This window comes from Gordonia sp. QH-12 (genome assembly GCF_001578675.1).
Lineage (GTDB): Bacteria > Actinomycetota > Actinomycetes > Mycobacteriales > Mycobacteriaceae > Gordonia > Gordonia sihwensis.
Genome location: NZ_KQ969291.1, coordinates 1 through 57,671 on the forward strand (window position 1 = coordinate 1; position 57,671 = coordinate 57,671).

General features: G+C 65.9%; 45 protein-coding genes, 3 pseudogenes and 1 other annotated feature (1 of these 49 running past the window's edge). Of the genes and pseudogenes, 13 read left to right on the plus strand and 35 right to left on the minus strand.

Annotation, left to right across the window (positions count from 1 at the left end; translation table 11 throughout):
• Positions 1–39: 39 nt before the first annotated feature.
• Positions 40–168 (plus strand) — a sequence feature (AL1L pseudoknot).
• Positions 82–1,008 carry an IS3 family transposase gene (locus tag Y710_RS10245; protein WP_006896685.1) on the plus strand — a complete coding sequence of 309 codons (927 nt, stop codon included), beginning with the start codon at positions 82–84 and terminating at the stop codon, positions 1,006–1,008. Its footprint overlaps the feature before it by 87 nt.
• A 15-nt stretch (positions 1,009–1,023) precedes the next feature.
• Here the strand turns inward: Y710_RS10245 and Y710_RS10250 are convergent, their stop codons facing one another.
• From Y710_RS10250 to Y710_RS10280, 8 genes and pseudogenes are all read right to left on the minus strand, one after another.
• Positions 1,024–1,425: a hypothetical protein gene (locus Y710_RS10250; RefSeq protein ID WP_006896686.1), complete on the minus strand. Its 402-nt coding sequence runs from the start codon at positions 1,423–1,425 to the stop codon at positions 1,024–1,026.
• Positions 1,425–4,835: a helicase-related protein gene (locus Y710_RS10255; RefSeq protein WP_006896687.1), complete on the minus strand. Its 3,411-nt coding sequence runs from the start codon at positions 4,833–4,835 to the stop codon at positions 1,425–1,427. Before Y710_RS10255 ends, Y710_RS10250 begins: the two co-directional genes overlap by 1 nt.
• A 1,443-nt stretch (positions 4,836–6,278) precedes the next feature.
• Positions 6,279–6,656 (minus strand): annotated as a pseudogene (locus tag Y710_RS19110) (TniQ family protein); the annotation flags it as partial.
• Positions 6,657–6,719: 63 nt separating this feature from the next.
• A complete protein-coding gene (locus Y710_RS19115; RefSeq protein WP_223291355.1) occupies positions 6,720–7,430 on the minus strand; it encodes a hypothetical protein in 711 nt (236 codons plus the stop codon).
• 480 nt (positions 7,431–7,910) lie between these two features.
• Positions 7,911–8,282, minus strand: a pseudogene (locus Y710_RS19120) (TniQ family protein); the annotation flags it as partial.
• Positions 8,282–9,253, minus strand: a complete 972-nt coding sequence (locus Y710_RS10265) for a TniB family NTP-binding protein (RefSeq protein WP_223259049.1) — start codon at positions 9,251–9,253, stop codon at positions 8,282–8,284. The pseudogene Y710_RS19120 and the gene Y710_RS10265, both read right to left, overlap by 1 nt.
• Before the next feature lie 83 nt (positions 9,254–9,336).
• On the minus strand, positions 9,337–11,370 hold the full coding sequence (locus Y710_RS10270; protein WP_223291302.1) for a transposase: 2,034 nt from the start codon (positions 11,368–11,370) through the stop codon (positions 9,337–9,339).
• Positions 11,371–11,528: 158 nt separating this feature from the next.
• Positions 11,529–12,233, minus strand: coding sequence for a TnsA-like heteromeric transposase endonuclease subunit (locus Y710_RS10280; protein ID WP_306302654.1), 705 nt, complete (start codon positions 12,231–12,233; stop codon positions 11,529–11,531).
• Positions 12,234–12,429: 196 nt separating this feature from the next.
• Between Y710_RS10280 and Y710_RS10285 the strand changes: the two genes are divergently transcribed.
• Positions 12,430–13,248 carry a hypothetical protein gene (locus Y710_RS10285; RefSeq protein WP_006896694.1) on the plus strand — a complete coding sequence of 273 codons (819 nt, stop codon included), beginning with the start codon at positions 12,430–12,432 and terminating at the stop codon, positions 13,246–13,248.
• 272 nt (positions 13,249–13,520) lie between these two features.
• Here Y710_RS10285 and dnaB read toward each other — a convergent pair whose 3' ends face one another.
• The gene (gene dnaB, locus Y710_RS10290; RefSeq protein WP_006896695.1) at positions 13,521–15,734 is read right to left on the minus strand and encodes a replicative DNA helicase; all 2,214 of its coding nucleotides are present in this window, start codon (positions 15,732–15,734) and stop codon (positions 13,521–13,523) included.
• A 397-nt stretch (positions 15,735–16,131) separates the two neighbouring features.
• Here dnaB and Y710_RS10295 point away from each other — a divergent pair, with 397 nt between their 5' ends.
• Complete coding sequence (locus Y710_RS10295) at positions 16,132–16,710, plus strand: hypothetical protein (protein ID WP_051999650.1); 579 nt, start codon at positions 16,132–16,134, stop codon at positions 16,708–16,710.
• Between the two features lie 87 nt (positions 16,711–16,797).
• Here Y710_RS10295 and rplI read toward each other — a convergent pair whose 3' ends face one another.
• From rplI to rpsF, 4 genes are all read right to left on the minus strand, one after another.
• Complete coding sequence (gene rplI / locus Y710_RS10300; protein WP_006896697.1) at positions 16,798–17,247, minus strand: 50S ribosomal protein L9; 450 nt, start codon at positions 17,245–17,247, stop codon at positions 16,798–16,800.
• Positions 17,248–17,267: 20 nt separating this feature from the next.
• Positions 17,268–17,522, minus strand: coding sequence for a 30S ribosomal protein S18 (gene rpsR / locus Y710_RS10305; protein WP_006896698.1), 255 nt, complete (start codon positions 17,520–17,522; stop codon positions 17,268–17,270).
• Positions 17,523–17,562: 40 nt separating this feature from the next.
• Positions 17,563–18,117 carry a single-stranded DNA-binding protein gene (locus Y710_RS10310; protein WP_006896699.1) on the minus strand — a complete coding sequence of 185 codons (555 nt, stop codon included), beginning with the start codon at positions 18,115–18,117 and terminating at the stop codon, positions 17,563–17,565.
• 110 nt (positions 18,118–18,227) lie between these two features.
• On the minus strand, positions 18,228–18,509 hold the full coding sequence (gene rpsF / locus Y710_RS10315; RefSeq protein ID WP_006896700.1) for a 30S ribosomal protein S6: 282 nt from the start codon (positions 18,507–18,509) through the stop codon (positions 18,228–18,230).
• Between the two features lie 161 nt (positions 18,510–18,670).
• Between rpsF and Y710_RS10320 the strand changes: the two genes are divergently transcribed.
• The gene (locus Y710_RS10320) at positions 18,671–20,674 is read left to right on the plus strand and encodes a GNAT family N-acetyltransferase (protein ID WP_062367429.1); all 2,004 of its coding nucleotides are present in this window, start codon (positions 18,671–18,673) and stop codon (positions 20,672–20,674) included.
• Here Y710_RS10320 and Y710_RS10325 read toward each other — a convergent pair.
• From Y710_RS10325 to Y710_RS10335, 3 genes are all read right to left on the minus strand, one after another.
• Complete coding sequence (locus tag Y710_RS10325; protein ID WP_045539790.1) at positions 20,660–22,168, minus strand: glycosyltransferase family 87 protein; 1,509 nt, start codon at positions 22,166–22,168, stop codon at positions 20,660–20,662. The genes Y710_RS10320 and Y710_RS10325 overlap by 15 nt on opposite strands.
• Positions 22,168–24,426, minus strand: coding sequence for a transglycosylase domain-containing protein (locus Y710_RS10330; RefSeq protein WP_006896703.1), 2,259 nt, complete (start codon positions 24,424–24,426; stop codon positions 22,168–22,170). The genes Y710_RS10325 and Y710_RS10330 overlap by 1 nt, the downstream gene beginning before the upstream one ends.
• An 89-nt stretch (positions 24,427–24,515) precedes the next feature.
• Positions 24,516–24,908 (minus strand): DUF5318 family protein, encoded by a 393-nt coding sequence (locus Y710_RS10335; protein ID WP_006896704.1) that lies wholly within the window; start codon positions 24,906–24,908, stop codon positions 24,516–24,518.
• A gap of 149 nt (positions 24,909–25,057) precedes the next feature.
• Here Y710_RS10335 and Y710_RS10340 point away from each other — a divergent pair, with 149 nt between their 5' ends.
• Both Y710_RS10340 and Y710_RS10345 read left to right on the plus strand, forming a co-directional pair.
• Positions 25,058–25,711 (plus strand): PadR family transcriptional regulator, encoded by a 654-nt coding sequence (locus Y710_RS10340; protein ID WP_006896705.1) that lies wholly within the window; start codon positions 25,058–25,060, stop codon positions 25,709–25,711.
• Positions 25,704–26,798 (plus strand): inositol-3-phosphate synthase, encoded by a 1,095-nt coding sequence (locus tag Y710_RS10345; protein WP_006896706.1) that lies wholly within the window; start codon positions 25,704–25,706, stop codon positions 26,796–26,798. Before Y710_RS10340 ends, Y710_RS10345 begins: the two co-directional genes overlap by 8 nt.
• A 229-nt stretch (positions 26,799–27,027) precedes the next feature.
• Here the strand turns inward: Y710_RS10345 and Y710_RS10350 are convergent, their stop codons facing one another.
• Genes Y710_RS10350 through Y710_RS10380 form a run of 7 tightly spaced genes read right to left on the minus strand, consistent with a single transcriptional unit; the run spans position 27,028 to position 34,085 of the window.
• Entirely contained in the window at positions 27,028–27,300 is a 273-nt protein-coding gene (locus Y710_RS10350; RefSeq protein WP_006896707.1) for a hypothetical protein, read from the minus strand.
• Complete coding sequence (locus Y710_RS10355) at positions 27,300–27,560, minus strand: hypothetical protein (RefSeq protein ID WP_006896708.1); 261 nt, start codon at positions 27,558–27,560, stop codon at positions 27,300–27,302. Before Y710_RS10355 ends, Y710_RS10350 begins: the two co-directional genes overlap by 1 nt.
• 16 nt (positions 27,561–27,576) lie before the next feature.
• Positions 27,577–28,194: a hypothetical protein gene (locus Y710_RS10360; protein WP_006896709.1), complete on the minus strand. Its 618-nt coding sequence runs from the start codon at positions 28,192–28,194 to the stop codon at positions 27,577–27,579.
• Positions 28,191–30,923: an FtsK/SpoIIIE domain-containing protein gene (locus tag Y710_RS10365; RefSeq protein WP_082781293.1), complete on the minus strand. Its 2,733-nt coding sequence runs from the start codon at positions 30,921–30,923 to the stop codon at positions 28,191–28,193. The genes Y710_RS10360 and Y710_RS10365 overlap by 4 nt, the downstream gene beginning before the upstream one ends.
• The gene (gene grpE / locus Y710_RS10370) at positions 30,916–31,395 is read right to left on the minus strand and encodes a nucleotide exchange factor GrpE (protein ID WP_006896711.1); all 480 of its coding nucleotides are present in this window, start codon (positions 31,393–31,395) and stop codon (positions 30,916–30,918) included. The genes Y710_RS10365 and grpE overlap by 8 nt, the downstream gene beginning before the upstream one ends.
• A gap of 11 nt (positions 31,396–31,406) precedes the next feature.
• Positions 31,407–32,927, minus strand: a complete 1,521-nt coding sequence (locus tag Y710_RS10375) for an Hsp70 family protein (protein ID WP_039867584.1) — start codon at positions 32,925–32,927, stop codon at positions 31,407–31,409.
• A gap of 42 nt (positions 32,928–32,969) precedes the next feature.
• Positions 32,970–34,085, minus strand: a complete 1,116-nt coding sequence (locus Y710_RS10380) for a DnaJ domain-containing protein (RefSeq protein WP_006896713.1) — start codon at positions 34,083–34,085, stop codon at positions 32,970–32,972.
• 764 nt (positions 34,086–34,849) lie between these two features.
• Between Y710_RS10380 and Y710_RS10385 the strand changes: the two genes are divergently transcribed.
• A complete protein-coding gene (locus Y710_RS10385) occupies positions 34,850–35,905 on the plus strand; it encodes a DUF475 domain-containing protein (protein ID WP_006896714.1) in 1,056 nt (351 codons plus the stop codon).
• Positions 35,892–37,163 carry a cation:proton antiporter gene (locus tag Y710_RS10390; RefSeq protein WP_231875723.1) on the plus strand — a complete coding sequence of 424 codons (1,272 nt, stop codon included), beginning with the start codon at positions 35,892–35,894 and terminating at the stop codon, positions 37,161–37,163. Before Y710_RS10385 ends, Y710_RS10390 begins: the two co-directional genes overlap by 14 nt.
• An 83-nt stretch (positions 37,164–37,246) precedes the next feature.
• Here the strand turns inward: Y710_RS10390 and Y710_RS10395 are convergent, their stop codons facing one another.
• The 7 genes from Y710_RS10395 to Y710_RS10425 all read right to left on the minus strand — a co-directional run bounded on the left by Y710_RS10395 (position 37,247) and on the right by Y710_RS10425 (position 45,559).
• Positions 37,247–37,873 (minus strand): helix-turn-helix transcriptional regulator, encoded by a 627-nt coding sequence (locus tag Y710_RS10395; RefSeq protein ID WP_082083935.1) that lies wholly within the window; start codon positions 37,871–37,873, stop codon positions 37,247–37,249.
• Positions 37,874–38,004: 131 nt separating this feature from the next.
• Positions 38,005–39,045, minus strand: coding sequence for a hypothetical protein (locus tag Y710_RS10400; protein ID WP_062367475.1), 1,041 nt, complete (start codon positions 39,043–39,045; stop codon positions 38,005–38,007).
• Positions 39,045–40,250, minus strand: a complete 1,206-nt coding sequence (locus tag Y710_RS10405; RefSeq protein WP_062367431.1) for a sensor histidine kinase — start codon at positions 40,248–40,250, stop codon at positions 39,045–39,047. The genes Y710_RS10400 and Y710_RS10405 overlap by 1 nt, the downstream gene beginning before the upstream one ends.
• Positions 40,247–40,894: a response regulator transcription factor gene (locus tag Y710_RS10410; protein ID WP_006896719.1), complete on the minus strand. Its 648-nt coding sequence runs from the start codon at positions 40,892–40,894 to the stop codon at positions 40,247–40,249. Before Y710_RS10410 ends, Y710_RS10405 begins: the two co-directional genes overlap by 4 nt.
• 5 nt (positions 40,895–40,899) lie before the next feature.
• Entirely contained in the window at positions 40,900–42,315 is a 1,416-nt protein-coding gene (gene argG / locus Y710_RS10415) for an argininosuccinate synthase (protein ID WP_006896720.1), read from the minus strand.
• Between the two features lie 322 nt (positions 42,316–42,637).
• Entirely contained in the window at positions 42,638–44,086 is a 1,449-nt protein-coding gene (gene gndA / locus Y710_RS10420; protein WP_006896721.1) for an NADP-dependent phosphogluconate dehydrogenase, read from the minus strand.
• A 171-nt stretch (positions 44,087–44,257) separates the two neighbouring features.
• Entirely contained in the window at positions 44,258–45,559 is a 1,302-nt protein-coding gene (locus Y710_RS10425; protein ID WP_006896722.1) for a TrpB-like pyridoxal phosphate-dependent enzyme, read from the minus strand.
• 36 nt (positions 45,560–45,595) lie between these two features.
• Here Y710_RS10425 and Y710_RS10430 point away from each other — a divergent pair.
• Positions 45,596–46,513: pseudogene (locus Y710_RS10430) on the plus strand (NADP-dependent oxidoreductase); the annotation flags it as partial.
• 56 nt (positions 46,514–46,569) lie between these two features.
• Here the strand turns inward: Y710_RS10430 and dinB are convergent.
• Together dinB and Y710_RS10440 are read right to left on the minus strand one after the other, a co-directional pair.
• Complete coding sequence (gene dinB, locus Y710_RS10435) at positions 46,570–47,781, minus strand: DNA polymerase IV (protein ID WP_062367432.1); 1,212 nt, start codon at positions 47,779–47,781, stop codon at positions 46,570–46,572.
• A gap of 63 nt (positions 47,782–47,844) precedes the next feature.
• Positions 47,845–48,471, minus strand: a complete 627-nt coding sequence (locus Y710_RS10440; protein ID WP_062367433.1) for a class I SAM-dependent methyltransferase — start codon at positions 48,469–48,471, stop codon at positions 47,845–47,847.
• A 247-nt stretch (positions 48,472–48,718) separates the two neighbouring features.
• On the opposite strand from Y710_RS10440, the gene Y710_RS10445 reads away from it, so the two are divergent.
• Positions 48,719–49,942: an IS110 family RNA-guided transposase gene (locus Y710_RS10445; RefSeq protein WP_006896189.1), complete on the plus strand. Its 1,224-nt coding sequence runs from the start codon at positions 48,719–48,721 to the stop codon at positions 49,940–49,942.
• Positions 49,943–49,980: 38 nt separating this feature from the next.
• On the opposite strand, the gene Y710_RS10450 is transcribed toward Y710_RS10445, so the two are convergent.
• Both Y710_RS10450 and Y710_RS10455 read right to left on the minus strand, forming a co-directional pair.
• Complete coding sequence (locus tag Y710_RS10450; RefSeq protein ID WP_062367434.1) at positions 49,981–53,022, minus strand: MMPL/RND family transporter; 3,042 nt, start codon at positions 53,020–53,022, stop codon at positions 49,981–49,983.
• 86 nt (positions 53,023–53,108) lie between these two features.
• Positions 53,109–53,735, minus strand: a complete 627-nt coding sequence (locus tag Y710_RS10455) for a TetR/AcrR family transcriptional regulator (protein WP_006896187.1) — start codon at positions 53,733–53,735, stop codon at positions 53,109–53,111.
• A gap of 114 nt (positions 53,736–53,849) precedes the next feature.
• Here Y710_RS10455 and Y710_RS10460 point away from each other — a divergent pair, with 114 nt between their 5' ends.
• From Y710_RS10460 to Y710_RS10470, 3 genes are all read left to right on the plus strand, one after another.
• Complete coding sequence (locus tag Y710_RS10460) at positions 53,850–54,326, plus strand: PaaI family thioesterase (protein ID WP_006896186.1); 477 nt, start codon at positions 53,850–53,852, stop codon at positions 54,324–54,326.
• 151 nt (positions 54,327–54,477) lie between these two features.
• Positions 54,478–55,272, plus strand: a complete 795-nt coding sequence (locus Y710_RS10465; RefSeq protein WP_062367435.1) for an LLM class F420-dependent oxidoreductase — start codon at positions 54,478–54,480, stop codon at positions 55,270–55,272.
• A 64-nt stretch (positions 55,273–55,336) separates the two neighbouring features.
• Positions 55,337–56,989: a hypothetical protein gene (locus Y710_RS10470; RefSeq protein WP_062367436.1), complete on the plus strand. Its 1,653-nt coding sequence runs from the start codon at positions 55,337–55,339 to the stop codon at positions 56,987–56,989.
• 27 nt (positions 56,990–57,016) lie between these two features.
• Here Y710_RS10470 and Y710_RS10475 read toward each other — a convergent pair whose 3' ends face one another.
• Positions 57,017–57,671 carry the 3' end of a phytoene desaturase family protein gene (locus tag Y710_RS10475; protein WP_062367437.1) on the minus strand. Its footprint extends 755 nt past the window's final position, so the window shows 655 of its 1,410 coding nt (coding positions 756–1,410); its start codon lies beyond the right edge, outside the window; the stop codon is at positions 57,017–57,019.

The window sequence follows — 57,671 nt, forward strand, 5'->3', positions numbered from 1 at the left end:
CACTGACCGCTTGAATCCGCCGATCCTGAGGTCGGCCTCGGCTTTTTTCGCGGCGGAGCTCGACCGCCCACAGCGTTGATCGTGGAATACATCGACCAGTACAAGCATGAGTTCGGCGTCGAGCCGATCTGTCGGACGCTGACCGCAGCGGGCACGCAGATCGCGCCGAGCACGTACTACGCGTTCAAGACCCGACCACCCTCGAAGCGAGCACTGCGCGACGAGGAACTGCTGATCGAGATCCACCGCGTCCACTCGGCGAACTTTGGCGTCTACGGGGCGAAGAAGGTCCACGCCCAACTGCGTCGCGAGGGCGTCGTCGTCGCGCGCTGCACGGTCGAGCGGCTCATGCGCGTTGCGGGGTTACGAGGGATTAGCCGAGCCAAGGGCCCGCGCACCACGATCTCCGGTCGCGGCCCGGATAGTCGGCCTGACCTGGTCGATCGCGACTTCACTGCAACCGCTCCGAACCAGTTGTGGGTCGCGGACATCACCTACTGCCGCACCTTCGTCGGCTGGGTGTATGCCGCGTTCGTCATCGACGTGTTCTCTCGCCGCGTGGTCGGCTGGCAGCTCTCGAAGTCGCTACGGACCGACCTTGCGCTGGACGCGTTGGAGATGGGCATCTGGACCCGCGATCGCGCAGGCCAGTCGGTCACCGGGCTCACGCACCACAGCGACAAGGGCGTTCAATACGTCGCCATCCGCTACACCGAGCGTCTTGCCGAGGCTGGCGCGGCCGCCTCGGTCGGTTCCACCGGCGACTCATACGACAATGCCCTGGCCGAGGCCTTCAACTCGCTGTTCAAGGCCGAGCTGGTCCGCAACCGCGGGCCCTGGAAGAATATCGACGACCTCGAGATCGCGACCGCGGAATACATCGACTGGTTCAATCACCGGCGATTGCACGGCGAGATCGGCATGATCCCGCCCATCGAGCTCGAGGACACCTATCATCACAACCACCCCGCACCGGTACCCGCCGACGCGGCACTTGCGAGCCTCTGACAAACCCGGGGCGATTCAGTCTTGATCGACCCGCTTGGGTTCGACACCGGAATCCATCTCTGACTCCGCACACCGGAGCACAACGGCCAAGACCTCTGCGACAGCGGGGCCGCTCTGCGCGCTGGCGGGCGGCGAGACGCCCGCCGGGGCGAACGGCAACGTCATCATGCGAATGGCCTCAAGCGTTCCCAGAGGGTCGTAGCCAGCGAACCCCTCGACGAACTGCGTCGCCGCATCATCGATGCGCCGCTCAACCTCCGCTGCAGGGTCGGTCGCTTTCGAGACGTCTGAAAGCAACCCAGCAGTATCGAAGGCGCGCTCCAGCACTACCTGAACGTGTTGGTCGGCGTGCCCGGCTTTAGTAGCGTCCTGGCGGCGCTTCTTGTTCCGCCGTTTTCGGGAGGACTTGGATGCCATCAAAACGGCGCCTTCCCTTTTGCCCACTGCTTGGACCAATCGCCTCGGATGCCGGTGGCGTTGAAGTCACCGAGGTCGGTGGTGGCGAATGGGTTGTCGAGGTAGCGGACCTCGTCGTGCTGGGCGCCACGCGGGTCGACGCGGACGAGAGCGAGGCGGTAACGCGGGGCGGCGTTCTTACCAACCATCACCTCGTTGTGGGTGACGAAGAAGTCGGTCGCTCCTTCGATACGCGCTTTGACCTCGATGCGGTAGGTGTCGCCTTTGGCGTCTGTGGAGAGGATGTCGAAACCGGGATTGTTGAAGGCCTGCTCGACGGGCTTGCGTCCGAGTTCACGTTCACGGGCCATCACCAAGTCGACACCGCGGCGTTCGACCTCTTTGGTCTCCTTCGCGTGGATGGGCGCGGTCGCGGGTAGGTCGGTCTCCAGTATCCCGACGGGGAGCACCAGTGCTGCGGTGACGATGCGTGGTGGCTTGGTCGACATAAGCTGCTGGTGGTCAAGCAGTGCGAGCCTCTTGCGTAGACGGGCGTCGAGTTCGACGGCTTTACGATTCAGGCTCTCCGATGATTCTTTCGGTTTCTCACCGGCGCGTTCCTTTTCCGCCGCGACGGCGGCATCGAGGATGAGGCGGTCGCGTTCACCTTCGAGCCGCTTGATGACCAGGTCACGTGCCTTACTCAACTCCGCGAGGCGCCTCGGCTGAACGTCGTCGAGGTAGTCGGGGAGTTGGTTGGCGATAATCCAGCTCGTGGTTTTGTCTTCAGCACCTGCCAGCCACGGGAGGGTGCGGGCTGTATCGGTGACAGCGTTCTCGGGTGCCGCCACGCAGTCCAGGTAGGGCGCGGGGCCGGCAGGCGTCACGGTGCCGAAGCTGTCGACGTATGCGTAGCCGAAGCGGCGTGCGACGGACTCTCCGGTCGCGTCGGCGACCTCTTCGATCACGCCGACGAGCAGGTGTGTCTCCTCCAGCGTCGAGGAAACCAAGATCGTGCCTCGGTTGAGGGAACCACCGAACTGTCGCACGGACTCGTCCATGACCGCGTCGTGCAGCGGATGATCCGGGGCGAGAAGGTCGGCGCGGCTGAGTTCGTCGGCGTGGACCTTGCCAAGATCGAACGTGACTCGGTCGTACTTGGTTGCGATCGGCCCTGTGCCTGCGGCGCGTATTTGCTGGGGCACGTTCGCGATCTCGTAGCGACCCTGTTCGCGCCTCACGATGCGGCCGCCGAGGCGGGCGAAGGCGGCCTTGAATGCCATCTCGATGTAGTGCGGTTGAAGGCGGCGGGCGCGTGCTTCGTCCATTGCCGCGCGCAGTGCATGCAGGTCGGCCTCGGCCAGGTTCTCCGACGCCAATGCCCGTTCGTCGAGGAGATCCTTGAGTCCATCCCCGACCGACGCGTCGATGACCTCATGCATTTTAGCCTTGACGTCGGGGCGCTCGCCGTGCTGGATGGCATCGAGCAGGAGGTTGCGCAGCGGGGTCTCGGTGAACGCCTCGCCGAGGACGTCGAAGACTTTGCCACCGTATGTCTGACGCATCTGGTCGAGCTTCTCCAGCAGGCGGGTGAAGACTTCACCCTCGCGGGTGTTGGAGGCTACGAGGTTCCAGAGTCGGCAGACCTCTTCTTGGCCGATGCGGTGGATGCGGCCGAAGCGTTGCTCGATGCGGTTGGGGTTCCACGGCAGGTCGTAGTTGACCATCAGGTGCGCGGCCTGAAGGTTAAGCCCCTCTCCAGCGGCGTCGGTTGCGATGAGGATTTGGACGTCGCGGTTCTTGGTGAACTCCTCGGTGATCACGCGCCGCTCACCTCTGCGGACGCCACCGTGGATCGCCTTGACCGAGTCGGGCTTGCCGAGCAAAGAGCCGATCTTGGACTGGAGATAGTCAAGGGTGTCGCGGTGCTCGGTGAAGATGATGAACTTCCGTGGCCAACCGTTCGAATCGGTGACCAGCGCATTGTCCTGGAGGATCGTGGAGAGTTCGGTCCACTTGCGGTCGGTGCCAGCCTCGCGGACCTTCTTGGCGGTCGCAATCAGATCGGCGAGTTCGACAAGTTCTGCGTTGAGCTCCTCGACGGTCTGGGCGGCGGTGGCCGCGTCCATCACGTCTTCCTCAAGCTGCTCCAGTTCTTCGGCGTTGTATTCATCTTCGTCGAAGTCGCCCGAGCCGATGACGTCGTCGGGTTCCTTGTAGGTGCCGTTGAGGATCTCGGTCTTCTTGCGCTCCAGCCGTTCGGTGCGGCGGACGAGGCTCTTGTAGATCGCCTCAGGGCTGGAGGCGAGTCTGCGCTGAAGGACAGTCAGGGCGAATCCGACAGTGTTCTTACGCTTGCCGCCAAGCCTGTCGGCACGGTTCATGCCCTCGCGGACGTAGCGAGTGACGTCCTCGTAGAGGCCCTTCTCCCGCTCGGTCAACTCGTAGGGCACAGTTTCGGCGATGCGTTCAGGGAAGAGCTTCTTACCTTCGAACGTCAGCAGGTCTTCCTTGACCATGCGCCGCATGATTCCGGTGACGTCGACAGACTTCTTCTGCTTGCCCTCGAACCGATCGCGGTCGAGCAAAGTGAGGAAGAGCTGAAAGTCCTCTTCCTTGCCCGAGTGTGGAGTCGCGGTCATCAGCAGGAGGTGGCGGGTAATTTGGCCGAGCAGCTCCCCCAGCAGGAAGCGTTTGGTCTTCTCCAGCTTCCCGCCGAAGTAGTGCGCTCCCATTCTGTGTGCCTCGTCGACGATGATCAGATCCCACTCCGTCTCCTTCAGTTGGGCCTGGAGTGCCTCGTTGCGGGAGAGCTGATCCATGCGTGCGATCACGAGTGGGTTCGTTTCGAAGACGTTGAGGTTGATGTTGGCATCGATGAGCTGGTTGGTCAGCAGGTCGAACCGCAGCCCAAACTTGAAGAACAGTTCGTCCTGCCACTGCTCGACCAGTCCACCGGGAGCGATGATCAGGCACTGCTTGACGTCGTCGCGGAGCAGCAGCTCCTTGATGTAGAGGCCGGCCATGATCGTCTTGCCGGCACCGGGGTCGTCGGCGAGAAGGAACCGAAGCGGGGTCCGCGGTAGGAGTTCGCCGTACACCGCGCGAATCTGGTGCGGCAGCGGCTGCACGTCGCTCGTGGCGACGGCCAGCATTGGATCGAAAAGGCCGGCCAGCGAGATACGTTGGGCCTCGGCGACGAGCTTGAAGTCGCTGGCGGTGGCGTCAAACGCGCGGCTACCGCTGGTGGCGACGCTGAGGTTGTCCTGGTCCTTGCGGAACACAACCTGTTGGCCAAGTCCACCTGAGCCGTTCTGGTAAGTGAGTGCGAGTGCGTCCGTGCCATGCCATTGAGCAGCGATGACAGTGATCACCTCTGCGGGAATGAGACCCTCGACTCGCAGACCGGGCTTCAACTCTTCAAGCTGCACGCGTGGACCTCCTCATTGCCAGCCCTCGAACGCTACCCGCCGATACTGACAGGTTCGCCATCGCCAGGAATTCAACGAGACCAAGCCGAGTGGCATTGCCAGGCCTTCGAACGCTTGCTGAGAAGCTGTCGAAGACTTCGCTGAGGTGCCGCCCGACGCCCGTCACCTCGAGTTCCCATCGGCGAGTTCGCGCAATGCTCGCCCCAACTCCTCCGGAAGCGTGTCACGAAACACCCGATAAGCCGCCTTCGATTGTCGGGTCACCGGCGGCGGCCACGCCGGGCTGGTGTCCAACCCCCCCTGAGCAACCTCGCACCACATCCATGTCACCGCGTACGGGAGTGCGGCCGCGCGCCTCCTCGGACTCGCCGACCGCGCCCAATCGGTGAACCACGTGTCGGGCGTACTCGCGAGCTCGATGACTCGTCGCTCGAGCGCCCGAAAATCCCGTCGACGCGATAGTTCCCTCGCTGCCGCGCTGGCGGCTGCCGCGATCTCTGAAGGACTCGCGGCCAGTCGCGTGCTCGCCGCTCGCGATGTCCGTCTGCCAATGTCCGGGTCGAGTTCGATACTCGCTGCAGCAGTGGACCACGTCGACCCTGGCCGTTGTGCGCGCGCAATACACAGGGAGGCGTACAGCCGCCCCGTGCTTTCCTGCGTTGTCAGCATCCCAGCGAAATGACGACGGTAGGTGTGCTCATCGAGGAGTTGAGGGATCGCAGACAGCGGCAGATCGATCAACGCGTCGTGATGATCGATCTGCAGGCCGACATGGCGGCGGGCTGAAAGCACCTGGACCACCAGCCAGCTCAACACCGGACTCTTTGCCGCGCGATTGACGATCCATCCTCTCGGGCCGCCCGGGACGTCCGGGATCAGATCGAACCACTCGGCCAACCGTGCGACGGCGTCCGCACTCTCCGGACTGGACAGAATCCCATCCGCCTCCGCCAGTGCTTCACCGCGGGTGACTGCACTTGTCGGCGGCTGAATACCCCACCGAGGCCCTCGAAGCTCAGTTGTGCGACCAGCGGCTTCGGCTTGGAGATCTCCGGCCCATTCGACGAAACCCCTTGCGCGAGACCGGGATGCGAGGTGAAGTAGAAGAGTGGTTAAGTTTCGGACTTCTGCGAGGTACGCGGGGGGCGCGAGAGCGCCATCGAGAACGCTCGTTTCTTCGCCTTGGATAGCGGCCGTAACCCGTGTTGCGGTCCGAATTGCACCTTCGGATGCAGCCGTCGGTTTCTCTCTCAGGATGGAGTGTCGGCAGGGAGCCGAGAATCCGAGCGGATTCCCGCACGGCTGGTGTTCATCGAGCCGAGGACGCAGCGGACTGTGGTGTCGCGTTCGAAAGCGCCGGCTACATCTTGAACACTCAGCGACCAGGTAGACGCCGTGGTCGGGACACACTGTCGACACCGGTAGCTTCCACGACAGCTGCCAGATTCCGTCGTGCGATAGGCAGAGTGGGCATAGTTGCGTCCCATGCTGCGGGAACCACCCCTGGCAAACGATGGCGCGGTAGCTCGCCCGATCGAGCGGGTCGAAGCCGTCGAGGTTGAGTGGCGCGCCTCCGTCGTAACGCAACAAGGTCGAATTCTCGACGGCCGATGCCCCCAGCCCAGTGAGATCCACTATTCGGCCGACGAGCTCATCGCTAGGCCGGACCAGCATGAAAGCCGTCGAGACCGACGATCCGTCCCGGTTCTCCTTGAGCATGCGGACAAGACTCTTGGTCGTCAGATCGTTCACAAGTGCAATCCGCTCGAGGTACGAATCAAGCGACTCGCGTGGATCGATTGCAACTCGAGCGGGGAGCATTAGCTCAGAGGCTCCATCGCCGTCGCGGTTTGGTAGCGCCCGCAGTGGGCGAGCGACTGGAAGTCACGCGCCCACACGAGTCCGGTCCTCTTCTGAGACTCGGTCCGAATCCACCACACCGAAGTCTCCACTCCCAACCTGACGCACAAGATCTTCGTCGGCGACGCAGATCGCTTCGGCGGCACTGCGGAGGATGAGACGGCCTTCGGGGTTGAGCGCAGCGTCAAATGCTTTCAGGTGTTCGGCGTCTGGCCATGTACGCGGGCTATCACAGGTTGCATCGAACCACATCCAAGATGCGGCGAGCCGGGCGCAGCCATCGAAGTTCCGGGCGGCTGCGGGCAGGGTGCCGACCAGGTCCGGCGGGGCGGCTTCAATCCGTCTTAACGCGTCGCGGCGCTCACGGTAGTTGACGAGCTCGTCGAGGCATAGAGCTCGCGCCAGATTCATCGCATGGGCAATGTCGCTCTCGCGGTGGAAGATCGGAGTCCATTTCGGCCACGCCCCTATGCAAATCGAGTAGCTACCAGCTTTCGTCAGACGGTAGGTCGGCTCGTCGGCAAGGCTCCAATGATCGCGCAACCGAACACATTGACTGAGAAGTAGCGCGACTCTGGAACGCCACAACCACTGGGCGGGGTCGAGCACGAACGGTTCGCCTTCTTGCCGGTAGATCCCTGGGATGTGGTCAAGCGTCAATTGCGTATGGCCAAGCGCCAGCCGCATCAGATCTTCGCCGCGTGGATGGCGGACTGAGCTCTTCGGTAACCGCATGGTCTTGACAGTCTTCGCGCCTGTGCGGAGTACCCGTCGAGTGAAGACCTGCGAATCGGGTATTTCAGAATTCTCTGGTCGGACAGGAGTGGGACGTGGATGTGGAGATACTCGTGGTGTCAGCCACGTTCGCTGTTCTTCCCAGGCCATTGCGATGGCCAGTGCACGAACGGCAGGAGATCGCGGTAGCTCTTCCTCGGACTCGTGACTCGTCGCAAGATCTGCCGTCGCAGTGGTCACCAACTGAGCATCAGCTGGGATCCAGTGTGCAGATCCTCGACTGAGCCGACGAGCCACCGAGGGTAGTTCCGCACGGAGACACTCAAGTCGGTCGAGTGCATCGAAGTCAGTCGTAGATCTGTGTGCAGCGGACGAGACCTCCTTGCAGACCGACAGAATCCGATTGGGAACTCTGGTCAACTGCGCAGTGCCACTACCGGGCATCCCGATGAGGTGCCCGCAGTAGAAGCAGACCGGAGACAGAGCCAAAGCCCACTCTCGCCGTGCCACTCCGTTTGGGGCGCAACGGCAATGCTGACCCCACTCACTTGCCAGCCAGCCTTCCTTCGCGAGCACTCGACTATGGCAGTCATCAAGGGTCATCGCCGAAATGCGCGAGAATGGCTGGCGCGTCAGCGTGGCCAGGTGCCGCAGAATCGGCTCGTAGTCAGACGCTGATCGCGATAACTGACTTCGACCAAGGATCTTGGTGACGGTGGTGCAATTCGCCGTCGCCGCGCGCAATACGAAGGACTCCAGCGATTCATCGTCGGCTGGAATCGGTCGAGCAGGCAGATAGCCGATACGAGGCTCTCGCATGGATAGCCCCCTTCCGTTGTCTGCCGGTGACATCACACCCTGCTCTGCTTGCTGCGGCGCCGAAGATCGATTTCCGCCTCTGCTGCGTGCGCTCGTTTACTGAGGCGGACTTCCTTCAGGTGTTCTGGGTTGATCGTGTGCGTGCCGTCGGCGATCGCTGCAAGTGTCGCAATGCGGAGGAGGCGTGTCGCGTCACCGACGTAGCCCTGAGATCGCTTCCAGATGGGCCCCGCGAGCTGTGAAGTGAGAAGCCCTTCGCTTGCCCGAGGGAGATGCGGAAGGAGATAACCTTCCAGCCCGTAGAGCAGTTGCTGCCACGCGTGTTGCTCCTCCGAAGTCTCGATTCCGTAAGGACTGAAGCTCATTGGCTGGAGGCGGCCGATAAGCTGGGCATCGCTCATGGCTTCACTGGATTCGAGGTCTGTCCCAACCAGAATTAAGCTGGCGTTGAATTCGCCGAGCTCGGTGTTCATGTACTTCACGTGATCGAGGACCTCCCGGCCGCCCTTCCAGTTGGTACGCAGTAGATGGAAGTCGTCGATGAGAAGGGTGCGCACGCCGTGGCGTGCCAATGCCCTGACCGCGGCGGTTGACGTCTGGTGGGCGGCGCCGCTGGCGGATAAGCGGAAGAAGTCAAGGACTTGGGAGTTGAATCCTTTGACCATCGAGCCAGATTGCAGGTTGACCCAAACGACGGGGCATAGGTCTGCGTCGATCGTTGGCTGAGGGTTCCACGTGGGCAGTTCTGCAGGGCCTTTCGGTGCGCCTACGATCCATTCCACGTATTTCCTTGTGGCCCAGCGGCGGACCGCCGTGCTCTTCCCGAGCGTGCTTGCGCCTGTGACCGACGCTATTGCCTTCGCACCGGGGCCCGTTTCAGAATTCTCCTGCACGATCTCAGTGAGTCGGTCTGCGACTGCGCGGGTCTCGGCCGTTTCGACGTAGAGTCCATTCATCCATTGACGCAGCGCATCGACCGCCCGCGAGCGGTCCTCGGATGTCATCCTGTCCCAACCAGCCGACGTGTACAGAGGTGGTTCTGGCAACTCCGTTTTGGTGCAAGCCAAATGCCAAGCGAGAGAGTCCATCAGGAGTCGGCCCGCATCGTCGGCCACGGGACGTCGAGGATGTCCAAGGGAACGTCGTCCTGGGGTGAATCGGTATGGGGCGTCTTGGTGCGTGCTTCGTTGCCGCCCGACTGAGTGGCTTCGTCGCGGGTTGCACCTTGGGCTGCCTGAGCTTCTTCGTGGTCTTTGCGCGATTGTTCAACTCTGCGGTGCGCGGCTGACAGTTTGGCAGTCCAGTCAGTTGGAACGGGCCCAGAGGTGAGTTCCGTGAGCTCGTCGAGGATCTGCCGCTGCGCTGAGCCCCGACTCAGAATGTGGTTGCCGCCGCGTTCGCGGACGCGCCGCCTAACAGCCTGAACGATCGTATCGGTCATCGGCGCGTCAGTGAAGAAAGATCCTCGCCACGCAACGGGGCGTACACGGCCGGTCTCGGGGTGCGGGAACCAGATGCTCGACAAGTCGTGCGGGTCGACAAGAAAGGGAACCTTGTTGTCGTCGTCCCTGAACTGGCCCCGTGCGACATTCCGAAAATCATCGAGCAGCTTGCCGTCGTAGACCATCTCAGCAAACTCGACACCTGCGACTCCGACTGTGCCCCACTTGACCGGAAGCATCTGATAGATCATGTCTGCACGCTGCGGTACGTCGATACGGCCGGTGACGTCGAGCATGATGTCCCAGAGCTCCAAAGGACTGGTGCGAGCGGTGGGCTCACCACCGATAACCAAGCCTGTGTGCCACGACCGGTGGTAGTCCAAGGCGACGAATCGCCGAAGGTGTTCTTCCAGTTCGGCGGCCGTGACCAATGCCTCCTCGGCGACCAATCGACCGCGCTCCGAGGTATTGCGACCTTTGTAGCCGGGGAGCTGTTGAACGGCCCGTTGTAGCGTCTCGTGCCAGCGTTCAACGTGGGGGTTGTCCGTTGGCTTCTTCCCGCGACTGAGCAACAAGTCAATCCCGAAGTCGCGCAGAATCGCGCGGAAGTGATCGGACACGAAGATCGAACCGTGGTCGGCGCGGATCGCGTCCGGCATGACGCCAGGGATGTGGTGCTCTCCTTGAAGCGTAGTGAAATCGGGTGCAACACTTCTGCGCCCAACGTTGACCGCGACATCAGAAGCGTCGACGACTTGGGGCAAACCGGCCCAGCGCCAGTGACTGATGGTGGTGCCCTCCACCATCATCGAGAACGGGCGGCAGATGTCGTAGAGAAGTAGCCCGGCATCGATTCCATCGGCGCTCTTCGGCACCACGCGCAGTGCGAGGACCACTCTGGTGGCGACGTCGATTGCAGTGAGGATTTCGACGCTGAAGGGTCGCCCGAGAAGCGGGTCGTATACGAGGTTGTCCGCCCTCGTGGCGTCGATGGCGACTATTTGCCCAGGCCTGATTGCGGGGAAGTGCTCTTTGCCCGACACGCGCTGTAGCGACCGGCTTCTCTGGGTGCGGGTTGTTGCGCCCGCGCCCCGTTTGAGGTGCGCGAGATACTCTGCCGTCAGACGCTGCGGCGTGGAGACATCCACGTGCCCTGCACGCTTGAGCTCAACCTTGATCCGCCGATCAAGCTCGCTGATGTTGGCGTCCGCCCGATCTCCGTCCAGGGTGGCGAAGACCAACTCAGCAACAGTCCGATAGCGCTCATCGATTCGCTCCCACGTCTGTTCGCGACGCAGGGATCTGGCATCGAGGAGCCCGAGTAGTCCGTCGCGTTTCCATGCACGCACCCAGTTGCGGATGGTGCTGTCGACCGGAGCCGATCGCTTGATCTCACCGTTCGCGATGCGGCGTTGTAGGGCACGATCTCCCACAGCTTCTTGCTGCAACGCGACCGCCATCGCGCGACAGCGCGCCGCCTCGGAGACGCCGAAGCCTTCGCCGAAGGGTGGGCGCGGTTCGCCATCGCGCGCGAGTTCGGCGTGACCGTCCCGGTAGCCGGTCAGTATCTCATGCACGATTTCAAGTTTGTCGAGGGCGGCTCGGCGCGTTTCCTCAGACAGGCCATCCCAGTACGGGCGGAGCGCCGGTCTGATTGGCGCTACATCGCCATCGACCACGACTCGCACCTCTGCGAGTTCGGGCCAATCGACGTGCAAGGAATCGCCGACGCTGGTGCGGAGGTCTACGCCGGCCGCTGATACCGCTGTCACCAGACCGGTTCCCCACTCAGTCAGAAGTCGGCCACCGACCTCAACCACTGTGCGACTTGTGTCCACTACGCCACCAGTCCCGCGCGCACTGGCGTTTCCATCGTCAATCGCTTCGAGAGGTTGGTATCCAGCTCACCGGACCAGACCATGTGCCAGACCACGGCGATGGCCTCCCCGTTTCCGGTATCCAGACGAAATAGGGAGCCCAGAGTCGCGGCGTCGTTACTTGCTTCCTTCCCGATCTCGCCAGCCACCTGGTCATACCAGGAAGGCCTTCGGCGGTAGCCGTGCAGCCACAGAAGGTTTAGGCGTTCTACGCGGTCGAGTCCGTTGAATACCTCGTGACGCCATCCCACATTCGCGCAGGCGGCCTCGACCATTGCGACCTGAAGCTTGAATTTGTCGTCCATCTTGTGCGGCAGGCGTGCATTCCAGAGCGTTACCGCCCCGGTGTCGTCAAGGCTGAGTAAGTCGGGCGTGTTTTTCGCCGAGGACGATCCGCCCCGCTTCAGCTGACACGGTTGCGGTATCAGCGCGACGATATCGTTGAGCCGGTCCAGGCGTCGCAAGAGGTCATGCTCGAGGCCCGACTCGAGTTCTAGGTGGTCGCGCATGGTCAGTGAATACGCAGTGACAGGTATGTGCCGGTGACGTTCCGAGGATCGAGGCTTGCGAATCGGAACTACACGTGCGAGATCCGGCGGACCGTCGGACCGCCAGTTCAACACGCGGGACACCTTGTCGCCAGCGAATCGGAACCGCCACGTCACCGCCGCGCGGGAACTCTCGGTCAAGTGACACCTCCGCTTCCGCAGGAATTAGCACCAAATCTAGCAAGAAATCGAGGTCGAAGGGCTACTAAGGGAGCAAGTCGACAATCGGTCAGCGAGGCATTTCGGGTGATAGGCCGACGTCTCCTTCGCCCCATCAGCGGTCCGTGTCGGAAGGCTGCGATAGGTTGCTCCCATGGCCAAAGGCAATCAGGTCGCTCCGTCGACGAAGTTCGAGCAGACGCTGCAGGCATCGGCTCAGCTGCCGGGTGTGCAGATCAACCGGGAGGCCTTCCTCCGCAGAGAGCTGAAGCGATACTGCACCGACGAGCAGATCAAACTCGCTATCGCCACAACACCGGCCGAAGCAGGCGTAACACCTCAAGTGATCGACAAGATCGCCAACAGCGTGATCAAGTTCGAGACCGGCAAGGTGACGACACTTTCCACGGCAGCCGGCATCCCTGGAGGCCTCGCAGCGATCGGCACGGTCCCGGCTGATATCGCGCAGTACTATGGGCACCTTCTTCGCGTCGTCCAGAAGCTCGCCTACATCTACAGCTGGCCGGAGCTCTTCGACGACAGCGCCGACGGAATGGACTCCGCGACCGAAAGCATGCTCACGCTGTTCATCGGCGTGATGTTTGGCGTGAACGCGGCCCAGGCCGGCGTGGCGCAAGTCTCGAAGTTGATCGCAAGTGAAGTGGCCAGGAAGCTGCCGCAGAAGGCTCTCACCAAGGGTGCGATATATCCGGTGGTCAAGAAGGTTGCAGGGCTCCTGGGCATTCAGATGACCAAGCAGGTCTTCGCCAAGAGCGCAGCCAAGGTCGTGCCGCTGGTAGGCGCGGTTGTCTCGGGAAGCCTGACCTTCGTCACGTTCATGCCGATGTCGAAGCGGCTCCAGAAGCACCTCGCAACCCTTCCGCTGACCAAGCCCGGTCACGGAGTCACCGAGCAAGCGTCGAATCCGCCGAGCACATCCCCAAAACCAGCACCAACGTCATCTGCGAATTAGACGAGCTCATCCCACAAGCCAATCGCCGATAGCCTGCCGCCAGCCGCCGGTCACTTCAGCCCCTTCGTCGCCCGGTTTCACCCGCGCACTCGGCGATTTCCAGGAATAGATTCCCCGGCAAAATTAGCAGGAAATCATACCGAAACGCGGGCTACGGGCAACGCTCGCCTGACCATGTTTGCCCTAGTCAGGGCGATTCTTACGCCGTGATCAGGCTTGTTAAACAAGCGGGACCACCTTGCTAATCTTCGCTGCATCTCGACACGCGCCGCTCAGCCTCGCGCCATGTCGACGAACCGAGACAGGTGCAACTGGTGCGCCACCGTGATCGTCGCAGTGGGACCGTTGCGGTGCTTACCGACGATGATGTCCGCTTCACCCGCGCGCGGGTCGTCGCGTTCGGTCGAGTCGGGACGGTGCAGCAGGATGACCATGTCGGCATCCTGCTCCAGCGATCCCGATTCGCGCAGGTCGGAGACCTGGGGACGCTTGTCGGTCCGCTGTTCGGGGCCACGGTTCAGCTGGCTGATCGCCACCACCGGCACCTCGAGCTCCTTGGCGAGCAGCTTGATCGATCGCGAGAACTCCGAGACCTCTTGCTGACGTGATTCGACCTTCTTGCCCGACGTCATCAGCTGCATGTAGTCGATGACGACGAGCTTGAGATCGTGCTTCTGCTTCAGCCGTCGGGCCTTGGCCCGGATCTCCATCATGGTGAGGTTCGGCGAGTCGTCGATGAACAGCGGCGCCTCGGTGATCTCGCCCATGCGGCGCGCCAGCCGGCTCCAGTCGTCGTCGCTCATGTTGCCCGACCGCATGTCGCCGAGCTTCACCTTCGCCTCGGCCGACAGCAGTCGCATGACAATCTCCGTCTTGCTCATCTCCAGCGAGAACATGGCCGAGGTGAGCCCGTGATGAATCGACGCCGAACGGAGCCAGTCCATGGCGAGGGTGGAGTTGTGAGTCGGCACCATCGCCTCACCCGCCAGGTACAGGTGGCTCATGTTGTCGACTTCGACGCACCGCACCGGGACACTCGGCACCGAGCGCACCGACACCACCCGCCGCGCCCGCACGCTGCTGCGCAGTTCCTTGTGTCGCTGGGCCTTCTCGAAGACGGTGAACACGTCGTCGGGCGCGTTGAGCCGGATCCAGCCGCTGCTGGCCCGGCGGAAGGTGTAGCCGAGGCCGGCGGCGAGATCCCCGACCACGGAAGACATGTGGTTGGTGGCCGCGGGCACGGTGATCCAGCCGTCGTCGTCCACACGCGCGCGGGAGTCCAGGATGCCCGCCAGCAGCGCGCGCCGCTGCGGCACCGAACCGCGCAGGTACTCGTGCGGGATGCGGCCGCCCAGATCCGTCATCAACGTCATGACGTCGACCGGACCCTCGGCCTCGATCCGCGCGCCGATCTCCGGGTCGTCATACGCCATTCCGGCCAGCGCGCCGACGGTGTACGGGCCGTAGGCCAGCGGGCGGTACGGCAGTTCGAGCGGCGCAGCGTTGGCGATGCTGGCGCGGCCGCCGTAGATCTGGAGCTGTTCGGTGGTCAGCAGCCGGTCCTCGCCGTCGACCTCCACGGCCCACTGATGCTGTTCATCGGCGACGATCACACCGCCGTCGTCGAACTCCACCGCATAGCAGGGCCGGCGGGTCATCACCTCGGTCGCGGCGACGACGGTGGTCGGACGACCGTCGGCCCCCAGGAGCAGGTCACCCTTCGCGACCCGGCCCATCGTGGTCCACCCGCTCGGAGTCGGCAGCGGCGTGTCGAGCGCCAGCGCCTTGCCGACGCCCGGACGCGCCGCCACGATGATCATCTGACCGGGATGAAGACCGTTCGTCAGCTTGTCGAGGTCGGCGAAACCGGTGGGCACGCCCAACGACAGTCCGCCCCGCGACGCGATCGAATCGAGCTCGTCGAGCGTGGGCTGGAGCAGTTCCTCCAGCGGCACGTAATCCTCGGTGGTGCGACGCTCGGTGACCTCGTAGATCTCCGCCTGCGCTCGGTCGACCACCTCGGCCACGTCCTGGCCGTCGGCCCCGGCGTAGCCGTACTGCACGATGCGGGTACCCGCCTCCACGAGCCTGCGCAGAATCGACTTCTCGCCGACGATCTCGGCGTAGTAGCCGGCGTTCGCCGCGGTGGGGACTGTCGAGATCAGCGTGTGCAGGTACGGCGCGCCGCCGACCTTGCGCAGTTCGCCCTTGCGCTCCAACTCGGCGGCGACGGTGACGGCGTCGGCGGGTTCGCCGCGGCCGTACAACTCGAGGATCGCGTCGTACACGGCCTGGTGAGCGGGCTTGTAGAAGTCGCCGGGACGGATCCGTTCGAGCACGTCGGCGATCGCGTCCTTCGACAGCATCATGCCGCCCAGAACCGACTGCTCGGCCTGCTGATCCTGCGGTGGCTGTCGTCCGAACTCCTCCGTCGGAGGTTCTGGCGGGAGATCGGGCTCGCGCCCGAGGTCGGCCTCAATAGCCACTCACACACCCCCTGGTACAGCAACGACAACCGGTGATTTCCGCAAGGGAAACCGAACACTTCAGAAAGGTTAGGGCCAGGGGCGCGATGCTGCCAACCACCCCCTGTGGACAGGGCTGTGGAGCCCGTGTGGACAACTGTGGACGTTGCAGGAAGACATGTGCACAACCCTGTGGAGCAGGTGGGGAAATGTCGTGGAATTCACGTCGTAACCCCAGGTCAGAGCTTGTTGACGAAATCCACAGAACCCGGCTGCGGAATCACCGGCGTGTCGGCTTGCGCCACGCCGAAACACCGTCCAGCAGCACTTCAGGTGATCCACCGTGCACCCGAATCCGCGGTCGCGCACCCGGTGCGATCCGCCCGATTCCGCGCGCCGGACGGGCTGTCGTGCTCAAATGGGAAACGTGCGTGTGTCCCATCCTGCGCGAGCGAGCATCCGGGCGACTGTCGTCGCCGTGATCGCGCTGCTGGCCGCGTCGGTCCCCGCGATCGCACACGCGGCACCGCGGGCGTCGGACTTCGACTTCTCGCCGTACCGCTCGGTGAACGCCGACGACTACCGCTCGGTGGCCTACGTCGACAACGGACGCCACTACTTCACCGCGGGCGGCTGGCGCTGCCAGATCGGTCCGCAGGCGAATGCGATGGCCTGCCGGGGACGCCCCGCCACCGCGCCGCCCGGGACGATCGGCGTGGCGGTCAGCGGCGAGAGCCAGGGTCCGTACTGGGTGCGCAAGGGAACGTCGTTCCAGCTGGGCCCGGTGAGCGGCTACCGGCCCCGCGTGCTCCCGGTAGGCAGCCGGATCACGGTCGCGAACGTCACCTGCGCGGCGCCTCGTGCCGGGGTCGTCGCATGCCGGAACTGGAATCGCGGATTCCTCCTCAGCCGCGCCGGCCATCGGTTCCTGTACCCCGCCGGCGATACCGCGCACTCCGCGAACCCGAAACGTCACCCGCAACCCGCACGTCGGTGACGACGGTGTCGGATGCGAGCGGCGCACCGGACCGACGTCAGAGGCCGGCCACCCCGTGGGGTGACCGGCCTCCTTCGATGCTCTACGTCAGCTGACGACGGCGAGGCTCAGCTTGGCCTCCACCTTCGGGTGCAGCTTGACGACGACGGGGTACTCGCCCAGAGCCTTGATGTGGCCCTTCGGCAGCTCCAGGCTGCGCTTGTCGACGACGGGGCCGCCCGCAGCGCGGATGGCGCCCGCGACGTCCGACGCCGAGACGGAGCCGAACAGCTTGCCCGAGTCGTGGGTCTTGACGGTCAGCGAGACGTTGTCGAGGCCCTCGAGAGCCTGCTTGATCTCGTTGGCGTGGTCGAGGTCGCGCACCGCGCGAGCCTCCTGCGAGCGGCGGATGCCCTCGACCTGCTTCAGCGCACCGCGGGTGGCGACGATCGCCAGTCCGCGAGGCAGCAGGTAGTTGCGGCCGTAGCCGTCACGCACCTCGACGGTGTCGCCGGCCTCGCCCAGATTCTCAACCGATGCGGTCAGGATCAGCTTCATTGTCTTCTGTCCTTTCCCGCTCAGCGTCCGGTCGACGTGAACGGCAGCAACGCCACCTCACGCGAGTTCTTCACGGCCACAGCGACATCGCGCTGGTGCTGCACGCAGTTGCCGGTGACGCGACGCGAACGGATCTTGCCGCGGTCAGAGAGGAAACGACGCAGCAGCGCGGTGTCCTTGTAGTCGATGACGGTCTTCTTGTCCTTGCAGAAGGTGCAGGCCTTGGCCTTCGTGACCTTCTCCACGCGGGGCTTGCGGCCCTTTTGCTTTGCCATGTATTGCTCCAGTCAATGGTCTCCGGGTGGCGGCCCGGAATCAGAAAGGTGGTTCGTCGTCCCCGCCACCGAAGCCGCCGCCCGCTGCGGGCGCACTGCCCCACGGGTCGTCGGCCGGCTGGCTCGCGGCCTGCTGGGGGCGTCCGCCCTGCGGTGCGCCGAAGCCACCGCCTGCGTTTCCGCCACCCTGATTGCCGCCGTATCCGCCGCCACCGCCGTAGTTGCCGCCACCACGCTGGGTGCGGTTGACCTTGGCGGTCGCGTAACGGAGCGAGGGACCGATCTCATCCACTTCGAGCTCGACGACGGTGCGACGTTCCCCTTCACGGGTCTCGTACGACCGCTGCTTGAGCTTGCCCTGCACGATCACTCGGGTGCCCTTGGTGAGGGACTCGGTCACGTTCTCGGCGGCGTCGCGCCAGATGCTGCAGCGGAGGAACAGCGCTTCGCCGTCTTTCCACTCGTTCGTCTGACGGTCGAACGTCCGCGGAGTGGAGGCCACCGTGAAATTGGCGACCGGCGCACCGGAAGCGGTGAACCGCAGTTCCGGATCGGCGGTCAGATTTCCGACGACCGTGATGACCGTGTCCGTCATGAGACTCCCCTAATCGTGTCGAAGAACGCTGACTGGCGCGCCCTGTGAAGTGGTTGACACCACCCTAGAGGCGGGCACCGACAATGTCAGCGTGCTCCGCAGGCTGTGGATTACTTGCGCAGGACCTTGGTGCGGAGCACCGACTCGTTCAGCTTCAGCTGACGATCGAGCTCGCTCACGGTCGCCGGAGTCGCGTTCAGCTGAACGACGGCGTAGATGCCCTCGTTGTGCTTCGCGATCTCGTAGGCCAGGCGGCGCTTGCCCCAGATCTCGACGTCGTCCACCTTGCCGCCTTCGTTGCGAACAACGTTGAGGAAGGTATCCAGGGATGGGGCGACGGTGCGCTCGTCCAGGCTCGGATCGAGGATCACCATCAGTTCGTAATGACGCATAAGACCACATCACCTCCTATGGGCTTTCGGCCACGGACGGTCCGTGGCAGGAGGGTCGCCTGCGTCGGCAACCTGTCAAAGATACATGAGAGCGGACTGACCTGCGAAATCACCGCCGGGCCGCACCGGCGGACGTCACCGGGCTGCACTAGGCTCATCGCATGCCATCGGCCCGCAATGCCTTCGCCGCCAAGCGGCTTCACTTCGGTGAGACCGCCGTGATCCTCGTGACCGCGATGCTGTTCACCGCCGCGTCGGCCGCGGCCTCTTATGCGACGAAGGTGCGCTGCACCACCCCGACGTCGGGCGCCAAACGCGAATGGCTCTACGGCAGCCCGTACGACGTCGTCCCCTGCTACTCGGATCTGATGACGATGTGGCACGGCCGCGGCCTGGCCGACCACGTCTTCCCGTACATCCACGGCGGGATCACGCCGAGCGGCGAACTGTTCGGCGGCGTCGTCGAGTACCCGGTGCTGTCGGGACTGATCATGTGGTTCAGTTCGCTCGGCGCCCACACCGACCGCGAGTTCCTCTGGCACAGCCTCGTCATTCTGTTGCCCTTCGTCTTCATCACGACGATCCTCCTGGCGCTGATGACGCGCTGGTGGGTGCTGCTCTGGGCCGCGACCCCGCCGCTGATGCTCTACGCCCTGCACAACTGGGAACTCCCGGTGGTCTGCGCCGCGGTAGCCGGTGTGGCCGTCATGGCCTGGGGCGGCTCCGCGGATCCCGCGACCGGCCTGCGACGCTGGTCGGTGCGGACCACAGCGATCGTGGCGGCGATCCCGCTCGGGGTGGGGTTCTCCCTGAAGATCTATCCCGGACTCTTCGTTCTGCCGTTGATGCTCTACGTCCTCACCCGCGGAGAGAAGACCGATCGCAGGCCGCGGGGGCTCGACTGGGCCGGTGCGGCCTATGTGGCGCTGTCGGCCGTGGTGACGGTCGCGGTGACGCAGGTCCCGTTCATGATCGCCGGCTACGAGGGATGGAAGGCCGCAATCGACTTCCAGAGCAAGCGCGAGGCGAATCTCTCCACCAACTCGATCTGGTACTGGGGGCTGCGTTTCCTGACCGGCGGTGAGACCTCGACCTACAACAGCATCGTCGACGTCGCGTCACCCCTGCTGATCATCGGCTCGTTCGCCCTCGCCTGCTGGCTCGGGTGGCGCGTCTATCGGCGCGACGGCGTGTTCCCGTGGCTGGGCGTCAGCGCCGCGATGCTCGCCGGATTCATGGTCTTCCACAAGGTTCACTCGCCGCAGTACACCCTCTGGATCCTCCCGTTCTTCGTGCTGCTGCGGGTCCGCTGGTGGCTGATCGCGCTGTACCTGGTGGCCGACGCGGCCCTCGATCTGACGATCTTCCACCTCCTGATGAACTACTCGGCGACCACACGCGCCTGGGTCCTCGCCGGAGTCAACTTCGGCGTCTGGACCCACGCCGTCCTGCTCGTGGCGCTCATCTTCGTGTTCGTCAGAGCCCGGCCCCGCGAGCCGCTCGCCTCGTATCTGACCGGCGGTGTGCCGCCGAAGGGACCGCTCACCCGACTCGCCGTCGCCGATGCGGCCGGCGCCCGCAGCTGGCTCGGCGCGCCGACGCTGGCCAACCGGCACGTGACCCTTCGACCGCTCGTGCCCGCGGACGCCGAAGCGCTCGGCAGGGTTGCCGGCGATCCCGAACTGTACAAATGGACCGGCGACCTGCCGCGCGACACGGCAGCTGCCGCGGCCTGGATCACCGCGGCGCTCTCGGATCCGCGGCGCATACCGTTCGCCGTCCTCGACGCGCAGGGACGGCTCGTCGGCACCACGAGCTTCTACGACGTCGACTCCGCGAACCGGTCCCTCGCGATCGGCTACACCTATTACGGCCCCGCGGCGATGGGAACCGCGGTCAATCCGGCGGCCAAACTCCTGCTCTGCGAGTACGCGTTCACCGTGTGCGACGCGGTGCGGATCGTGTGGCACACCCACGCCGAGAACGCCCGTTCGCGCGCCGCGATCACCAGACTCGGCGCGGTTCCGGAGGGCGAGCTGGGAAAGCACCGCCGATTCCGCGGCGGATGGCGGACCACCGCCCAGTTCGCGATCGTCGACGACGACTGGCCGGCCTCGCGGGATCTGCTCGCGGCGCGGCTCGGAGCTCGATCAGACGCTCGGTGACCCGGTCGCGGCTTCGCCTGCGACCGGCGAACGCATCAGCCGGGACGATGAGGGTTCGTCGTCGTCGACGCGGAGCAGCTGCCACACGACCACCGCGCACAAGCCGACCAGAACCGCACCGCGAAGCGTGTTGACGGCGTAGAAGACGTCCGGCGGAAGCCATTTGCGGCTCGGGTCCAGGAACAGGCCCATCCGCGGAATCCAGACGAGCGCGTCGAAGGTCATCCACGCCAGCACCGCGCTCGGGTACGGGACCGCCAGCACGGCGAGCGGGACCAGCCACAGCGACGACTGCGGTGTCCATTCCTTTCCGAACAGCAGGAAGCCAGCCACCAGCAGGAACATCAGCTGCGCCAGGGTCGGTTCGCCGCTCGCGCGCAGCCCGATGTATGCGACGGCGGCGACCACGGCGATCAGCAGCAGCAGGACGATGCCGTTGAGCAGGGCCGTCGACGGGTTCCATCCGGTCGCCATCGATATCAGGCGGTACAGGGTGTCCGGTTCCACGCCGCGGTCGCGCCAGACACGGAAAGCCTGGCTCCATCCCGTCGGGTACAGGATCATCAGCGGCAGATTGATCGCCAGCCAACTCGCCGCCGCCGCTCCGACGACGACCGCCAGCCTGCGGAGCTCTCGCTGCCGGACGCACAGGACCGCGATCGCGGGCAGAAGCAGAAGCGGATACACCGCCGCGGCCGCGCCGAGGCCGGCGAAGACACCCGTCCAGCCGGGGCGGCCGCGCGTCCAGCACAGCATCGCCACGGCGACCATCGCGATGGCGATGACGTCGGTCGAGGTGAAGGCGTGGAAGAACAGCAGGGGCGAGAGCGCCATCAGCGCGCCGAGCCACAGTCGGCGGCGGTCGGTCATCATCGTGGCCCACACCGCGAGCAGCCAGAACAGCGACAGCAGCACAGCGCTGATGTTGAAGTAGTTCACCACGTCGAGCGTCTTCGGCAGCCCCAGGGTGTCGGCCAACAGGCCCCAGCCCCGCGCGGCCTGGGCGCTGACGTACATGAACAGCCCAGTCAGCGCCGGCTCGGCGAGATAAGCCTTGGTCTGGGCGCCGTCGCCGTCGCTCTGCGTCCAGTGGGTGCGGTACGGGAAGGCGCCCTTGGCCAGGTCGGCGGGAGTCAGCTTGTCCTGCTCGTACGACGCGACCAGATCGGAGTAGCACAGGCCGACGAACTGCCGCTGGTTGTCCCAGTTCAGACGCACCTGACCGGGTGCGTCCTGGACGGGCGCCTGCTGGATGCAGCCGGCTTTGCCGAACCAGCTGATCGACAGCCCCACCAGGGCGAGCAGGAGGACCACCCGCACCGGCGTCCAGGTCCGACTGCGACCGACGGCGGCGTGCAGTCCGACAGGCCCGCCGATCGAGTCGCTGGCCGCCGCCAACTGGGGGCTCGACCACGACGGCACCACACGCTCGGTCTCCACCCGCAGATCATCTGCGAGCGGTTCCGGCGAGTCCCACGTCGGCTGCTGCGTCACTACGTCGCGGGCACCGGTGCTGCTGGAGCGAGTTGCTGATCGGTCGGATTGCGGCCGCGATTGTTGTTCGCGGTCCCGTTGCCGTTGCCGGTTCCGTTGCCCGGACCTGTTCCGGTTCCGTCGTCACCGCCGGTGCCCGGCTCCTGGGTGGGCGACTCATCGTCACCGCCGCCGATCGGGATCGTGACGCCCGGAGCGATCACCACGTCGCCGTTCTCGTTCTGCCCGGGCAGACGCGGAAGTCGAGGACGCTCGCGGGTGGTCTGAGTCTCGGTCGGGGTGTAGGTGGTGGGCGGCGGCTCATACGGGACGCCCGCCTGTCCGCCGACCGCCTCGGGGGTCGGGAACTGCTCGATCGGCTCGCCCTCCAGGGCGGCGTCCATCGAGGCCTTCCAGATCTGAGCGGGCAGTCCGCTGCCGTAGATCGACGATCCGGAGTAGTTGCGCAGCGGCGCACCCTTGTCCGTGCCGACCCAGGTGGCCGTCGACAGCTGCGGCGTGTAGCCGGCCATCCACGCGTCCTTGTTGTATCCGGTGTCGCCGAGCTGGGCGGTACCGGTCTTGGCCGCCGACGGCCGCGGCCCGTAGGTCGAGTCGTACAGCGAGTTGCCGTTGGAGTAGGCCGCGATCGGCATCATCGCCGAGGTCACGTTGTCCGCGACGGCCTCCGAGACCACGCGCTTGCCCTTGTCCTTCTGGCGTTCGAAGAGCACGTCGCCGGTCGAGGTCTCGACCTTCTGGACGAAGAACGGGTCGCGGTGGATGCCCGACGCGGCGAGCGTCGCGTAGGCCGAGGCCATGTCGAGCACGCGGGACGGGTACTGGCCCAGGACCACGCCGCCTTCGCTATGGCCGTTCTTCTCCTGCAGGGTGTGCTGGATGTCGCCGAAGCTCTCGGCGATGCCGAGCCGGTGCGCCGTGTCGGCGACCGCGTCGGCCTGACCGTTCAGGTCCATCATGAGCCGGTAGTAGACGGTGTTCAGCGACATCTTCAGCGCGGTGGCCAGGTTGCAGCTGCCGCAGCTCTCGCCGTCGGAGTTCTGGACCACCAGGCCGCCGGGCGCCTCGTACGGCGCCGAGCTGTAGTACTTCGAGAGCGGGATGTCCTGCTCCAGGGCCGCGACCAGCGCGAAGACCTTGAAGATCGAACCGGTCTGCAGGCCGGCCGAGGCGTAGTCCCAGCCCTGTCCGTCCTCGCCGCCGTAGTAGCCCTGGATGCCGCCGGTCGCGGGATCGATGGACACCGACGCGGTGCGCAGGTTCTTCGGCTCGCCGTCGAGCTTGTTGCGCGCGGCGGAGACCAGCGCCTTCTGCACCTTCGGATCGATCGAGGTGGTGATCTTCAGACCGGAGGTCTGCACCTGCTGCTCGGTGATGCCGAGCTTCTCGAGTTCGGCCAGCACCTGCCGCTTGATCAGGCCGTTGGGTCCTTCGTTGGCCTCGGCCGTCTGGTCCTTGACCTTCGCGACCTTCGGGAACTTCTGCGCGTCGCGGTCAGACTTGCTGAGTGCGCCGATCGAGACCATGCCGTCGAGCACGTAGTTCCAGCGGCTGACCGCCAGATCCGGGTTCACCGCGGGATCGTAGATCGACGGACCGCGGATGATGCCCGCGAGCAGCGCCGACTCCGACGGGGTGAGTTTCTTGAGCGGCTTGTTGAAGTACGCGCGCGCGGCGGCGTCGACGCCGTAGGCGCCGCGGCCGAAGTAGATGGTGTTCAGATACGCCGCCATGATCTCTTCCTTGGACCACTGGCGGGACATCTTGGTGGCGATCGCGAGTTCTTTGAACTTGCGCTTGTAGCTGACCTCGTCACCGACGATCGCGTTCTTCACGTACTGCTGGGTGATGGTGGAGCCGCCGCCCGCACCGGACTTGCCGAAGGCCTTGCCCAGCACGGCCCGGGTGAAGCCGGAGGTCGAGAAACCAGCGTTCGAGTCGAAGTCTCGGTCCTCGGCGGCCTTCACCGCGTCGACCATGGACTGCGGGATGTCCTCGTACTTGACGTCGGTCCGGTTGCCCTCGGGTGGCACGATCTTGGCGATCGTCCCGCCCTTGCTGTCGGTGATGGTGGCGACCTGGTTCTGCTTGATGTCGCCCGGCGACGGCACGTCCACCGTCAAGTAGGTGAACAGGAAGGCCACCACCAGGAAGACGGCGACCAGCGGCACTGCTCCGGCAAGAATGCCCAGCGTCCACGCCGTGGCCTTCACCGCCGTCGATTTCTCCGACGTCGCAGCACCTTTACCGCTGGTCATCGCTCACCCACTTCTCTGCGCTGTTGCGCGGACGAAACTAACACTCTCAACTGTGACGTATGGCTGCGGCTGCGCCAACTCCGGTCACATCACTTGGCGACCCGGCGACGCCGTCGACCGGCGCCCTCGGGCAATCCGGCAACGTACGACTGCACGAGATAGTTCCACCGGCAGGTTCGGCAGACTTCGACGACGTGAACCGTGAAGGCGCCGGCGCTCCCGTCGAGGGCCTCGATCTCGCCCGCCGAACGAGCCGAGCCGTGGATGTGTCCGAGGTGCTCTCCGAACACCCAGGACACCACCGTGACCTGCTCTTTCCGGCACACGGGACAGACCTCGTCGGTCGGCTTTCCGTGGAACTTGGCCGCCCGCAAGAGGTAGGGGTCGGCGTCGCACACCTGGGACAGAGCCGTGCGGCCCGTCCGCACACGCGCTAGGCACTCGCGTCGCGCGAGTGCGTAGTCCACGATCTGCCGGTGCACGTTCCCAAGCCTAGACGCGAGCCCGCCACGACTGCCCTGTGATGCAGATCAAGCCGCTGCCGTACTCGCAACTTCACTGCGAGTTATATCGATGCGATACATTAGATGCTGCATCAAGGCGCGATAACGCATCGAAAGGGGGCCGAGTCATGCTCGAAATGGCGATTCTCGGCCTGCTGCTCGAATCGCCCATGCACGGGTACGAACTGCGCAAGCGGCTCACCGGGCTGCTCGGCGCGTTCCGCGCGTTCTCGTACGGCTCGCTGTATCCGACCCTGCGCCGCATGCAGGCCGACGGGCTGATCGCCGAAGACGAGCCCGAGACCTCCACGGGAACCAAGGTCCGCCGGGCACGCCGCGTCTACCGGCTCACTCCGGCGGGCGAGTCGCGCTTCACCGAGTTGGTCGCGGACACCGGCCCGCAGAACTACACCGACGACGGCTTCGGTGTGCACCTGGCCTTCTTCAGCAGGACGCCCGCGGTGGCTCGCATGCGCATCCTCGAGGGCCGCCGCAGGCAGGTCGAGGAACGCCGCGAGGGTCTGCGCGATCTGCTCGGCCGTGCGACGCGCTCGAACGATCACTACACGCGCCAGATGCACGAGCTCAGCCTGGAGACCTCCGAGCGCGAGGTCCAGTGGCTCAACAAATTGATCGCCGACGAGGCCTCCGGGTCTGTCGGCACCCCGGATTTTCGTTCCTCGTCGTCGGAGACGACGACGCAGGACGAAGTAGGAAAGAACTCGGCGGCACAGCATTCCGCCGTACCGCTGCAACAAGAAGGAGATCCCGACCATGGGTGAAACCAACAAAGTGCGCGTGGCCATCGTTGGCGTGGGTAACTGCGCCTCATCCTTGGTTCAGGGCGTTCAGTACTACCGCGACGCCGATGAGAACGCGACCGTCCCCGGTCTGATGCACGTCAAGTTCGGCGATTACCACGTCCGTGACGTCGAGTTCGTCGCCGCTTTCGACGTCGACGCCAAGAAGGTCGGCTTCGACCTCTCCGAGGCGATCGTCAACAGCGAGAACAACACCATCAAGATCGCCGACGTCCCGCCGTTGAACGTGACCGTCCAGCGCGGCCACACCCTCGACGGTCTCGGCAAGTACTACCGCGAGACCATCACCGAGGCCGACGGCGAAGGCGTCGACATCGTGAAGGCCCTCAAGGACAACGACGTCGACGTCCTGGTCAGCTACCTGCCGGTCGGTTCCGAGCAGGCCGACAAGTTCTACGCTCAGTGCGCCATCGACGCCGGCGTGGCCTTCGTCAACGCCCTGCCCGTGTTCATCGCCTCCGACCCCGAGTGGGCCGAGAAGTTCCGCGCCGCGGGCGTCCCGATCGTCGGCGACGACATCAAGAGCCAGGTCGGCGCGACCATCACCCACCGCGTCATGGCGAAGCTGTTCGAGGATCGCGGTGTGGAGCTCGACCGCACCTACCAGCTGAACGTCGGCGGCAACATGGACTTCAAGAACATGCTCGAGCGTGAGCGTCTGGAGTCGAAGAAGGTCAGCAAGACGCAGGCCGTCACCTCGATCCTCGACGGCCCGCTCGCCGGCAAGGTCTACGACAAGAACGTGCACATCGGCCCGTCGGACTACGTCCAGTGGCTCGACGACCGCAAGTGGGCCTACGTCCGTCTCGAGGGCCGTGCCTTCGGCGACGTGCCGCTGAACCTGGAGTACAAGCTCGAGGTCTGGGACTCCCCCAACTCGGCAGGCATCATCATCGACGCCGTCCGTGCCGCCAAGATCGCCAAGGACCGCGGCCTCGGCGGCCCGATCCTCCCGGCCTCGGCCTACCTGATGAAGAGCCCGCCCGAGCAGATCGCCGACGACAAGGCGCGCGCGCAGCTCGAGGCGTTCATCATCGGCGCCGAGTAGGACGTCGGTACTGACGAATCGAAGGCCCGGCACTCCCCCTCGGAGTGCCGGGCCTTCGTCGTCTTCCGGGCCGTCGGGTACTACGGTGACGGTGTTCGATTCCTTCCTCTGGGGTCTATGTGCGACCTGCGCGGACTTGTCCGGTCTGGACTGCGGCGATCGTGAAGGAGCGGACAGGATCCCGGATCCGCGGCGTGCGGAGATGGCTTCGCGACGTGAATCTCGCCCCTCAGTTCAGCGATTCGAGGTGCCGCGCAAACTCTTCGGCGGCCTTCTTGGTGTTGTGCAGGTTCACTGACAGCCTGTCGATGTCCTGGTTCGCCTGATCGAGCGCGTACGAGAGTTGTCCGATCGGCCCAGAACCGCCGCGGCCGAGGACCGCATGAACCTGTCTGATGTTGCGGTTCAGGGACTGCTTCAGACCGGCGGCCTGCCGATTCGCGTCCTCCGACTTCCGTGCCAGCTGTTTCACCTGGCGGGTGAGTTCCTCGTGTTTCGACATCAGAGCCTCCTGGCGATGTCTTCGGCCTGCCGCATCGCAGCGGCGATGCGCTGCTGCAATGCATCCAGGCTCACCGAACTGGCCTGCAGAGCATTGACCATCCGGTCGTCGGCCTTGGTCGAGGTCGAACCGGCGACCCTGCGGACCTCGCTCGACAGGTTCCGGACTTCCCCGTGCTGGCTGCGAATCAGCCGTTCTAACTGCTGCAACGTCGAAACCGCCTGCATGACCGCCTGTCGTTCAGCCTGTACTTCACTCATGAAGCCTCCATTGTCTCTAAAGAATCAGGACCAGCACGATGATGAGAACGATGAGCGTCCCGACCGCGCCCGCCACGATCGCACCCGTACGGCTCGGTGCCGGCGGTGCGGGCAGCGGATCGGTGGCCACCGGCTTCGCCACGCGGGTCGGCTCGTGCCGTCTGCGCTCGTCGACCGCACGTTCCCGTGCCTCGGCGAGCTTTCGCTCGCGCTCGGCCTGTTTCGCCGTGAGTTCTTCACGTCGCGCCGCCCGGTCGGCCTCGTCTCGCGCGATTCGCTTCTTCGCGCGCTCGTACCCCTCCACGACCGACGCGTGCTTCTGGAGGCGGCCGACGACGAGTTCGAGGTCGGCCAGCACCACGTGCGCGTGTCTGGCCTGCTGTGGAACGGCCGCGGCCGGCACCCGATCGAGCCCGATCGTCCGCGCCGCCGCATCCAGCTGCTCGGACAGTGCGTCGCGCCGCCCGTCGAGCCCGGCAAGGCACTGTTCGCGGTCTGCAGCCTCCACCGCCACGTTCCGTTCCCGTTCCTGGAAGAGGTGATCCGACCTCCGCCGCTCGTCGATCAGCTCTCCGTCGATCGCCGCGAGATCGTTCACCGCCCCCAGATACCGGTCCCATGCCGTGTCCGTCATATCGGGATGCTCACCTCCGTCTTCTCGATACCGTTCTGCGGCAACGCAGCCGGATCGAACGGAACCAACAGATCCTGCCGACCGCTGCTCCTGTCGACGACGACGACGCGCGGTCCGCTGAAGTCCATGCGCCCGGTGCCCGGCGCCAGCAGGTCGGTCTGCGATCCCGGTTCGGTCAGGACGATCGTCCGGAAGCCGTCGCGAAGTTCGCCCGCCGTCCTCGCGTCGTATGAGCTCATCGAGCGGAACCTGATCACGAAGAGCATGCCGCAGGCAATCGATCGCTTGATGAAGCGCTCCACCGCCTCGATCGGACGCGGGTATTCGTCTGAATCGACCAGCGACGCGATGTCGTCGGGGTCGTCGAGGATGATCACCCGCTCGATGCGGCTGCTCGGCACCGCCGTCCGCGCTGTCAGGGTACGCAGGAAGCTATCCGCCTCTTCCGCTGAGATCCGCTGGATTCCCGCTTCGTTCGCCCACGGACCGACGTCATCGAGCCCAACGCCCGAGCTGTCGATGACGGTCCACTGCGCGGAGGCGAGATCGGACGCGCGAATGGATGCGTGGATCGACGACAGCACCGCCCTGGTGCGGTCGAGGTCGTCGCCGATCACCGCGACGTTGCCGAGTCGGCCGCGCTTCAGCGAGAATCCCTGCGCGGTTCCACCGACGCTGATCGGGACTCCGACCGTGGCGATCTCTCGATCGTCAGCTGGGATCCACTCGGCGTAGGCGGAACTCACGAAGGTGCTGGGACGCCGGGGAGTGAAGCCATCCGCCATCGCCCGGCTGAACAGTTCCGTCTGCAGCCGGTCCAGGTAGGCGGGATCGGCCCACACCACCGAACCGATCCGATTGGCCGCCAGATGTCCGAGATCATCGTTGAACACCGCCTGACCACGCCCGTGCAGATCTCCCGCGGCGAGGTTCCCCGCACCGAGGATCGTCTCCGACTCGTGTTCGGTGTTCCGCAGCGAGATCCGGTTGTGGAACTGACCGAAGATGGCGTCACGCTTGAGCGCGAGCGCTTGAATACCAGACAGCGTCTGCGATGCGAGCACCAGGTGGACCCCGTAGGCGCGGCCCTTCCGAGCGAGGTGTTCGATCAGCTGCACCGCTCGTTGCGCGACATCGTCGTCCGGTTCGAAGAGCACCTGAAACTCGTCGGCCACCAACACCAGCCGCGGCATGTCCCGACCTGTCAGCGCCCGATAGTCCGCGAGCGAAGACGCGCCCGCCGACTTGAAAGCGTCCGCCCTGCGGTCGAACTCGGAGGCGAGATGCTCCAAAACCGCCACGCCGTACGCTCGATCGCTCTCCAGGCCGAGGGAGTCGACGTGCGGCAACCAGGTCTCGTCGCCGGTCGGTGCGAGCCGCGCGAACTCGACGCCCTCTTTGAAATCCAACAGGTGAAAACGAACGTCCCGCGGCGAGTACCGGCTCGCGAGACCATAGATCAAGCAGAGCAGCAGGTTCGACTTTCCCGTGCCGACGGCGCCGCCGATGAGCGCGTTCGGCGCGGGCGGATTCGCACTCCGGAGTTCCAGGCCGCCGAGTCCGCCGGGCATTCTCGCGAAGATGCCCGATAGCCCGTCGTCGCCGCGATCGGACCATCCGGCATCGATCTCGGCGAGGACCGCCTCCAAGGTCATCGTCCCCTGCGCCGCGGCCTCGATCGCTTCGGCCCTCGCGTGGATCAAGTTGTTCCGCGCCGCTGGGGTGGGCGACGGATCAGCCCGAACCGTCAATCCGGGCACGGCCGCGAACGAATCCGACCGGATCTCGCCGGCCGCGTCGACCCGGACCAGCCCGCGGTCGACGTCGACCTGTGCCCGATCACCCACGCGGATCGGGCCATCGACGTACCCCGGGCTCGCGATCAGCAGAAACACGCCGCGCCCGGCCGCCGATTCGACGATCCTATTGAGATCGTCAGCGGCGGTCTCGGTGACTCCGCTCGGTGCGTCGAGCAGGACCGCGAGTTCGAGACGCCCCGCCTGCGACAGCGGCAGGTCCCGATGATCGGCCGCACCCGCCGTGCTCATCGTCTCCGCAGCCCGGCCGATTCTGTCGATGAGCCCGGACAACAGCCTCCGCAACCCGTCCTCGGTCTGGATCGCGGGCGGGTACCCGATCGGATCGGTGTCGCGGAACAACGACGTGAAGCCGAGGATCCCACGGAGCCTGGGATCGAACACCGAGACCCGCAGGGACTCCGGCGGCGCCGACAGCGCCAGTCTGAGCACGGTGTCCGCGATCAACTGCTCGGCACCGCTGCCACCGACGACCCACCCCGAGACGCCGATCAACGGAAGAAGCGCCGGCGCACCACCCGGGAGGGTGCCGACCCGGACCGCCGACGGTACCGCCCGCGCCGGCTGCGGCACGCTCAGCGCCCGCGCAGCCCATCCGGCACCGGCCGCACCGGGCGCGAGTTCCTCGGCTGCGGCCCGCAGCGACGCCCCAACAGCCCGCGTCCGCCGCACGGCATCAGCCTGCAGCTTCGCCTCCGCCTCTTCCTTCTCGCGCCGGAGTCGCCGCCGCTGCGCCGCCAGCTCGTCGTCGAGCGTTGTCCGCGTGATCGACAGCGCGATGTCGATCTCCCCGAGGAGCCTGCCGGCTTCGGCTGTGAGGCCGCCGGCCTCGGCCATCGTCGCGGCCATCGCGTCGGTGAGGCGGCGACGAGCGTCCTGCTGATCGTCACGGCCGGTACCGCCACTAGTCATCCGCCGCGCCGTTCTGTCCAGGAGCCCTCGGTCCCGCGGCCACGACCACGCCCGCCGGGCGCAGCACGCGACCGTCCAGTTCGAAACCGCGGACGGTGCGTCCGGTGATAGCGCCTTCGGGGGCGTCGGCGACAACGACCGACTCGATGCGATGTCTCCGCGGGTCGACATCTCCGTCGACGCCGATCTGCTCGACCCCGAAGTCCTCCAGGATCTGGATCACCTCGTCTCGAACGGACTCTGCGAGCGGGTCCGCCTCACCGTCCCAGTTGTCGACACGGTCGATGACATTCATCAGCCGGGTGGCGACGGGCCGGAGCACTCGCCCTACCAGCAGGGTCTCGTCGAGCGCCGACTTGGCCCGCAGCTCCCCGAGCAACTCCTGGCCACGGTTGTCGTTGAGGAGCCGTCTCCGGAAGAGCTCCGTGAGGTCGTCGAGCCGCTTCGAGACATCGGCGAGCGTCTGATCCACCGGTTCTCCGATCATGTGAACTGCGCGGACGCGACCAACTCGCGCGCTTGCGCCATCCGCTTGGGATCCATCTCGCCGGGACGCTTCACTTCCATCTCGCCGAGGTTGATCCCTTCGGTCAGATCGATGACCTGGACGTGAATGATCCCGTCGATGTCCGCCGAGAAGATCACCCGCACGCCACTGCCCGCTGCACGGCCCGGCGGAACCTTCAGCATGCTCTCACCGAGACTCTTGACCTGCGCTTCAAGCACCCCGTCGACGTCATGCGACACGATCTGCAGCCTGATCTCCTGCTGATTCTCGACGGGTAGGCCGAAATCATGCTCCGCCTGAGCCGGAATGGACGTCTGCGGCGGGATCAACTGGGTGTAGGCAAGCTGTGAGGCGGCGTTGAGCGCCAGCACCCCGACACCTTGCGAGATGACATCCGAGAAGTCGATGCTGCCACCGGCCGGCATGTCCGGCGCCGCTCCGGCCCTGTCCGCCGACACCTTGTCGGCGACGATCGCCGCACCGAGCGCCACCGCCTGATCCGGGTGGACCGACTTGTCCGGAGTCTGACCGGTCAACCGTTCCACCAGATTCTGGACCATCGGCATACGAGTGGATCCGCCGACCAGAAGGACCTTGTCGATCGCCGAGTACGAGACCCCCGCCGTCTCGACCGATTCGTCGACCAGGAACTCCGTCGTCTTGAGCAGGAACGACGCCGCCGACTCGAACTCCTGCCGTGTCACCTGAACTTTCACGTTCTGACCCAGGGCCGAGATGAAGACGGTCGCCTTCTCCGCCTGCGACAACCGGCGCTTGGTGTCTTCGACGGCATCCATGACCTGCAGATACTGGTCGGTGGGAATCGGCTGACCGGTCTGCTCCTTGAACTTCTCGTTCACCACACCGAACAGGGCGTTGTTGAAGTCGAAACCACCGAGGTTGCGGTCGCCGAGCGAGGCCAGGACGGTGAAGTCATTGTTCTGGCAGCGCAGCACCGTGACGTCGAAAGTGCCGCCGCCGAGGTCGTAGACGAGGAGGGTTCCGGAGAATCCCGAACCGACTCCGAAGCTCAGAGCCGCTGCGGTCGGCTCGTTGATCAACTGCAGCACGGTGAGGCCGGCGATCTCCGCGGCCGTCCGCGTCGCGTTGCGGTGTTCATCCTCGAAGTACGCGGGCACCGTGATGACCACGTCGGTGATCTCCTCGCCCAGGACGTTCTCGGCGCTGGCGACCAACTTGGTGAGGATCAGAGCGGACAGGTCCTCCGCGCGGTACTCGTTGTCGTTGCTGTCCGGAACGAAGACGAAGTCGGTGTTGCCCATCTGGCGCTTTATGAGCGACGCCACATCGCCTTCCGCCTTCGCCCGCATGTTCTCAGCGCAGACGCCGAGGGAGACCTCCTCGCCGTCGAAGTACAGCACCGACGGCGTCGTGTAGTCGCCGTCGTCGTTCCGGATCACCTCCGGCGCCCCAGCCTCGATGGCTGCCACCGCGGAGTACGTCGTCCCGAGGTCGATTCCAACGGCTCTACCCATGTCCATGAACCTTTCGTCGCAGTCGGTACCCAGCCGGCCAGGTCAGCCGATGTATCCCTGCAGGTAGCCCTTGCGCAGGTCGTCACGGTCGTTGGCCTTGTATCGCGGCACCCAGCAGGTGAAGTAGATGCCCGCACCGGCCGCGACAGCGAGGAGCACACCGATCACCGTGAGGCCGATGATCGCGCCGATGACGATGCACAGGATCGGGGAGGCGAGGATCAGCGCCTTCTGACCCCATCCGTCGCCGGGGACGCTGAAGACCTGCTCCTCGCTGGTATCGAGGAAGCGGCTGATCTTGTCCAGTTCCTTCGCCATCTCCGGATCTCGGTTGTGCGCCATCGCCTCGGCGATCAACGGTCGCATCTGCTCGATCTCGGACTTCGACGTGATCATGTACTGACCGCGCCCGTTGTATCGCGGGATGCTCTCCGCCTTGAGTGCGAGGAGGGTTGCGTAGTAGTCGAAGACGATCTGCGCGCCCTGGAAGCGCTGCAGGTGCTGCCGGATGAAGTCGAGCGCATCGTCGAGCTGCCCGTTGTCGGACATGACGTTGGCGACCGCCACCATGTACTGCGGCGCGGAAGGATCCAGCTGCATCGACACTTGGTATGCGTTGATCGCATCCTGGAACTGCGCCAACTTCTCGAAGATCATGCCCAGCTGGAAGTGGTACTCCGGGTTGTTGGCCTCGATGGTGGTCGCCTGGCGTGCCTCGTACAGAGCGTCCTGAAGGTTTCCCAGACCGGCATTGGCGCGAGAGCGGAGACCCCACGACTCCGCGCTGTTGCCGATCGAGTGAGTGGCCTCGCGAGCCGAGTACGCCGCAGAGTGGTAATCGCCTCGGCCGAGCTCCTCCCGCGCCCGAGCCACCCAGTCCGTGCCCTCGCCCGCCGCCTGCTGCGTCTGCGGCTGCGCGACGCCGGCGGTCTGCAGTTCGCGGTCATAGGCCGCGCGGCGCTGCGGATCGAGCAGCGTGTCGCTGGCCTCACGAAGCCGCGCCATCCACGTCTCCGCCTCCTGCCGAGTACTGAGGTCCGGAGAGTTCGTCGCTTTGCGCCACAACCGCAGTTTCGATTTCAAAGCCGCATTGATGGTGTCATCGTCGGCATCGCGCGCGATCTCGAGCACGGCATAGAAGTCAACACTGACTGCCATCAGGAAATTCTCCTCAAATTCGAGATACGACTTCCGGTTCGCATGGAGAATCCGGTAAATCAGATACGCGGTCGATGGTATTCGGCCATCCCAGACCGTGTCAGTCGTCCATTGCGAGTAACCGTTTCTGGTGGACCGAACCGCGTGTCCCATTTCTGGGGTCAGACGTTCAATCCAACTGCCAGGCAAAATGGGCGGGTGTCGACCATTCGGTCGACACCCGCCCATTCTTCCGATTCGTCAGTTCCCCGCGCCGCAGTGCGGACAGTTCACCGTGACCCGGTTCCACGACCGCTTACCCCAGAAAGCTCGGCTGCAACTCCGGCATCTGTGCGGTTCCGTGAAATCGCCTGACCGCGACGATGATCCAGTCTCTGCCATGGTCGTCAGCTCTTGGACGCAACCGAACAGCGCGGCAAGTTCTTGCACTGATGCACGCTCCGGTCGTTCACATTAGCCTCTTTGCAGTATGCACAACTGCAGTTGCACTGAGCCATTCTCAATTCTCCTTCTTCGGTGTCAGACAAGCATATTTTGAAAGCTCGGAAGATTGCGTCGGCCAAAGCAATTAATTTCTTACCAGGCATGCCATCGCGTGTCCGAGCCCGATTGCTGGACTGAGTGCCGCAAGTTTCATGAGTGCCTCCTGACTCGAACTGTCAGTCAGTTCCCGTTTCCCCACGGCCTGGCCGGCTCGCCTCCGGGAAGCGCCAGCGACGCCTCGCCCGGGTACCGTTGCCTGTCATGAAGGTTGGGATCCCCGCGTGACGCTTCGCATCTTCGGGATGTCGTTCGTCGTCTCGATCGCGGCGCTGGTCGCCGCGTTCCTGTACGGCGGTTCGACGGCCGTACTGCTCACCCTGGTCCTGGGTGTGCTGGAGGTCTCGCTCTCCTTCGACAACGCCGTCATCAATGCCACGGTCCTGCAGCGGATGAGCGACTTCTGGCAGCGGATGTTCCTCACGATCGGTGTCATCATCGCCGTGTTCGGCATGCGCCTGGCCTTCCCGCTGGGGATCGTCTGGCTCACCGCGGGCCTCGACCCGGTCGACGCGCTTCACCTCGCGCTCAACCCGCCGACGGACGGCTCGCCGACCTACGAGAGCATCGTGACCGCGGCGCACCCGCAGATCGCCTCGTTCGGCGGGATGTTCCTCCTCATGCTGTTCCTCGGGTTCCTGTTCGAGGACAAGGAGCTCACCTGGCTGTCGTGGATCGAGCGGCCCCTGCTGCGCATCGGCCGGCTCCGCGAGGCACCGGTGGTGGTGGCGTTGACGATCTTGGTGCTGGCGGCCACGCTCGTCGCGCCGGATCACGATACGTCGACGGTGATGGTTGCCGGCGTCCTCGGCGTGATCACCTACATCGTGGTCAACGGGCTCGGCCGTCTCTTCCACATCGAGACCGAGTCGGGGGACGGCCCGACCGCACTCGCCAAGGCGACGGGGCGCGCGGGCTTCTTCCTGTTCCTCTATCTGGAGGTGCTGGACGCGTCGTTCTCGTTCGACGGCGTGATCGGGGCCTTCGCCATCACGGCGGACCCGATCATCATCGCTCTGGGTCTGGGCCTCATCGGCGCGATGTTCGTGCGGTCGCTGACGATCTACCTCGTTCACCGGGGAACCCTGTCTGAGTACGTCTTCCTCGAACACGGCGCCCACTGGGCGATCGGCGCGCTGGCGCTGCTTCTGCTGTACTCACTCGGCACCGAGGTCCCCGAGACGGTGACCGGTCTCATCGGCCTGGTGCTGATCCTCGCCTCCCTGGCGACCAGCATCGTGTACCGCCGACGGAACCACACCGAAGGTGTCCACATCTGAGACCACCGCAGACGCCGCACCGTCTCCCGCGCGTGTCACCGCGTTCTGGAATCAGCCGGTGAGCCCCACCGCGACCACCGTGCTCGTCGTTCCCCTCCTGGTCTTCGCAGCGCCGCTCCTGGCGAGATCCGTCTCTCGTTGGGCAGCGGTTCCGGTGGTCGTCTTCGAACTCGGCCTCGGCGTCGTGGCCGGGCCTGCCCTGCTGGGCTGGGTCGGTGAATCGGAGCTGTTCGGCCGGCTCTCCGACTTCGGTGTCAACCTGCTGTTCTTCATCGCGGGAACCGAGATCACCCGGTCGGCGGTTCGCGGACGCACGGCTCGGCGCGCCTGGCTCGGTTGGCTGATCAGTATCGCGGTCGGGATCGCGGCGGGCTTCGCTGTCTCACCCGGATTGGGCGCGGTGATCATCGGGATCAGTCTGGCGTCGACGGCTCTGGGAACCTTGCTGCCGATCCTCCGCGATTCCGGTGACCTCACCACTCCGTTCGGCGTCGCCGTCGGAGCGATCGGCGCCGCGGGCGAGTTCGGGCCGATCATCGCCATCTCGCTATTCCTCGGCGGCCGCTCGTTCGGTACGGCGAGCGTGGTGCTCTTGGTCTTCGGCGTCATCGCGGCGGCCGCCGTGATCCGGGCGCGCCGCACCTCTCATCGCCGCCTGCACGCCTTCGTCGAATCGACCCTGCACACGTCGGCGCAGTTCGCCGTCCGCACCGTGCTGGCCATTCTGGCCGTGATGATCTTCCTGACCGTCCAGCTCGGCATCGACATGCTGCTGGGCGCATTCACCGCGGGGATCGTCTGGAAGCTCCTCATCCGAGATGCCGACGAACAGATGCAGCGGTCGGTGGAGGCCAAGATCGACGCCGTCGCGTTCGGCTTCCTCGTCCCGATCTTCTTCGTCTACACGGGTGTGAAGTTCGATCTGCAGTCGCTGCTCGATCATCCGCTCGCCTTCGCCTGGATCCCCGTCGTCCTGGTGGCTCTGCTCCTGGTCCGCGGGCTGCCCTCGATGCTCGCCGCGCCGGAGGGCGCCGGCCGCCGCGAGCGGATCGCCACCGGGCTGTACGGCGCCACCGGCCTTCCGATCATCGCGGTCGCCACCGACATCGGTGTCCGCCAAGACGTCTTGACCGGCACGCAGGCAGCGGTCCTCGTCGGCGCCGGCGTGCTGTCGGTGCTCCTGTTCCCGCTCGCCGCGAGCGCACTGCGCCCGGGGTCGGTCGAGCGGGATCCGGCGGCGCCGGTGGTGGAGGAGTGAGGCGCCGCTAGTCTCGCCGGTGCCTGACGCCGCCGGCGGTCATCGAGCCCGTCGGCTCTTCACTCCAAGCCGAGGCCCGCCCCTCACGCCACCTCGATCGCGGACGTCGTCGGCTCCGATTCGGGAAGCACGCCGTCGAGCTGAATCCAGCCGTCGGCGACCATGCGCAATAACAGGTGGGTCTTGTTCGCCACCGGCAGCCCGGCGTCGTCGTACCTGGCCGAGACACGCCGGTAGTGAGTCCGGACGGTACTGGCGGCAACGAAATGCCGGGTCGCGGTCTCCTCGACGGTCGCACCCATCACATACGTGGTCAGGATCTCCCGTTCCCGCGCCGACATCGGAGTCCGGCCGGACGTCGGACCCAGCGTCCTGGTCAGCAGGAGGGTAAGACGGTGCTCGATGTCTGGGCCTTCGGTCACATGGTGAACGCCGGAGCAGATGTCGGCCTCCTCGACCGTACCGCCGACGACGATGACGCGTCCGGCCATTGAGCGGCCGAACCGACGAAGCGCGAGACGATCGCCGGCTCCGACCACCACGACGCGCGGCGCCCCCGCCAGGAGTCCGGCTGTGTCGACAGCGACCACCGGATACCCGAACCGATTCATCCACACCGCGAGCACTTCCCGCTGCCACGGATTCTCACTCCACACCCCGACCGACTGGCCTATCGCCGACTGCTCTGCCACTGCCCCGGAGCCCGTCATTCTCCTCGCCTCCCCGCCGATGTCCCGCCGTCATGTCTTCCTTCGGACGGTATGGCGAGATCGGCGCGCGAGAAAGACCCCAATTCCTCTGTCCTCCTAAGAGGCGACAGAGGTCAGGCCTGCTCCCGGGGTCAGTCGCTGCCGACCAGACGACCTTCGCCGTCGTACTCCTCGCGGACGACGACGTCGCCGGCGACCTGCAGAACAGTCGCCACGACGCGACGCCGCGGCGGCAGGATGCGAATCGTGACGGTCCCCGCACGAGCCGCGGCGAGCGCGGTGACGGCACCGCCGATCACCCGCTCGCGGACGTCATCGTCGGCACCGACGAGCCCGTGATCGTCGAGCAGGATCACCTCCACCCCTCGACGTCGTGCCTGCCGCGCCGCGTCGGCGACACTGCGGACATCGAATGTCGGCGCCCGCAGCGAATCACGCAACCGCGCCTCGACCAGGCTGCACTCATCGCGTTCGTCGGCCGAGAGCGGCGCCGCGTCGGCGAGCCGCGCGAGCAAGGGGCGCGCTTGGTCGTCGAGTCGGCCGAGTTGCCGGTCGCGTTCGTCGAGGACCGCGCGCCGCGCGGCCTCCGTAGCCGCGGCCTCGGTGCCGGCCCCCTGCATCAGAAAGATCTCGCGCGCCGCCGGCCGGATCGTGATGGCGAAGAATGACGACATCACAAGCGGCGCCAGGTTGATCAGCGAGATCGAGATCCCGTACCCGGCGCCTTCGCCGATGCGGACGGCCCACAGTGCGGTCGCGCCGATCGCCGCCAGCATCGAGACCCACGCGACGCCTGTGCGGCCGCGTACACAGAGGTAGGTGCACAGCGCCGTCGTCGCCGACAAAGGCCAGAAGGTCAGGATGCGCACCCCCGGATCGTCGACCACCAGCAGCACGGACACCGTGGCCACCGGGCCGGCGGCGGCGACGACTGCCGTCACCGACCGCCGTAACGGATCTCCCGGCACCTGGATCAGTGCGACTGCCGCAGCACTCGTCACCAACCACGCGCCGATCTCCGCCAGCCACCCCGCCACCCCGCTCCCTGCGGGGCGCGTCATCACGCCTACCAGCGCAAACGTTCCGATGAAGACCACCACGAGCGCCTTCGCGGCGACGGTCCGCAGACCCATCAGGTCACCGATATCGCCGCTGACCGGAAGTTGTCCCATCAGCGTGTCCATCCCAGTCGGACGGTGGTTCCGGCGCCGGGCGCCGACTCGATGGCGGTCGAACCTCCCGGGACCCGGTCCATCCGGGCCCGGATGCTGACCGCGATGCCGAGTCGATGGGCCGATACCGCATCCGGGTCGAAACCGACGCCGTCGTCGGTCGCCGCGATCCTGATCGAATCGGCGTCCACTCGGCCACGCACGGTGCACCGCGCATCGGCCCCGGCGTGTCGGCGACTGTTGCGCAGGGCTTCGGCCAGTGCCGCGCTCACCGCACGCACCGCCTCGCTCGGCAGCTCCGCCTGTGCGGCATCAGAATCGGCAGCGGGTGCGTCGACGGCGAACTCCGCCCTCGGGTCTGCCTCGGTAGTGGTCGCACGCAGGTGCACCACGGCGGCCTCGAGGCCGAACGGACGGTCGGTGGGCAGTCCCGAACGGATCTCGTCGAGTTCGGCGAGGGTGGCGGCCGCCAGCCGCGGCACGTGCTCCTGCGCCCCGCCCCGGGAGGCGGTCAGCAGGGTGGACATCACGCTGTCGTGAATCAGCGCGTCGAAGCGTTCGCGTTCGGTGTCGCGGGCCCGCTCGGCTGCGGCGGTCGCGGCCGCCGCATGGGCACGATCGGTGGTCTCGTCCAGAATCCTCCCGGTGCGCAGCGCCATCACGGCCGCACCGACGAATAAGCTGCAGAACATGATTGCGAAGGCGATCTCGGGAGCGAGCTGTCCCGGATCCACTTCGCCGCGGATCACGAAGTTGATGAGCTGCACGCAGACGCAGCCGAACACCATGTGCGCAAAGGCCGCCCAGGCCGGCCACGCCAGCACCGCGGCGATGCTGGCGAGCCCGGGAAACGCCGCCAGCCATACGCCGTCGCCGGCCGGGACGGTGGTGCCGTCCCAGGCGATCGGCCAGGTGAGGACCGCGACGAAGAAGCTGAGGGCGGCGACGGCCGCCGTCGCCCGCGTCCAGCGCGGCACGCCGATCAGAGCGGTCACTCCCAGCGTCAGGCCGGGGACGAAGACGATCGCGCACATCGCCGGCGTCCACCAGGAGCTCATCAGCGGTGCGAGCTGGAGGATCGCCGGCAACAGGAGGATCAAGTACCCCACGTAACCGACCGCCGCGAACAACGCGAACATCCGCCTGATCCGGTCCAGGTTGTCGTGCCGCCGCTCGGGAGCGGCGTATCTGACGGCGCCGCTCACTGGTCGCGCTCGGGGATCGGCAGCAGTCCGTCCTCGACGGCCCGCTGATAGAGATCCACCTTGGTGCCTGCGGGCCGACCGGCTGCGGCGTACTTCGCCCGGATCCGCGCGACGTAGTCGTTGACCGTCTCCGTCGACAACCCCAGCATGCGCCCCACCCGGTCGGCCTTCTCCCCCGAGGCGTACAGCGAGAGCACCTCCTGCTGCCGAGGACTCAGGCCGGTGGCATCGAGGTCGGGGTCGCCGTCGACGGCCGCCGCCCACTCGGTGGTGATGACCGGGTTGCCCTCCGCAGCCGTGGCGATCGCCTCGACGACCCGCTCCACCCGGGCGGATTTACGCACGATGCCGAGCACCCCCGCCTTCGCCGCCAGACGGACCAGGTACGGGTTCTCCGCACCGGTGTAGACAAGGACCGATAGACCCGCGTCGTGCAAGGCCTCGATGTTGGCCGTCGGCGACGACCCGTCGGCCAGCCGCAGATCCAGCAGCACCAGGTCCAGGCAGACCTGCTGCGCGAGCAGCCCTTCGACGGTGTCCGACGACGCCATCAGCGACAGGCCGACGTGGCCGTCGAGCATCGCCCGGACCCCCAGCACCATCGACTCGTGATCTTCGACGATCCCGATCCGTTTGGCGGCCATGAGCGCTAGTCGACGCCGGAATCGATCGCCGCGCGGTCGAGCGACTCGGATGCCGCGTCCTCCGGCTGGCCGCCGGCGATCGCCTGCGCACCGCCCGCGGACAGCTCGCCGACCAGGTCTGCGGTCGCGCCACCGACGATGCCGAGCTGCGCGTACTGCTCCAGGCGCGCACGCGAATCGGCGATGTCGAGGTTGCGCATGGTGAGCTGGCCGATGCGGTCGGACGGACCGAACGCGGCGTCGCCGACGCGCTCCATCGACAGCTTGTCCGGGTGGTACGAAAGGCCGGGTCCGGTGGTGTTGAGGAAGTGGTAGTCGTCGCCGCGGCGCAGTCGGACGGTCACCTCGCCGGTGATGGCCGAGCCCACCCAGCGCACCAGCGACTCACGCAGCATGAGCGCCTGCGAGTCCATCCACCGGCCCTCGTACATGAGGCGACCCAGGCGACGGCCCTCGTTGTGGTAGTTCGCGACCGTGTCCTCGTTGTGGATCGCGTTCACCAAACGCTCGTAGCCGATGTGCAGCAGTGCCATGCCCGGTGCCTCGTAGATACCGCGCGACTTGGCCTCGATGATGCGGTTCTCGATCTGATCCGAGACGCCCAGCCCGTGGCGGCCGCCGATCTCGTTGGCCTTCAGGACGAGAGCGACGGCGTCGTCGAAGACCTCGCCGTTGATGGCGACCGGGCGGCCCTGCTCGTATCGGATGGAGACGTCCTCGGTGGCGACCTCGACGTCGTCCCGCCATGCGGCGACGCCCATGATCGGCTCCACCACGTCGAGACCGTGGTCGAGGTGCTCGAGGGTCTTGGCCTCGTGGGTGGCGCCCCAGATGTTGGCGTCGGTGGAGTACGCCTTCTCCTGGGAGTCGCGGTACGGCAGATCGCGTTCGGTCAGCCACTGGCTCATCTCGTGGCGGCCGCCGAGCTCCTCCACGAACTGGGTGTCGAGCCACGGCTTGTAGATCCGCAGGTTCGGGTTCGCCATCAGTCCGTAGCGGTAGAACCGCTCGATGTCGTTGCCCTTGTAGGTGGAGCCGTCGCCCCAGATGTCGACGCCGTCCTCCTTCATGGCGCGGACCAGGAGCATTCCGGTCACCACGCGGCCGAGCGGCGTGGTGTTGAAGTACGTCTTGCCGGAGGTGCGGATGTGGAAGGCACCGCACTGCAGTGCGACGAGGCCCTCCTCCACGAGCGCGGCGCGGCAGTCCACCAGGCGCGAGATCTCCGCACCGTACTGACCCGCGCGGCCGGGCACCGAAGCGATGTCCGGCTCATCGGCCTGGCCGAGGTCGGCGGTGTAAGTGCAAGGGATAGCGCCCTTTTCGCGCATCCATGCAACGGCGACGGAGGTGTCCAGACCACCCGAGAACGCGATTCCGACGCGCTCTCCCTTCGGCAACGAGCTCAGCACTTTCGACATATGTCCAGCTTAAACAGTACTTCGGCCGCAGTCACAACCCGGTCCCCTCCGGTGGTCGAGGCAAGCGCAGCGATTCGAAAACCGCTAGAACGAGCTGGGATCGGCGCCCCGGGTGATCCGCCGGCAGGCGAAGCTGTCGCGATGACCTGTCCACCGTTGATGCGCAGGATCGCTTGTGGGCGGTCTGAGACAACGAACGGGATGTGGGCATAGCGCACCGGCAGCACGCATACCGAGACCGCTGTGCCAAGTTCAGGACGCAGACGGGCCTTCGAGGGAACATTGCCCTCGAAGGCCCGTCTAGTGACTGATCTTGGAAGCGCTACGCCTCGACCTCGCTGCGATCACCGCTCCAGAGCGTGTGGAACGAGCCGGGCTTGTCGACGCGCAGGTAGGTGTGCGCACCGAAGTAATCCCGCAGCCCCTGGGTCAGAGCGGCCGGCAGCCGCTCGGCCCGCAGCGCGTCGTAGTACGACAGCGACGACGCGAAGGCCGGCACCGGGACACCCATCGCAGTCGCGGTGACGATGACCCGCCGCCAGCTCTCCACCGAGTCCTCGACCGCGTCGCGGAAGTACGGAGCCAGCAGCAGCGCGGGAAGCTCCGGATTCTCGGCGTAGGCCTCCCGGATGCGGTCCAGGAACTTGGCCCGGATGATGCATCCTCCACGCCAGATGGTGGCGAGCTTGCCCGGATCCACGCTCCAGCCGTACTCGGCGCTTCCCGCCGCGATCTGGTCGAAGCCCTGCGAGTACGCCACGACCTTCGACGCGTACAGCGCCTTCCGGATGTCTTCGACGAAAGCCGCCTTGTCGGCCGGGGCCTGCGCGCCGGTGGTGCCCGCGACGAGCCCTCGCGCGCTCTCGCGCTGGGACGTCGAACTCGAGAGGGCGCGCGCGAAGACGGCTTCGGCGATGCCGGTGGTCGGGATGCCGAGGTCGAGTGCCGACTTCACCGTCCAGCGGCCGGTGCCCTTCTGGCCCGCGGCGTCGACGATCACGTCGACGAGCGGCTTGCCGGTCTCGGCGTCCACCTGCGACAGCACCTCGGCGGTGATCTCGATCAGGTAGCTGTCGAGGGTGCCGGTGTTCCATTCGCGGAACACGTCGGCGATCTCGGCGACCTCCATGCCGAGCACGTTGCGCATGAGGTCGTACGCCTCGCCGATGAGCTGCATGTCGGCGTACTCGATGCCGTTGTGCACCATCTTGACGAAGTGGCCCGAACCGTCGGGACCGATGTGCGTGCAGCACGGGACGCCGTCGACGTGCGCCGAGATCGATTCCAGCAGCGGACCGAGCGACTCGTACGACTCGGCGGGTCCGCCGGGCATGATCGAGGGACCGTTGAGAGCGCCCTCCTCGCCGCCGGAGATGCCCGCGCCGACGAAGTTCAGGTTCCGCGCGGCCATCGCCGCCTCGCGGCGGATCGTGTCGGTGTACAGCGAGTTACCACCGTCGATGATGATGTCGCCGGGCTCCATCAGGTTCGCGAGTTCTTCGATCACGGCGTCGGTCGGGTCGCCGGCCTTGACCATGATGAGGACGCGGCGCGGCCGCTCGAGCGCGCCGACGAACTCCTCCATGGTCTCCGTGCGGATGAAATCGCCCTCGTCGCCGTGCGCCTCGATGAGCGCATCGGTCTTCGCGATGCTGCGGTTGTGCAGCGCGACGGTGTGCCCGTGCCGCGCGAAGTTGCGGGCGATGTTGGAGCCCATCACCGCGAGCCCGGTGACGCCGATCTGCGCCAGACGCTGTCCTGTTTCGACCATGAAGTTCCTTCTCTGTCTCCCGGTCGCGCCGTGCGGCGACCCGGCAATTCCACCACTCTCAGTACTACCGTCCCGATTGTCTCAGCATTCGTCGAACCGCAGGAGTCGGGACGCGCACGGACCGCATCGGGCCCGCCCGTCCGGATCCGGAACCGGCGGGCCCGACAGCCGTCAGAAGGAGCCGTTCAAGAACTCCGCGTAGGCGGGCAGATCGAGCTGACCGTGCCCGGAGAGCCCGATCACGACGACCTCCTCCTTGTCGCTGTTCGCCACGTGCTCGGCGCACGCGGCGATGGCGTGGGTCGACTCCGGGGCGGGCACGATGCCCTGGGTGCGCGCAAACGTGATGCCCGCGCTGAAGGCGGCGCGCTGGTCGATCGCGACGCCCTCCACCAGACCCAGCTCCACCGTGTGGCTGAGCGCGGGCGCCATGCCGTGATAGCGCAGACCGCCGGCGTGGATGGGGTCCGGGACGAAGTCCATACCGAGCGTGTGCATCTTCAGCAGCGGCGTGAGGCCCGCGACGTCGCCGTGGTCGTAGCGGTACTCACCCTGAGTCAGAGACGGACAGGCCGACGGCTCGGCCGCGACGATCCGCGGATCGGAACGGCCGTGCAGCTTCTCGCGCAGGAACGGGAAGGACAGGCCCGCGAGGTTCGATCCGCCGCCCGCGCAACCGAAGACGACGTCGGCGCCGCCGGGCTCCACCGCGTTCAGCTGGTCGACGGCCTCGAGGCCGATCACGCTCTGGTGCAGCACGACGTGGTTCAGCACGCTGCCGAGCGCGTAGCGGGTGTCATCATTCGCGGCCGCCACCTCCACCGCCTCCGACACCGCCATGCCGAGGCTGCCGGTGGTGTCGGGGTCCTTCGCCAGCATCGCGCGTCCGGCCTCGGTGAGGTCGGAGGGACTCGGGTGCAGCGTGCCGCCGTAGGTGCGGATGAGAAAGCCCCGGTACGGCTTGGAGTCGTACGACGCCCGCACCTGCCACACCTCCACGTCGAGACCGAACTGCGCGCCCGCGAACGAGAGAGCGCTGCCCCACTGACCTGCGCCGGTCTCGGTGGTGAGCTTCTTGACCCCGTCGATGCTGTTGTAATACGCCTGCGCGACAGCCGAGTTCGTCTTGTGGCTGCCGACCGGGCTGACGCCCTCGTACTTGACGTAGATCCGCGCCTTCGTGTTCAGCGCCTCCTCGAATCTGCGGGCGCGGAACAGCGGCGACGGCCGCCACATCTGGTAGATCTCACGAACCGGCTCAGGGATCTCGATGTAGGCCTCGGTGGAGACCTCCTGGGCGATCAGACCGGCGGGGAAGAGCGCGGCCAGATCGTCGGGCCCGACCGGTTCCTTGGTTCCGGGGTGCAGGTGCGGCGGAATCGGCTCGTCGAGCTCCGCGGCGAGGTTGTACCAGTGGGTGGGCACGTCCACTGTGACCAGATCGGGGTTGGACGCGTCAACATTGCTTGTCATGCAGGTCACCATAATGTGCGCAGTAGGCTGCACGTCATGACGGGCATCAGGTGGGTGGCGGACGGCTTCGGCGGGCTCGACGACTTCCGGGCCGTCGCCTGCGAACCCGCAGCTCCCGGCCCCGGACAGCTCACCGTCCGCGTCACGGCCGCCGGAGTGAATCCCGCCGACCTCAAGCACACGCTCAGGGCCTCCGACCCCGCTCTCCTGCCGCTGCCGATCGGCTACGAGATCGCGGGGGTGGTGACCGCCATGGGACCGCGGACCCGCGCCGGGTCCGGGGCGGTGTCGGTGGGCGATCGCGTCGCGGCCTTCCGCGTGCACGGCGGCTACGCGTCGGCGATCACCATCCCCGCCGAGAAGGCCTTCGTCCTGGCGGATGCGGTGCCCGACGACCAGGCCGCGGGGCTGCTTCTCGCGGGGTGCACGGCGGCCGAGCTGCTGTCGCGGTCCGGTGCGGTGTCCGGCGAGACGGTGCTCCTGCACGGCGCCTCGGGCGCAGTCGGCGCCGTCTTCCTGCAATTGGCGCGTCGAGCCGGGGTCACCGTCGTCGGCACGGCCGGTCCCGGTCGGTCGGACGCGGTCGCACGGTTCGGCGGTATTCCGGTGACCTACGGTCCCGAACTGGCTCGGCGCGTCCGCGACGCCGCACCCGGTCCGGTGGTCGCAGCGCTCGACGCGGCCGGAGGCCCAGAGGCGACGGCCGCGTCACTGGAACTGGTGGCCGATCGCGATCGGATCCTCACCGTCGTCGACCGCGAAGCCGCGCGCGAGTACGGCTTCGACGCGCTCTCGGGCGCCGACCCCGCCAGCGCGGCGTTCCGGGACGGTGTGCGCGGCGAACTCCTCGATCTGCTCGCGGCCGGCGAGCTGACGGTGCCGATCGCGCGCACCTTCCCGCTCGATCGTGCGGTCGAGGCGCTGCGGCTGGTGGCCGCCGGGCACGCCGGCGGCAAAGTGGTCTTGATTCCGTTAACCCATCAGACCGTGACCCCCAGACCGGGGCGCCGTCAATCCGGCAGCATCGGGCTCTCGGGCAGATGTGGACGACCCACTAGCACTCCCCGCGTCACCGCACCCTTCCCGAATCTCGACCGCAGCGAGTCGATGGCCAGGTCGAGGTCGCCGGCGTGGTCGGCGCCGTCGAGCGGTAACGCGAGCTGAACGGCGCCGTGATCGGCGAGGTTGGTCAGCGACAGCCCGATCAGCGTGCAGCCGCGCTCACGAATCAGCGGCATCGCCTCGTCGAGCAGACCCCGCGCCACCGCGAGTACGATATCGGTGCGGTCGGTCGGTTCGGATAGCGTCCGCGACCGCGTCACTCGCTCGAAGTCGTGGAAGCGCAGACGCAGCACCACCGTTCGCACGAGCCGCTGCGCCGACCGGAGACGGCGGCCCAGGCCGTCGACGATCGCGACGAGTGTTGCTTCTATATCCGCCTCCGACCGCCACCGACGACCCAGCGCCCGTTGCGCCCCGATGGAACGTCTGCGTCTGCCTGTCTGAACGCACCGTGGATCGCGAGCCATCGACAGTGCGTACAGGTGCCTGCCCGGGCCGCGGCCCAGGAGCATCGACAGCCGTTCCTCGCCCAGCGAGGCGATCTGGCCCACGGTCTCGATCCCGGCGTCGGCCAGGCGTTGCTCGGCCTTGGCGCCCACGCCCCACAGCCGTCGCACGGGCAACGGGTGAAGGAAGTCGAGTTCGCCTCCCGCGGGGACCTCGAGCAGACCGTCCGGCTTCCCCACCGCGCTCGCCACCTTGGCCACGAACTTGGTGCTCGCGACCCCGACAGTGATGGGCAGGCCCACCTCGCGGCGCACCCGCTCCCGCAGCCGTGCCGCGAGCTGCACGGGCGATCCGGCGATCGCCTGCATGCCGCCGACGTCGAGGAAGGCCTCGTCCACGGAGATGCCCTCGACGAACGGCGAGAAGTCGGAGAAGATGGCGAAGACCGCGCGGCTGGCCTCGGTGTACGCCTCGAACCGAGGGCGCACCATCACCGCGCGAGGACAGAGCGCTCGGGCTTCACGGCCGGCCATCGGCGAGCGGACACCCATCGCCTTGGCCTCGTAGCTCGCCGCCACCACCACCCCGCCGCCGACCAGCACCGGACGGCCGCGCAGTGACGGGTCGTCACGCTGCTCCACCGACGCGTAGAAGGAGTCGAGGTCGGCGTGCAGGATCGATGCCTGCTTGCGTGTGCCCGCCTCCACTCTCATACCGCGAGGGTCTCACCGGGGTCCGACATCTCCCCGCCGCGGCACCACCGACCGACGAAAGGCTCAGACCCGGCGCATACGGAGGACCACATCCCGCACATGATGGCCGCCGCCCGCCGGGATGCCGCGGTCGCGCGCCTCGTCGGTCACCACTTCCCAGCCCTCGCCCAGCAGACGCACCATGTCGCGGGGCCAGAGGAACCCGTCCGGGCTCCGCCCGTGCGCGCGCATCCCCTCGGGGTCGTGCATCACCACGAGCAGCGTGCCGCCGGACCCCACGGCATCGGCGATCTTCTGCAGGACCGCGACGTCGTCGCTCGCGATGTGGAAATAGCTCAGGGCCACCAGGTCGTACGTGCGGTCGAACTGATCTGCGGTGACGTCGAACGGCAGCCAGGTGATTGTTTCACGTGAATCAGCCGCGGCCGCACGCTTGAGAGCCACGGTGGAGATGTCTGCTCCCACCACCGTCCAGCCGTGGTCGGCGAGCCACCGGGCGTCGGCGCCTTCGCCGCACCCGAGGTCGAATGCCGAACCGGCAGGCAGATCACCGACTTCCGCGATGAGCGCGGGGTTCACGTTGGTGGTCCACAGCCGGTCCGACGACTCGTAGAGTTCGTCCCACTCGGCCGCGGAGACGGGATGACGGGGAGCCTGCTGCTGATCGTGGTCGTGCTGATGTTCACTCACTCCTCGACGCTCCCACAATCACCTTTACGTTGGAGTACGTCCGGGGCGGTCGCCTCGGACGTTCGTCCGCGGTTCGGGGCGTGGCTCGACAATCACCTGTTGTCGCTGGTGGCTTGGCGTGGAAGGTCACCCCGGACCGTGACGGGTCGTTTCGGCCGCTGATTGAGATGTGTTCGCGAACTTGTCGCTGTGTAAAGGTGTGCCGGCGAAACCACCCTGACGAGCCAACCGCACACGGAAGGACAGTATGGACGAAAAGATCTGGGTAGGAATTGATGTCGGTCGGCATGCGCATCACGCCGCCGCGGTCGATGAGGCGGGAACGGTGCTGTGGTCTCGGCGGCTTCCCAACGATCAACCGGCGATCGAAGCGCTCATGGACCGGGTCGCCGACATGAAATTCGTGGTGTGGGCGATCGACATGACCGCACCGGAATCGGCGCTGCTGAGGGGTGTGCTGGCTGCGCGGCGCCAGCAGATCCGCTACGTGCCCGGCCGGGTCGTGCACAGCATGACCGGTGCGTTCGCGGGTGAGGGCAAGACCGATGCCCGCGATGCGGTCGTGATCGCCCAGACAGCCCGCCTACGTGGCGATCTCGCCACCGTCTCGGCGCCCGACGACGTCGCGATCGAACTCGACCTGCTGACCGGACATCGCAACGACCTCGTCGCTGAACGTACGCGAGGCATCAACCGCCTGCGCGGCCTGCTGACCCGCATCTTCCCTGCACTAGAACGGTGTTTCGACTACTCGACACTGACCGGTCTAACGTTCCTCACCCGCTTCGCCACGCCATCTGCGATCGCTGCGGTCTCTGACGACGAGATCTACGACCACCTGCGCAGTCACGGCGTCCGCCGACCCACGATCCCGAAGATGATCGACAAAGCCCGTGCCGCGGCGGCCGCGCAGACCGTCACCCTGCCTGGCGAGGCGACCACAGCCCTACTGGTGCAACACGCGGCTACCTCGTTGGTCATGCTGACCCGTCAGATCGCCGACCTGGATAAGCAGATCACCGAGGTGTTCCGCCGCCACCGTCACGCACGGATTCTCGAATCCGTGCCAGGCATCGGCACCCGAAGCGGCGCTGAGCTCGTCGCGATCACCGGCGGCGACCTCACTTCGTTCGGCTCGCCCGCCAGACTCGCCGCCTACGCCGGTCTTGCTCCGGTACCGCACGACTCCGGTAACCGCCGGGGAGCCTTGCGTAGACCCCAGCGTTACCACAGAGGACTTCGCAAGGTGTTCTACATGGCCGCACTCAACAGCTCGCAACGCGACGGCCCGTCCCGCGAGTTCTACCAGCGCAAACGACGCGAGAAGCGTTCCCACGTCCACGCTCTCATCGCTCTCGCTAGACGTCTGGTTGACGTGGTCTGGGCACTGATCCGCGACGGTAGGGTGTGGTTGCCGCGGCCGACCGTCGAGCGGGTGTCAGTCGATGAGGTGGGCGCGATGGCTGGATGACTGGCGGGGCCGGTCAGATCTCGGCACGTGCGTGCGTACTAGCGGGACACTGGATGCGTGTCGGTTCGGGTACTCGGCCACCAGCTTGCTCTGCCGACAAGTGTGGCGATGGTCGGCACAACGATGGTGCGGACGATGAAGGTGTCGAGCAGCAGGCCGATGCCGATGATGAGTCCGACCTGGGTCATGATCGAGATGGATCCGGCCATGAGTCCGAACATGCTGGCAGCGAAGATGAGGCCGGCCGAGGTGATGACTGATCCGGTGTTGGTGACGGTTCTCAGGACGCCGATGCGGATGTTGTTTTGGGATTCTTCGCGTAGGCGAGAGATAAGAAGCATGTTGTAGTCGGCGCCGACCGCGACGAGGACTATGAAGGCCAGTAGTGGTACGGGCCAGGCGATATCGGTTTTGAGGATGTGTTGAAAGATCAGGACACCGATACCCAGTGCCGCGGTGTAGTTGAGTATGACGGTGCCCAGAAGGTATAGCGGCGCGATGAGTGCTCGGAGTAGGAGTATCAGGATCAGGCCGACGATGGTGAGGGTGGCCAACGCTAGGAGTCGGAAGTCTTCGGTGAGTAGACGTTGCAGATCGGCGTTGATGGCGGGGAACCCGGCTATCGCGATGTTGGAGTCCTGCAGGGTTGTGTTCGGTCTGGCGGCGAGTGTGACATCGGTGATTGTGTCGGCCAGTTGCATGGCCTCGGTGCTGTAGGGGTCGAAGCTGGTTTGTATTGCGTAGCGCACGGTATGGCCGTCGGGCGAGACGAACTGGCGAGCGACGTCGACGAAACGGCGGTCTGCGTTGGCCTGAGGTGGGAGGTAGAAGCCGGTTGCTGAGTTTGTTCCGGCGGTCTCGCGGGCGGAGGTTTGTAGTTGTGTGGCTAGCGCGGCCATCCCGGCGAGTTGTTGAAGGTTGCTGTCGATCAGCGCGGATACACCGGCGGCGAGTTGGCGTGATCCCGCCGCGAGTTGACTGATACCTGTTTGCAGTTGGGTGAGCTTGCCGGGAAGGTCTTGGCTGCTGATGCTTCCCAGCGTGGAGCCCAGTGAGTTGACGGTGGAAGTGAGTTGGTCGGTGACTGTTGAGATCGGTGTATCCAGCTGCGCGAGTTGTGTTGACAGCGTGGCGATCTGGTCGAGGGTCCCGTTGCTCAGTAGGGCGTCGAGATTGCGGGTCTGCGCGCGCAGAGCTGCGCACTGCGGGACTTGGGTGCACCAGGGCGCATTATCGAGGATGGGCAGGATCGAGGTCACTGTTGCCAGGGCTGCAGATGTTTGGCGGGTGAGCGCGGCCAGCTGTGGGGCATTCTGAGAAGCGCGATCGAGCGCTGGTGCAGATGCGGCGAGTTGGCGGAGTATCGGCTGGTACTGCTGAATTTGCTGCCCTGCTGTGCTTGCCTGATCGAGGATGCCGGCCAGGGGGGCCAAGTTGGTGCGTACCTGGGTGTCGAGCTGAGTAAGCCCGTCGGCGAGTTGGAATGCGCCGGTACGGAGCTGTTCGAGGTCACCTCGGCGGTTCTGGCCATCGTCGACCGCACCCGCCAGCCGGTCCCCGATCTGACCGTTCTGCCAGGACAGCTCGGCTTGCTCGAGCTTGTCCCCGGTGGGACGGGTAACACCGATGACTCGAGTCACTCCGGGGATCTGGGATACACGTGAGGCCATTTGCTCAAGATCGGCCAGCCCGCTGGCAGTACGGAGATCGATCGGTGCATCTACAACGAGGAACTCAGTGATAGTGACGTCTTGAGGGAAATGACGGTCGAGCAACGCGTAGCCTTCGTTGCTGTCGGTTGTCGCGGGCTGCCCCTCACGATCGTCGAAGGTGATCTGGATGCCCATCGCGAAGACGCTAAGCACGATTAGCCCGACCAGGGTTAGTGCCAGCAGAGGCACAGGACGCCGCACGACGAGCACGGCGACGCGATTCCAGTACTTTCGGGTCAGATCTCGTCTGGGTGCGCCCCAGCCGAATCGCGCCGCCCACAGCAACACCGGTGGTAGCAGGGTGACCGTGGCGAGGAATCCGATGAGGATGGCGATCGCGCATGCCGGACCCAAGGTGGAGAACACGCTCAGCTGACCAAACACCATCGCCAAAAAGGCCAGCGCCACCGTGGCAGCTGAAGCCAGGATGACCCGTCCGATAGTTGCTGTCGCGTCCACGAGCGCAACCTCAGTGGTAGCGTCCTGGCGTAGCCGTTCGTGATAGCGACTGATGAAAAAGACTGAGTAGTCGACCCCGGCTCCGAGCAGGATGACGGTCATGAACGCGACGGTGAACTGCGATACCGGCATACCGAGTTCGCCGAGTGCGGACAAGACCCCGCGGCCCACGCCGAGGCTGACACCGATCACCAACAACGGCACCAGCGCGGTGAACAGCGATCGGTAAACGATCAACAGAATGATCGCGATAAGCGCCACCGTCGCCACAGTGATCACGACTAAATCGCTTTCAGCACTGACGATCTGGTCACTGAAAGTGGCCGTCGGCCCGGTGACATGGACAGTGGTGTCCGTACCGTCAAACACGCGCTGCGCGGTTTGGCGCACGGTCTCCACAGCATGCGTGGCCGTTGGCCCTCCCAAAGTTCCGGTGACCCCGACAGGCAAGTACCAGGCTTGCCCGTCCTCACTCAAGGCCTGGCCGGCCGTCGTCGGATCGGAGAGCAAATCCCGCACTGACTGCACATCGTCGAAATTTTCGCGCAACTGCAGAACGAGCATGTCGTAGCGTTCCCGCGCCACGTCGGTGAACCCGTTCGGGTTCTCCATGGTCACGAAAACAGTGGTCTTGGCGCCCTTCTCACCGAACGCACCACCCATCTGATCGAGTGCTTGAAACGATGGAACCCCAGCAGGGATCGGATCAACAGACTGCTGCCGCACCACCGTCTCCAGCTGGGGAAACAGTATCGCCAAGACGATACCCACAGCCACCCACGCCCCGATGACGAGGAATCTGTGCGCCAAGGTGAACCGTGCCAACCGCCCCAATGTCGTGCTGTACTCGCTGCGTTCCGCCAACCGGCGCGCCGCCAAGCGCCCACCACTTGGACGTTGGACCACCATACGCAGCACCTCACCCTCGACCCAGCCCGTCTACGAAACCGACGGTATCGTTACGGTACTAGCAGTACCGTAGATGGGGAAGGAGGTCAGGAGGTTTGGTGTCGCCGGTGGGCCATGAGGAAATCGTCGACAAGCTGTTCGAGATCGCCAACGGTCATCGACCGAATGCCCGTGAGCTTGGCAAAGACAAGGGGGCCCGCCAGTTGAGTGACTGCCATGGTCAAATCGAGGTCGCCGAGCTCCGCCGTGGCCACGTCACTCGTCAAAACTCGATCGAATGGTTCTCGATACTGCTCGACGACTCGACGACGCAGTGGCGCGAGCGCGTTCTGATCCCCGTCGGATTGCCCGGATTGCCGGGGCTGCTCGGGAAGCATTGCCAACCATGCCAGCGTCGTCAACTGCAGCGGTGCCTGCTCAATAAGCTCAGCCTGCCGCTGCATCAGCTTCAGCAGGTCATCACGGATCGACGTCGTCGTCTCGGGGGTCTCGGCCTGAGGCAACAATCGCTCGAAGGCAGCCGCCACCAGATCTGTGGAGCTCTCGAAGTGACGATACAAGGTGGTGCGAGCAACACGAGACAGTCGAGTGACCGCCTCCACGGTAACGGCTTCGACCCCGCCACTGTTCAGCAAGGTCACCGCAGCATCCAACAAACGCTGACGCGACCGAACCCGCCTCGGGTCAACATCGTCGGAATCGATGGTTTCCACCTGGCCACTCCCTATATAGCCAAAATCACGAACCCCTGACTGCACAACAATACCGTCGGTAACAGAGCGAAACTGCCAGTGGCGGTACCGATTGAAGGCTCAGAAAGGTCACTTATGAGGGGCGACAAACCACTACCAGCACACGCACCATGGTGCATGGGATGCGGCGAAGACAACCCCAATGGCCTGCACCTCGAGGTACACCTGCACGGCGACCACGTCTACGCCGACCTGCAATTCGACGAGCGCCACTCAGGAGCCCCGGGACTCGCCCACGGCGGAGCCATCTCAGCGGCATGCGATGACATCATGGGTTTCACCCTGTGGATCGCCGAGACACCCGCAGTCACCCGAACCCTCACCGTGGAGTATCGACGCCCGGTCCCACTGCACACCCCCGTGCACATCACCGCCTCCCTCGTCGACGAAACCGACCGCGCGCTCTTCATCGAAGCCAACGGTACTGTCGGCGACACAACCTATTTCGCCGCAGAAGCGGTCTTCGTAAAGGTCGACTTGAGTCATTTTCTTCGTCACGGAGACTGGGGCGCCACAGCAGACCTCATCACCAGATTCTTTCAGGCCGACTAGCGACCGCCAGGCACGCCACCAAGCAGAAGAGTCGCCCCGCATCCACCAGCTGGCCCATCCTTGCGCACCCGCATTGAGATCCACGCCGCGACGCGGCTTGCGCGCGCGGCAAGAACCGGCGCCGCGGCGGACTGCGCGGCACACTGGAGCCATGAGTCACCCCATCCGAATCGGCGTCCAGCTCCAGCCCCAGCACTCACCGGAGTACTCCCTCATCCGGGACGCAGTGATGCGCGCCGAAGACGCGGGAGTCGACGTCGTCTTCAACTGGGACCACTTCTTCCCGCTGTCGGGCGACCCCGACGGCGCCCACTTCGAATGCTGGACCATGCTCGGCGCCTGGGCCGAGCAGACCTCCCGCGTCGAGCTCGGCGCTCTCGTCACCTGTAACAGCTACCGGAATCCGGAGCTGCTGGCCGACATGGCGCGCACCGTCGACCACATCAGCGGCGGTCGTCTCATCCTCGGCATCGGCAGCGGCTGGTTCCAGCGCGACTACACCGAGTACGGATACGACTTCGGCACCAAGGGCAGCCGACTCGACGCCCTCGGTGCCTCCCTGCCGCGACTCACCGAACGGCTCGCGAAGCTGAATCCCGCACCCACGCGCCATATTCCGCTGCTGATCGGCGGCAGCGGCGAGAAGAAGACACTGCGACTCATCGCCGAACACGCCGATCTCTGGCACGGGTTCGTCGACGTCGAGTCGTATCGCCACAAGTCTGGTGTCCTGGCTCGGCACTGCGCCGACGTGGGACGCGATCCGGCCGAGATCGAGCGGTCGGCGGAGGTCCGCTTCGACGGCGACGTCGGCGCCATGCTTCGGTTCGCCGACGACATCACGGCCGAGGGCGTCACCCTCCTCACGGTCGCCACCGGCGGACCCGACTACGACCTGACGGCGGTCCGGGAACTGGTGCGCTGGCGGGATTCGCGCACCGCATAATCGGTGCCGGCCCGATGGGCCGAAGCGGACACCGCCCGGGACGCGCCCGATATAGTCCGGATTCATGACCCGACCCCGGAACCGGCTCTCTCGAATCCGTCTGGCGACGGCGCTCTCCGGCATCGTCACGACGATCGTTCTGCCACTGTCCGGCGCCCCGGCCGCGCACGCCGGACCGGCGTCGTGTGTTCCCTTCGGCACCGCACAGATTCCGCCGGGCGTTCCGTCCACCGGTGATCGCACCGGACTGACGACCTTCGCCGAGTACACGGGCAAGCAGGCGCCGTCACGCGTGGACCTGCGGACCGAGAAGACTCAGTTCAATCGATTCTGGGAGTTCGCACTGACCGACTCCGGCACGCTGGTGACCCGGCCGCGTCCCCCGCGGTCAGCAGCGGACAGCCGCTGGCGGACGGTCCCCCTGCCGTCCTGCCTGCGCGGACGGCTCGTCGCGATCTCACTGGACGACGACGAACTGGTCGGCGTGGATCGAGAAGGCTGGATCTACACCATGGACAACGTGACCCAGTCCCCTCTGCTGTGGAACTGGACCTCCGCGTGGGGCGCCATGCTGTGGACGGGGCCCGGCCGCAAGCTGCCGGACGACCGCCGCGGCGGCTGGGCGCTCAGCGTGACCTCGCCGTCGGACAACCGGGCGTACCTGGATATCGCCGGCCGCGTCCACCCCTCCGGTCAGGCGAAGATGACGATGATCCCGGCGCTCACCGGCGACGGCAGCCGGATCACCTACGCCGATCCGTGGCTGCCCAACGACGACAGCTACGAGATCGGCAGCCCGCTCGGCGGCCGGTTTCAGTCCGTGGCCCTCTCGGCCGCCGGATCCACCACCTTCGTCGTCAACCGGTACGGCGACATGTTCACGCGCACTTTTGATTTCGACTCTTCCGGATCGGATTCGGTGTTCTTCCGCTACAGCTGGGACCCGCAGACCGGGAAGCCCAGCGCCACCAACCTGACGGTCGAGGCCTTCGATCGGTCGACCGCCGCGGTCCAGCTCCCCGCACCCGACTGGACACGCCAGCCCAAGATTCCCGGCGAGATCACCTCCGCGATCACCGTGATCTCCACCGGTCCTGGCCCCGAGAAGCGCGAGCTCCGGGTGGAAGGCCGGAGCAATGGCCGAACGGGCTTCTGGCACAAGGACCTTCACGCCTCGACATGGACGTTCACCCCGACCGGCAGCACGCTGCAGGGCCGGCTCCTGGAGAACTCGCCCGGCGATCGGTCCGCGGAGACGCTCGCCCCCGAGAAGCCGTGGAATCTGTCGGCGTCCCTCCCCTCCCGCTCCGCGCTCGTCGACGGGCAGACACTCATCGATATCGGTATCCCGTACAGCGTCATCGACCCGCGGATGCTCGACGAGGTGGGACTCACCGCGGCGCCGTCCGGCTACCGACTGTCGGTGTCGAGTTTCCATCCCGCGGTCACCACTCGGCCGGCCACCGTCACCACTCCCGACGGCCATCGGATTCCGGTGCTCCTGCACACCGCCGACGGTATGCGGATGACGCCCGGGCACGTCGGCCTCACCCGCACCCCGCGCCATCTGGTCGGCGCCGTGGAGATCCCCCGCGAGGCCTTCGCGAATCGCGACCGGGACCCGGAGCTGCGCCGCTTCGTCGACACGTGGATGCGAGGCAAGTCGATCGCCCCGATCACGCTGAGCGCCACCACCACCGACCTGGTGGTGCGCTGAGGCATCGCACGGGTCCGCGACGCCGGATCAGCCGTCCCGGAGCGCCGTCTTCGCCGCGCGGTAGCCGGACATACCGTGGACACCGCCACCCGGGGCCGTCGCCGACGAGCACAGGTACACGCCGGGTACCGGAGTCCGATGCGGCCGCGCCGACAGCACCGGTCGTGCCAACAGCTGCCGCAGATTGGCTGCGCCGCAATTGATGTCGCCTCCGACGCAGTTGGCGTTGTAGTCCTCGTAGCCGGACGCGGTCGTGACGATCCGACCCTCGATCGTGTCGGTGAAACCCGGTGCGCACCGTTCGATCTCGGCGACGATCCGGTCGGAGACGTCGCTCCCGCAGCCCGCGGGGACGTGGCAGTACGCCCATGCCAGGCGAGTTCCCGCCGGCGCACGCGAGGGATCGACCCGCGTGGGTTCGCCGCCGAGCACCCACGGTCGGTCGGGCACCCGGCCGGCCGCGACGTCGGCCTCCGCGCCGCTGATCTGCGCGCGGTCGCGCGCGATGTGAAAGGTAGCCGTCGACAACAATTCCTCGGCGCCCGCCCCCGACCAGGGAATCGGCTCGCGCAGCAGGAAGTCGACCTTGCAGACACCGCCGCCGTACTCGAAACGCTCGAGACGCCGGACATACCGGGACGGCAGCCGCTCCCCCATGATCTGCACCAGCGCGCGGGGCGAG

Bases quoted from the DNA above. Each gene is read 5' to 3' on its own strand.
- Y710_RS10425 (WP_006896722.1), bottom strand. From the start codon at position 45,559: ATGACAAGCAATGTTGACGCGTCCAACCCCGATCTGGTCACAGTGGAC.
- Y710_RS10360 (WP_006896709.1), bottom strand. From the start codon at position 28,194: ATGACGGACACGGCATGGGACCGGTATCTGGGGGCGGTGAACGATCTC.
- Y710_RS10295 (WP_051999650.1), top strand. From the start codon at position 16,132: ATGGGAAACGTGCGTGTGTCCCATCCTGCGCGAGCGAGCATCCGGGCG.
- dinB (WP_062367432.1), bottom strand. From the start codon at position 47,781: ATGAGAGTGGAGGCGGGCACACGCAAGCAGGCATCGATCCTGCACGCC.
- Y710_RS10345 (WP_006896706.1), top strand. From the start codon at position 25,704: ATGGGTGAAACCAACAAAGTGCGCGTGGCCATCGTTGGCGTGGGTAAC.
- Y710_RS10340 (WP_006896705.1), top strand. From the start codon at position 25,058: ATGCTCGAAATGGCGATTCTCGGCCTGCTGCTCGAATCGCCCATGCAC.
- Y710_RS10285 (WP_006896694.1), top strand. From the start codon at position 12,430: ATGGCCAAAGGCAATCAGGTCGCTCCGTCGACGAAGTTCGAGCAGACG.
- Y710_RS10400 (WP_062367475.1), bottom strand. From the start codon at position 39,045: ATGGGACAACTTCCGGTCAGCGGCGATATCGGTGACCTGATGGGTCTG.
- Y710_RS10380 (WP_006896713.1), bottom strand. From the start codon at position 34,085: ATGGCAGTCAGTGTTGACTTCTATGCCGTGCTCGAGATCGCGCGCGAT.
- rplI (WP_006896697.1), bottom strand. From the start codon at position 17,247: ATGAAGCTGATCCTGACCGCATCGGTTGAGAATCTGGGCGAGGCCGGC.
- gndA (WP_006896721.1), bottom strand. From the start codon at position 44,086: ATGGTCGAAACAGGACAGCGTCTGGCGCAGATCGGCGTCACCGGGCTC.
- Y710_RS10330 (WP_006896703.1), bottom strand. From the start codon at position 24,426: ATGACCAGCGGTAAAGGTGCTGCGACGTCGGAGAAATCGACGGCGGTG.
- Y710_RS10265 (WP_223259049.1), bottom strand. From the start codon at position 9,253: ATGACATCCGAGGACCGCTCGCGGGCGGTCGATGCGCTGCGTCAATGG.
- Y710_RS19115 (WP_223291355.1), bottom strand. From the start codon at position 7,430: ATGCGGTTACCGAAGAGCTCAGTCCGCCATCCACGCGGCGAAGATCTG.
- Y710_RS10355 (WP_006896708.1), bottom strand. From the start codon at position 27,560: ATGAGTGAAGTACAGGCTGAACGACAGGCGGTCATGCAGGCGGTTTCG.
- Y710_RS10465 (WP_062367435.1), top strand. From the start codon at position 54,478: ATGAGTCACCCCATCCGAATCGGCGTCCAGCTCCAGCCCCAGCACTCA.
- argG (WP_006896720.1), bottom strand. From the start codon at position 42,315: ATGTCGAAAGTGCTGAGCTCGTTGCCGAAGGGAGAGCGCGTCGGAATC.
- Y710_RS10350 (WP_006896707.1), bottom strand. From the start codon at position 27,300: ATGTCGAAACACGAGGAACTCACCCGCCAGGTGAAACAGCTGGCACGG.
- Y710_RS10470 (WP_062367436.1), top strand. From the start codon at position 55,337: ATGACCCGACCCCGGAACCGGCTCTCTCGAATCCGTCTGGCGACGGCG.
- Y710_RS10365 (WP_082781293.1), bottom strand. From the start codon at position 30,923: ATGACTAGTGGCGGTACCGGCCGTGACGATCAGCAGGACGCTCGTCGC.
- Y710_RS10445 (WP_006896189.1), top strand. From the start codon at position 48,719: ATGGACGAAAAGATCTGGGTAGGAATTGATGTCGGTCGGCATGCGCAT.
- rpsR (WP_006896698.1), bottom strand. From the start codon at position 17,522: ATGGCAAAGCAAAAGGGCCGCAAGCCCCGCGTGGAGAAGGTCACGAAG.
- Y710_RS10450 (WP_062367434.1), bottom strand. From the start codon at position 53,022: ATGGTGGTCCAACGTCCAAGTGGTGGGCGCTTGGCGGCGCGCCGGTTG.
- rpsF (WP_006896700.1), bottom strand. From the start codon at position 18,509: ATGCGTCATTACGAACTGATGGTGATCCTCGATCCGAGCCTGGACGAG.
- Y710_RS10320 (WP_062367429.1), top strand. From the start codon at position 18,671: ATGCCATCGGCCCGCAATGCCTTCGCCGCCAAGCGGCTTCACTTCGGT.
- Y710_RS10310 (WP_006896699.1), bottom strand. From the start codon at position 18,117: ATGACGGACACGGTCATCACGGTCGTCGGAAATCTGACCGCCGATCCG.
- Y710_RS10250 (WP_006896686.1), bottom strand. From the start codon at position 1,425: ATGGCATCCAAGTCCTCCCGAAAACGGCGGAACAAGAAGCGCCGCCAG.
- Y710_RS10460 (WP_006896186.1), top strand. From the start codon at position 53,850: ATGAGGGGCGACAAACCACTACCAGCACACGCACCATGGTGCATGGGA.
- Y710_RS10395 (WP_082083935.1), bottom strand. From the start codon at position 37,873: ATGACGGGCTCCGGGGCAGTGGCAGAGCAGTCGGCGATAGGCCAGTCG.
- Y710_RS10410 (WP_006896719.1), bottom strand. From the start codon at position 40,894: ATGGCCGCCAAACGGATCGGGATCGTCGAAGATCACGAGTCGATGGTG.
- Y710_RS10375 (WP_039867584.1), bottom strand. From the start codon at position 32,927: ATGGGTAGAGCCGTTGGAATCGACCTCGGGACGACGTACTCCGCGGTG.